Below are 56,611 nucleotides of genomic sequence, written 5' to 3' on the forward strand. Positions count from 1 at the left end.
CGGCCAGGTGTTCGCCAAGAGTTTCTATCGCTTCCTCGGCACCCTGGCGGGGTCGGCGGTGATGGTGGTGTTGATCGCGTTGTTTGCCCAGAACACCGAGTTGTTCCTCGGTGCGCTGGCGATCTGGGTGGGCATTTGTACCGCCGGTGCGACGCGCAATCGCAACTTTCGCGCCTATGGTTTTGTGCTGGCCGGTTATACGGCGGCGATGGTCGGTCTGCCGGCCCTGGCGCATCCGGACGGTGCTTTCATGGCGGCGGTGTGGCGGGTGCTGGAAATTTCCCTGGGGATTCTGTGTTCCACCCTGGTCAGCGCCGCGATCCTGCCGCAAACCTCCAGCGCCGCCATGCGCAACGCGTTGTACCAGCGCTTTGGCGTGTTCGCGCTGTTCGTCACCGATGGCCTGCGCGGGCGTAGCCAGCGTGAGGGGTTCGAGGCCAGCAACGTGCGTTTTATCGCCGAAGCGGTGGGCCTGGAAGGGCTGCGCAGTGTGACGGTGTTTGAGGACCCACACATGCGTCGGCGCAACGGCCGGCTCAGTCGCCTCAACAGCGAATTCATGAGCATCACCACACGCTTCAATGCCTTGCACCAGTTGCTGGAGCGCTTGCGCACCGATGAAGCGGACCATGTGGTCGCGGCTATCAAGCCTGGGCTGCAAGACCTTGCTGAAGTGCTCGACGGCTTCTCCGGGCGTGCGCTCACCAGTCCTGATGCAGCGCGCCTGGTCAACCAACTCAGTGCTTACAAGGACGGCCTGCCCGCCAAGGTCCGCAGCCTGCGTGCGGCCTTTCAGGAAGAGAACCCGAGTGACGCCGAGCAGTTGGATTTCCACACCGCCTACGAACTGCTCTACCGTTTTGTCGACGACCTGCATAACTACGCGCAAACCCACGCGTCCCTGGCGGATCACAGCCATGAGCGCGAGCAGTGGGACGAAACCTTCATCCCCAAGACCAACTGGCTGGCCTGCGCCGCCTCGGGGATCCGCGCGTCATTCATCCTCATCGTCTTGGGCAGCTATTGGGTAGCCACCGCCTGGCCCAGCGGCGCGACCATGACCCTGATCGCCGCTGCCACCGTCGGCCTGTCCGCCGCCACGCCGAACCCGAAACGCATGGCGTTCCAGATGGCGTGCGGCACCTTGATCGGCGCGTTGGTCGGCTTTGTCGAAATGTTCTTCGTGTTCCCCTGGATCGACGGCTTCCCGCTGCTGTGCGTGATGCTTGCCCCGGTGATCATCTTTGGCGCGTTCCTCGCTTCGCGCCCGCAATACGCGGGTGTCGGCGTGGGGCTGCTGATCTTCTTCAGCACCGGCTCGGTGCCGGACAACCTGACGATCTACAACCCCTACGCCTTTATCAACGACTACATCGCCATGATCATCGGCATGCTGGTGTGCGCAGCGGCGGGGGCGATCATCCTGCCGCCCAACAGTCGCTGGCTATGGCGTCGTTTGGAGCAGGATCTGCGCGAACAAGTGGTGTATGCGATCAGCGGCAAGCTCAAGGGCTTGGCGTCGAGTTTCGAAAGCCGTACCCGCGATTTGCTGCACCAGGCCTACGGTCTTGCCGTCGGCCAGCCGCAAGTGCAGCGCGACCTGCTGCGCTGGATGTTCGTGGTGCTGGAAGTCGGCCACGCGATCATCGAGTTGCGCAAGGAACAGGCGATTCTCCCGGTGCACCCTGCCTATGCCGAATCCCAGCCGTGGCGCCAGGCGATCCGCGTGATGGGTCGCTCGCTGGTGCGGCTGTTCCTGCAACCCAGCGCGAGCAACCTGGAGCGCGGCCTGATCGCCGTCGACCATGCGATTAGCCGCGTGCAAGCCACCGATGAGCCCTTCGCCCCGCACTTCGACACCTCGGCCCTGCGTCGGGTGAAAAGCTACCTGCACTTTATCCGCACTTCACTGCTCGACCCGCAATCGCCGCTGGCTGCTCTAAAAGGACCCCCGAATGCCCCGTGAAATAGCCTTCCACGGCGTGTACATGCCGACCATGACCCTGATGTTCCTGATCGCAGCCGTATTGGCCTGGGCGCTTGATCGCTTCCTGGCCGGCTTCGACCTGTACCGTTTTTTCTGGCACCCGGCGTTGCTGCGCCTGAGCCTGTTTGTTTGCCTGTTCGGCGCCCTGGCGCTGACCGTCTACCGTTGAGAATGCTCTGATGAAAAAGTTTTTCAGCCTGCTCGCGACCTTGCTGGTACTGGCCTTGGCCATCTGGATTGGCCGCACGCTGTGGGTGCACTACATGGAAACCCCGTGGACCCGCGACGGGCGTGTGCGTGCCGATATCATCAACGTCGCCGCCGACGTCACCGGCGAAGTGGTCGACGTGCCGGTGCGTGACAACCAGTTGGTCAAAAAGGGCGACCTGTTGATGCAGATCGACCCCGAGCACTACCGCATTGCGGTCAAACAGGCGCAATCGCTGGTGGCGTCGCGCAAAGCCACCTGGGAAATGCGCAAGGTCAATGCCCATCGCCGTGCCGACCTTGATGCCCTAGTGATCTCCAGGGAAAACCGCGACGACGCCAGCAACATCGCCGACTCGGCGCTGGCCGATTACCAACACGCGCTGGCACAACTGGAAGCGGCCGAACTCAATTTGAAACGCACGCAAGTGGTGGCGGCGGTGGATGGTTATGTCACCAATCTGAACGTGCATCGCGGCGACTACGCCCGTATCGGCGAAGCCAAGATGGCCGTGGTGGATATGAACTCGTTCTGGGTCTATGGCTTCTTCGAAGAAACCAAGCTGCCCCACGTCAGGGTCGGGGATAAAGCCGATATGCAATTGATGAGCGGCGAGACCTTGAAGGGCCATGTGGAAAGCATCTCGCGCGGCATCTACGACCGCGACAACCCCGAAAGCCGCGAACTGATTGCCGATGTGAACCCGACCTTCAACTGGGTGCGCCTGGCCCAGCGGGTGCCGGTGCGGATTCATATCGATGAGGTGCCGGAAGGGGTGTTGCTAGCGGCGGGGATTACCTGCACCGTGATCGTTGGCCCTGCTCGTTGAATCGAGGCGGGTGTCTAGCCGAAGTAACCACGCAAAACGCCCAAGCCGTCAGGATCAACGCCTGTGATGTTTGCGGCTACGATCACTCGCTGGTCTCCCCGCTCGGTCAATGACACGGGTTTGGTTACGACTGCAGAGTCAATGTAGGTGTAGCCCAGGTTGTTGAAAGCCAGGTTCAGCGAGCCATCGGCATTGAATTGGGCGACATAGATCCCCCTGCCCGTTGAGGCCGTGACAAGCTGTCCCGTGCGGGTGCTCATGATGCACTTCCAGCCATTGTCGCGCGAGCTCTCGAATTGGCTGATCAGGGGCTTGCCGTTATTGAACAGTTGATGCGCTGCGCCGTTGGGCGTTATGGCGCGCAGTAACCCTCTGGTCCTGGTATCGGCAGCGTCCTGGCCGACTTGGCCAGCGCCAACGAGGCTGCCGTCTGCTCGCTGCGTGAGGTCGTTGAGGCTGGCGTGATCGTCAACGTTCTCATCCACAACGTAGTGAAAGCCAGGTGTCTGAAAATTGCCAAAACTGGCGTCCAGCGTACCGTCATGGTTGAACCGGGCGAACAGGGCAGTATTGAGCCCTGGGGCGAGACGGGCATGACCGGCAATCACGATTTTGTGATCGCTGCCCTGGCTGATGCAGGCGTTGATGGCCGTGGCTGCAGTGGGGTCGGTCAGTTTGAAGTCAAGCCTGCCATCGCGGTTAAAACTGTTGTCCAACACTCCGTCTGGTCGCAGGCGAAACAGCGTGCCGGTCGTCAACTCGGTGTTACCACGCTTTAAGTAATTGGCGGTGATCAGAATGTATCCATCAGGCTGCTCGTGCACGGTGGGCGAGTCTTCTATCAACTCGTCGTCTGAATGGGTTGTTAGAACACGCACTCCATTCTCGGCAAAACCCGTATCGAGATCGCCCCGACTGGTGAAGCGTGCGATGGCCAAGGCCGCCCATGGATCGCTTGGTGTAGGCAATGTCCAGCCGAGTATGAGGATTTTTCCATCGCGCTGGACAGTCAGCCTTGAACCTCCGGCGGGTAAACCGGGCACGAACCTGTCGAAAACCAGCCCGTTGTTTCCGAATTTTTTATCAAGGTTGCCCTTGGCGTCCAGGCGGCCCAAACCATATATGTAGCCGGCGTAATCGGGGGCGTCGCGATAAAAGCTGGCGCTGAATAGAACGTTACCGTCTTGATCGGTTGTCAGCCCTTTGATGTGGTGTTGAACGATCAGCTCGGGGTGTTCTTCTACGATCTTGGCCAGGACGGCTTCGCCAAGGGTGCCGAAGGCTGGATCTGGAGTACCAGGTTGTGTGGTAGGCATTTTGGTATTCCGTCATGGGTCAGAGGGACTTGGCGGCATGGGCAGGGTACGAACTCAACCCATGCAACGATGACCCAGTCTGGCCCCGGTGTAATACCGGGTCTACTGTCAACTCTGACAGGTGTCAGGCCGCCATTATGCGGCCGTGTAGGTCTCATGCAGATGACGCCACAGCAACGCGCCACTCGCCTGCTTTTCGAAAACTACTGTGGCGCGGCGGTCAGTCTGGGTACCGCTGTCATCGATCTGATGTTCGCGATAAGTCACCGTGGCGCCACGTGCATGGCGATCGATGCCGGCCATCTCGCTCAAGGTGATTTTCAACCCCGGGCGCATGCCGCCCAAGCGCGTGAACAGGGCATTGACCCCGGCCGCATTCACCCGTGCGCCGGTCGCCGGGGCAACCATGCTGAATTCCGGGGAGAAGCGCGCGAGCAGGTTCTGCAAGGTACCTTCGGGCGCAACGCCGGCAAACCATTGTTCGATCTCGACATGGGTCTGGATCACTTCGTCAAAAAAATCGCTGTAATCGATCATGGGTGAGGCTCGCTGGCAGGGTGAAGCAGTGTGCGTATTCGGGACGTATCCAGACGCAGCACCGCAAAAAGAGGCAGCAGGGTGAGGGCTGCCGCCATCGTGAAGGTTATAGCGAAGGAATCCAAGGCCGACAGCAATGCACTCAGCGCCGCCGCGCCCAGGCAGAAACTCAGTTGTCGATTGATGTTCCACAGAGCGCTGGCGTGGCCCATGCGTTCGGCGGGAATATCGAGAAAGGCCAGGGTCTGCGCGGTACTGCTGCACAGGCTGCCTCCCAATCCCATCAACAAATAGGCTGGAACGATCAGTGCAGGGCCATTCAGCAACAGGATGCCCAGGCATTGCAGCAGCATGCCCGCCAATAACAACGGCTTCGGGCCACAGCGGTTGAACAGTTTTTTGCTGAGGAAAATCGCCAGTGCCGACGCCAGTGCCCAAGGCAGCATCAAGGCGCCGGTCTGTGTGGCGTCGTACCCGAGGCCGCGAAGATAGAGTATGGCGATGAGGCTGGTGCCGATGAACACGCTGGGGATGCACAGGTAGATCAGCATCGCGGTGCGCAGCATTGGGCTGCGTATCTGTTGGAAAATACTGCCCACGTCCAGTGGCACATGACGGCTAGACGGCCTGTCAGGTTTTATCCACAGCACGGTCAGCAGCAGGGTCATCAACGCCAGTGGCAGATTGGCGTAGAAGATCCAGCGCCACGACACGTTATCGACAATCAAACCACCCAGCGCCGGTGACAGCGCCGGCACCAGCAATGCCACCGACATCACTCGCGCCGTCAGTTGGCTGCGCTCAGCTGCCGGGAAATGCCGGTAAGCCATGGCCTGCCCGACGGGAATCAGCAAGCCACCGCCCAGCCCTTGCAGGGCACGCCAGCCGATCAGTGTTTCAATCGAACTCGCCTGGCCCACCATCACCGACGCACCGGCGAACAGCAACAGGCTTGCCGCGATCAGAGTTCGCTCCCCCATCACCGCAGCCAACCAGACACTGAGCGGAATGATCACGGTGAGGCCGAGCAGGTAGGCATTGCAGATCCATGCCAATTGCGTGACCGAGGCATGCAGGTCGCGGGCGATATCCGGGTAGGCGACCGTGGCGACAAACATGTTCACCAGGTCCAGGGCGAAGCCCAGCAAAAAGATCCAGGCGACTTTCGAGCGGTAGGTCATGAGTGTGATCCAGCGAGTGAAGCGGGCAGGGTAGGCGGGTCGTGCTGTTTGGGAAACGTCGGTTTGCCTGTTACTTTGTCAAAAATATTTTGACAAAGGAGGGCGCCGCCGATGGTCAGCCTGGACCGATTCGACACCTTCAAAGCCGTGGTCGAGGCCGGCTCGCTCACCGCTGCCGCCGACCTGTTGGGTCAGACCCGCGCCGTGGTCAGCTTCAACCTCAAGCGCCTGGAAGCGGAGCTGGGCGTCACCTTGCTGACTCGCAACACTCGGCAACTGGCCCTGACCGATGCCGGCGAGCGCTTCTATCTGCGCTGCACACGCATGCTCGAAGAGGCGCGATTGGCGGTGGAGGAGGCGCGCTCGGAGCATGCCCAACTCAAAGGCACGTTGCGCATCACTACCACCATGGAATACGCATTGGCCGTGGTTGCCCCGGCGGTCGAAGCCTTTCGCCGTCTGCATCCAGACCTGAACATCCACTTATCCACGTCCTCGACCCATGCAGACCTGATCTCCGAGCGTTTTGACGTGGCGATTCGCTTGGGACGCTTGCTGGACTCCAATCACCGCGCGGTGCAGTTGTCGACTTTCGAGGTGTTCGCCGTGGCGGCACCACAGTTTGGAGGGGTTGATACGCTGGATGACTTGGAGCAGTTGCCCACGCTGGGACATAGCCGATTGACGGAGTTGAGCGTGACCGATCCACAAGGCGGCGAACACTCTTATCGCCCCGGCCATGCGTCGCTGGTCGCTGACAGCGCAGCCGTTCTCCAAGCCTTCGCCGTGCGTGGGCACGGTGTGGCGGTGTTGCCGCAATGGCTGGTGCAGGATGACCTGGACGCCGGACGATTGGTGCGCCTGTTGCCGGACCATCGCTTTGCCCCGCAAGGGATCTACGCGATGTATCCGGACACCCGGCATTTGCCCCTGAAGGTGCGGGCGTTTATTGACTTTATGAAGGGTTAGAGCGAACCGGCCAGCCCGAAGCGTTTCTTCAACACCTTCTCCAGCAACCCTTTGGGCAACAACGCCGCCATCAACGGTAACGCGCGGCTGCCATTGCCCGAGCGCAGCAGACGGGGCGGTTGTGGTTGTTGCACCGCCTTCAATACATCCTCAGCAAACACATTGGCCGGCGTTGGCTTGTCCTGGGAAGCCTGGCTGCGCGCACGGATGCCGTCGCGCAACGGCCACCATGGCGATTGTTCATTGATCAGCAGTTCGGCCTGGGCGCCGGCGTTTTTGGCGAAGTGGGTGTTGATGGCGCCGGGCTGCACTTCCATGACCCGCACGCCAAACGGCGCCAGTTCCATGCGCAGCGCATCGCTCAAGGCATGCACGGCGGCTTTTGACGCGCAATAGGCGCCTGCAAACGGCGTTACCAGCACACCGGAAACACTGCCGATATTCACTACCAATCCCTTGCTGCGCCGCAGCGCCGGGAACAGCGCCTGGGTCACGCCGACGATGGAAAACACATTGGTCTCGAATTGGCGCTGCATGGCGTCGGTACCGCCGTCGAGCAGCGGACCCATGGCGCCATAACCGGCGTTGTTGACCAGTACATCCAGTTCGCCCAGTTGTTCGGCCAGCCGTTGCAAAGCGGTACTGTCGTTGACGTCCAGTTCGACGGCATTAAAGCCGGCAGCGGCAAGGGCGGCGACGTCTTCCGGGCGGCGGGCGCTGGCCCAGACGGTGTAGCCGGTTGCTTTGAAGGCATCCGCCAGAGCGCGGCCAATGCCGCTGGAACAACCGGTGATGAGTACGTTTGGCATGGATCAATCCTTTGTCAGTCCGAAAAACTGCCTTGCAGGTGCTCGGCGCGAAATTCCAGGGTTTGCGGGCGGTAGCCGGGGCGCAAGGGCGGCGTGGGCAGGCAATCGTCCCAGGTGGCGCCGGCCTGCAACTCGCCGGGCCCGCGATAGCGTGGGGCCGCGTAGACGTTGTCGGCCAGGTTGACCGTGTCGCCCGGCGCATAGGCAGCGACGCGCCAACGCAGCTCGGTGAGGGGCACGTCATTGCCGTTGTTCAGGACCAGTTTCAGTGGACGATCGGCGGGGCATTCCTGCGGGGCGTAGCTGATGCGCAGTTCCAGGTGTGCCAGTTGCGAGGCTTCCCGGCTGTCCAGCCACACCACCCAGATCGCGACGAAACCCAAGCCCACGGCGGCCGCGAGGGACACGGGCAGTGCCTTGGCGGGGTAGCGCAGCAACAGGATCAGCCAGGTGATGATCAGTAGAACGCCGAAAAACATGGAGACCACCTCAAGTAGGGAATGAGCATCCTAACTTAAGCGTAGGTGGGATTGATCACCACGGCCCCAAAGAAAAAGCCCCCACCCAACCCACTGCGGATAGGGGACGCAGTGGGCTGGGCGAGGGCTTCTTGTACGACTGCTTTACTGCGCGATAGTTTTCACCGAAACACCACGCTCAACCGGCGTCGAGCGACCGTAGATATCTTCAAACCGCTCGATATCGTCTTCACCCAAATAGCTGCCTGATTGCACTTCGATGATCTCCAACGGGATCTTGCCCGGGTTGCGCAGACGGTGCACCGAAGCGATCGGGATGTAGGTGGACTGGTTCTCGGTGAGCAGGAACACGTTCTCGTCGCAGGTCACTTCGGCGGTGCCGCTGACCACGATCCAGTGTTCGGCACGGTGGTGGTGCATCTGCAGCGACAGGCACGCGCCCGGCTTGACCGAGATGTGCTTGACCTGGAAACGTCCGCCCATGTCCACCGAGTCGTAGGAGCCCCACGGACGATAGACTTCGCAGTGGTTCTGGGTTTCGCTGCGGCCCTGGTCGTTCAGGGTGTTGACCATCTGCTTGACGCCCTGGACCTTGTCCTTGTGGGCAATCATCATCGCGTCCTTGGTTTCCACCACTACGATGTTGTCCAGGCCGATCACCGACACCAGTTTGCCGTTGCCATGGATCATGCAGTTGCGGCTGTCTTGGATCACCACGTCGCCTTTGCTCACGTTGCCGTGCACGTCTTTGTCGTTGACAGCCCACAGCGACGCCCAGCAACCCACGTCGCTCCAACCCGCACTCAGCGGCACCACGCAGGCGCGCTGGGTTTTTTCCATCACGGCGTAGTCGATGGAGTTGTCCGGGCAGCAGGCGAAGGTGGCTTCGTCGAAGGTCACGGTGTCGGCGGTCTGTTCGCTGCGCTCAAGTGTCAGCAGGCAGGTGTCGTAGATGTCCGGATCGTGCTTTTTGAGCTCTTCGAGGAAACGGCTGGCGCGGAACAGGAACATGCCGCTGTTCCAGAAATACCCGCCGCTTTTGACGAACTCGACGGCGCGTTTTTCATTGGGTTTTTCCACGAACTGCTCGACGCGGCTCACGCCCTCGGGCAGCAGCGAATCGTTGGTGGACTTGATGTAGCCATAACCGGTTTCCGGACGGGTCGCCGGTACGCCGAACAGCACCATCTCGCCACGCTCGGCGGCCACGGTGGCCAGGGCCAGCGCGCGTTGCAGGGCTTTCTGGTCGTCGATCACGTGGTCGGCGGGCAGCACCAGCATCAGCTCGTCGCGGCCTTCATTGACCAGCATCATCGCGGTGAGAGCCACGGCCGGTGCGGTGTTGCGACCGAACGGTTCCATCAGGATGCGTTGGCTTTCCAGCTTACGCGCGGCCAGCTGCTCGTTAACGATAAAACGGTGGTCCTTGTTGCAGACCACGATTGGAGCGTCCATACCTTCAAACACCAGGCGTTCCAGGGTTTGCTGGAACAGCGTGTGCTCACCGGTCAGGGCCAGGAATTGTTTAGGAAACTGTTTACGGGAAAGCGGCCAAAGACGTGAGCCGCTACCACCGGAAAGGATGACTGGAATCATGGGTGTTTCTCCTTGAATCGATATGGGTCAGAGCTACGAAGGTTTGTCGTTTCACTCTTGTTTTTGTCTCGGTCCGAACTGACGTCTCGATCCCCTGTAGGAGCGAGCTTGCTCGCGAAGCACTTCCAGACACTGCGTACATTCAGAATGCCCGCGTTATCGTTGGCGATTTTCGCGAGCAAGCTCGCTCCTACAATGGGTAGCCGTCAGTTCGGGAAATAGTTAGCGGGTCGACACAGGGCGTTTCACCCAGACAGGCGACAGGCTCGAACCGGAACCGGTGACGTACAGCACCGCCGCTTCACCGCGCTCCAGCGCCACCGGCTTCACGTCGCCGACTTTCTTGTCGCCGTCGTACAGCGCCAGGCTGACCTTCACCGGGTTGATCTCACGCTCGCCACGGCCTTTGGCAGCCACTGACTTGACCACGTCGGTCTTGCCGTCAGCGGTTTTCAGGGTCAGGGCCTTGTCGCTGAGGTTCTGCACGCGCACCAGGGACTTCTGCTTGTTCTTGAAAGGGGGTTCTTCGATCAGCTGTGGCTGGCCGCTGCCGCTGTTGACCAGGGTGTAGTAGTGGTCGGCGGCGAGCTTGACCGGCACGGTCTGGCTGCCGACCTTGGCGCTGTAGTCACCGCCAGGCATGAAGCTGAAGTCGCTGCTGGCCAGTGGCGCAACGTCGCTCAGGTTGGTCGCGCCGACGGTGGCGCTGACTTCCTGGTTGCTGGCGTTATAGATGCGCACGAAGCTCGAACCTTTTGGTGCGGTCGGGCCGTAGAGGGCGGCGTCGCCACCGGCGAAGGCGGACATCGATACGAAGCTCAGGCCTGCTGCGATAGCCAGGGTTTTAGCGAGACGACGAGGAGTTGTAGTGAAAGTCATGTGAGTTACCTCTCTTTCAGTTTTGCGCCCGGTCGGGCGTCTCGGATTTAGTGTTGATAGCCATGTTCTGTTGGCGCGAACCGGCTTGTTTAAGCTGCGCAACCCAGGATGGGTCGGCATCACCGATTTCGTTGTTCACGGGCAGATAACGTTCAGGAAACTCCCAGATCAGCACCTGGGGCGGGCTGTTCTTGAAGTCATCACTTTTCAGGTAGCTGAGCATTGGCAGGATCGGGCCGTGGCCGTCTTCGGCGTAGCTGACCACGTCGCTGCCCAAGGCTTGCTTGAGGGCGCCGACGAAGTTCCAGTTGGGGTTGGCGCTGTAGCTGGTGCCCACCAGGGCCACCGGGGTTTCGCTGTCGCTGAACAGGGCGTCGTCGCCTTTGGTTTCGGCCAGGTGCGTGACGCGTTTTTCCAGCGGCTCTTTAGGCGGCATCAGGTTTTCGAACAGCGGGTCCAGCGGCAGGAACAGACGCAGGTCGCCTTTATGTGGCTCGGTTTTTTCCGCCTCGGTGACAAAGCGCTGTGGCTCGCCGCTCAGCGGGGTCTTGTCGGCGATGGTCTTGGCCAACTGTTTGGCCGCGATTTCAGCGCCGTCCGGCGTCCAGTGGGTGTCGGTACGCAGGAACACTTGCTTGCCGCCCAGCTTGGCCTGTTGCAGCGGGCCGAGCAGGTCCGGGGCGATGATCTTGTCGGCGGCGACGCGGGCGTGGAAGTCGTCGTACAGGTTGGCGTGGATGCTCGCCGGTTTCACTTCACCCAGGTGTTCCGGGTAGAGGCGCACCTTGGCTGGCACGATCGCCATCACCAGCTGAATGCCTTGGGCTTTGAGCTTCTGGCGCACGCCTTCGACCAGCGCGTAGTTGCCTTGCAGGTTCTGGTCTTCGTTGACGGCGGGGTTGAATTCCTCGTCGCTGTACAACCAGTGATCGCGACCCAGCACCACGCCAGGGCGGCCTTCATTGAACAGTTTGTAGTCCAGCGCTGCCCACAAGTTGGTGCCGATGCGCTTGATCGGGAACTCGTCGTCGTAGTGGGTCTCGACGGCTTTGGTCCAGCGACCATTGAGCACGGTGGCGTCGGCATTGGTACTGAAACCGAAGAAACTGCGCAGCGACCAGGCGCCCAGAGCCAGCAGCAGCACCAGGAACAGGCCGATATAGAGGACGCGTAATGAACGGGTCATGGTCGGCTCCCTCAGAATTGGAAGTAAAGGAACGGCGAGAAACTCTGCGCCGACAGTTTGAGAATCGACGCGACGAACAGCAGCAGCACCGCAGTGCGCATGGCATAGCGTGGCCAGTCAGCGGTCCAGTAGGCCGGTTGTACGGCGGCGTCTTTGCCCACGGTAAAACCGGGCTCGTGGATGCTGCCTGGGTTGTCGCCCGGTACGGCCTTGATCAGGCTCGGGTCGGCAGGCTTGGCTTTTTCCGCAGGGCGATTGGTGTAGAAGTCGCGCAGGCCAAAGAACGCCAGGGTTGCATACGCCACCACCAGGGTTGCCACTTGCAGGCCGGTGAGGTTGGCGCGGTTGAGTTCCGACAGCGACCACTCGCCAAAGCTGAACATCGCGCCGTACATACGGCCGGCGACGTGCAGGTTTTCGGCGCGGAAGATTACCCAGCCCATCACCACCAGCAGGAAGGTGAAGGCCCAACGCACCGGGTTGAAGCTGCGCGGCGAAGTGTTGAGGCCGATGGCTTTTTCAATCGCCAGCCACATGCCGTGCCACGCACCCCAGACGATGTAGGTGATGTTCGCACCGTGCCACAGGCCACCGAGCAGCATGGTCAGGAACAGGTTGCGGTAGGTGGTCAGCGTGCCTTTACGGTTGCCGCCCAGGGTGATGTACAGATAGTCACGCAGCCAGGTGGACAGGCTGATGTGCCAGCGCCGCCAGAACTCGGTGATCGACTGGCTGATGTATGGCTGCTTGAAGTTTTCCATGAAACGGAAACCCATCATCAAGCCCAGGCCGATGGCCATGTCGCTGTAGCCGGAGAAGTCGAAGTACAACTGCGCGGTGTAGGCCAGCGCGCCGAGCCAGGCGTCGCCCGTGGTCGGGTTTTGCAGGGCGAAGCAATGGTCAGCCACCACCGCGAGGGTGTCGGCAATGAACACCTTCTTGATGAAACCCTGCATGAACCGCGTGCAGCCCTCGGAGAACTTGTCGAGGGTGTGGGTGCGGTTGTTGAACTGGTCGGCCAGGTCGCGAAAGCGCAACACCGGGCCGGCAATCAAGTGCGGGAAAATCGCCACGAACGCCGCAAAGTCGATCAGGTTGCGGGTCGCCGGGGTATCACCACGGTACACGTCGATGATGTAGCTGATGGACTCGAAAATGTAGAACGAGATACCGATCGGCAGCAGCACGTGGGTGAGGATGAACGGCTCCAGACCGGCCGACTTCATCATGACGTTGATGCTGTCGACGCCGAAGTTGGCGTACTTGAAGTAGCCGAGGATGCACAGGTCAACCACCACGCCGAGCAGCAGCCAGCGCTGGGCTGGCTTGGTGCGCACGCCGGCTGCACCGACCTTGAGGCCGATCCAGTAGTTCCACAGCGTCACGGCGGCGAACAGCGCCAGGAAGTCCACTCGCCACCAGGCGTAGAACACGTAGCTGGCCAACAGCAGCAGCAAGTTGCGATAGCGTTGCCCGCTCAAGTAGTACAAGCCGAGAAAGATCGGCAAGAACAGAAACAGGAACACATTGGACGAGAAAACCATCCCGATCTCTCCATGTTTAACCAACAGTCAAGGGCTACAGCCCCCCCAAACCCCCCCACGATTTCGCGGGAGGGCGGTACTACATGCACGCCACCTCTCTGTAGGAGCCCGGCTTGCCGGCGATGGCGTCTTCAGGATTGCCATCGCCGGCAAGCCGGACTCCTACAGGAGGGGGTTGCGTCAGGAACCTTTGTTGCCTTTTTCATGCGTCGGGTCGTAGACCTTGGTCAGGTCACCCCCGAGGCGGAACGTCTTGAACGGCTGCATCCCGTGCTTGCGCTCGAGCACATCCGGCGCGCAGGTGTAGAGAGTGCAGAAGGGTTCGAGCCAGGCGAATTTCATGTCCTGTTTCAAGTCCTTCATGTCCTGCTCTTTGCCGTTCTTCTGTTCGAAGATCTCCGGGTCTTTCACCCCGGCCAGCACCTTGTCGCCCAGGCGTTTGAGCGCGCCGTTGTTTTCCTGGCGCAGGTCGACACCGTTGACCAGGGCAAAACTGGCGATCATCGACAGCGGTGGCAGGGCGTAGTTGTGGTACGACAAGGCCCGTTGCTGGCGCTTCAACTCGTTCGGCAGGAAGCCTTGGTCGTCGACCTGGTTCACGCCGACCTTGTATTCCTTCACAGCCCAATCGAACAGGTCGCGACGGTTGACGGCGACGGACGTTGCCATCACCGACCAGGCAGCCCAGTAGGAGTGGTTGTTGGTTTTTTCCAGCGGCAGATTGTCCCAGTCGCTCACCACCTGATCGGCCAGTTTGTTGAACCACGCCTCGATCAACTGCGATTCCTGCTGGTGGTTGGCCAGCGGGTGCGAGTCGGAAAACTTCAGGCGTACATAGGCCGAGGCCATGCTGCCCAACGCCCATTTGCGCATGGACTTGCCGGTGTGGTTGAAGTCTTTGGACATCAACGCATCCGCCTTGGCCCAACTGGTTAGCCAGTTGAGCGTGCATTCCAGCTGCTCCGGGCGACCGTCACGCATGAACTGCATCACGCGCTTGCTGGTGTCTTTTTCCAGCTTGGTGATGTCGGCGGTGCTGTCGCGAAAGGCTTTTTCGGACTGGGTATTCAGGGTGGCGCGGGCTTTGTCCGAACCTTCGTACTTGCTGCGAAATTGCAGCGAGCCGGTGTACGGCGCCGGCATGGCGTCGCAGTCATTCTTGAAGTCGCCGGTCTTGAACGCTTCCACTGGGGCGAAATAGCCCTGGGGTGGACGCAGTGGGGCGGCGGCGTTGACTGAACCGGCGAACATCGCCAGGCCCAGCAGCGTTGGAATCAATAACTTCTGCATAGGTAACCTCATTGCCCTGTCGAGGCAGTCTGTTGACCGCCCGCTGGGAATACGTTGCGTGTGCAAATTTTCGCTTCAACCTTCTGCGCAGCCTGGCCCGCTTCCGGGCCCTGCACTTCCACGGCCAGCAAGTTCTGCGAGGCCCAGTCTTCATCGGTGCGCAGTTCAAAGGCGAAACGCCCGTCTGTATCGGATGTTTCGGGTTTCTCGATCTTGATGTCCTCGTGGCGCCCGTTCATGTACCAGAGGGTGGCTTGCAGGGTTTTCACCGACGGGTCGGCGAAGCGGATATCAACCTGGTGATTGGCATTACGCAGGTCTTTGTTCGAACTGTTCACCATCAATTCGTTCTTGCCCGGCTTCAACGAAGTGCTGGCCGTCATCTGTGCCGGCTTGCCTTCGCAGCCGTTGTCGAGCAGCGACATCATCTGGCGGTAGATGGTCTCTTGGTCGAGGCGATACAGCGGCGAGAATTCCCAGATCAGAATCTTTGGCGGCGTCTTCTGGAATTCATCGCTGCCCAGGTACTGGATCATCGAGCCTTCCAGGCCACCGCCAGGAAAGGCGACGTTGAGGATGTCGGCACCGATTTCCTGTTCCAGGAACCCGGCGAAGTTGTAGTTCTTGCCGCTGTGGCTGGTGCCCACCAGGGTGATCTGCGGGTTGCCCGAATCGCCGAACAGGTCGCCGTCACCTGCTTCGCCCTTGGGCTCAGTGGTGAACTGGTCCATGTACTGGATCGCGTAGCTGGTGCCACAGAGTTGCCCGGCCATGTTGTGCAGGGTGCCAGTCTTGCCCATGCGCCCGGAGCGTTTGGTCTCGAATTCACGCTGTGGAATGCCGGCAAATTCAGGCATTGCACGTACTTTGGCGCCGACTATTTTCGCGGTGCGCTGGGCGCCATATGGCGTCCAGTGTTGGTCGCCGCGGAAGTAGAAATCGTGGGCCGGCAGCTCATCCGGAAGTTGCTCATTGGTCAACGGCGACAGGTCCGGCACCACGTAGCCCATCTTGGCGAAACGGCCGAGCATGGTCTTGTAGTTGCCCAGCGCCTTGTCGAAATCGAACTTGGCTTTTTCCTCAGGGTTGAGCTTGTTGCGATTTACCAGGCCACGGGTCGGCTGGTAGACCACCACCAGTTCCACGCCCTTGGCCTTGAACGCATCGTGCAACTGTTGCATGCGCTTGTAGCCGGCCGGGGTGGTGTCGAATTCGGTACGCAGGTCTTCCTGGGTCCGGAACAGCCAGTCGCCCTGGGCTTGCACCAGGGTGGTGAAGTTTTGCTGGTAGCGCGTGGTGTAGTTGCGCGCATCGTGGGCGGCCGGGCACAGGCTGCAGCACGGCTCGGCGGTAAAGGTCGGCGCCTTGATTTCGTCGGCGCGCACGCCCTGGCTGGCCGCGAGCAGGCCGAGGGTCAGACCCGAGAGGCTCAGCAGTTTGATCATGTGTGGGTGCATAAGGGTCATCCTCAGTCCTGCATTTCGGTCTGGCGTTCGACAGGGTCGATCAGCACGGCTTTCTGCTGGCGCACCAGCAGGTCGAGAATCTCTTCCTGGCGATCGCCCAGCACGCCGTTGAAGCTGATGCCGCTGGATTTGGTCGGCGCCAGCATCGACACGCGGTACAGCTCCACGCTCAACGGCGAGTCGATGGACAGCGGCCCGCTGCCGTTACCCGCCAGTTCACCGCCGACCACGATCAGCGAGACCTTGGCGTCGAACGGGTCGAGGGCGATGTCACGGTCGGTGTCGGTCAAGTCCTTGATGTGGCCGTACAGCCCGGTCAGGCCGTTGGCCATCGAGGTGTTTTCGTACAGCTTGATGTTCACGCTGTTACGCACGCGGATGCCGTGGCGACGGTTGGCGATTACCTTGTTGCCCCACAGCAGGTTGTCGCCGCTCTCGTAGAGGGTGATGCCGTCGGTGTGGTTACGGTAGAACTCGTTGTCGGCCACGATGTTGTTGACGCTGTTACGGTCGAGTACCAGGCCCGAGAGCTTGTTGTCGTAGCTGCGGTTGTTGAAGATGAAGCTGTCGTTCACTTCCCGGGAAATGATGATGCCGTGCTTCTTCTTGGTGCCGTAGACGGTGTTGTCCGCAATGATCAGGCCGTGGGAACGGTCGTGGGGGTCAATGCCGTAGACGATGTTGTCTTTGTAGGTATTGCCCTTGATCACGAAGTTCGTGGTCTCGTAGCAGTAGAAGCCGTACCACATGTCCGAGAACTCGGAGTTGATGATCCAACCGGTCGGCTCCGCACGCTTGAGCACCTTGGCCATGTTCGGCGTGTACTGGGAAATACTCACCCCGTACGACTTACTGTTGGCATAACCGAAACTGGCCATTTTGGTGCTGGAGATATACGTCTCGGTGCCACCCCAGGCCAGCAGGAACGGGCGGAATTCCTTGGGCGACTTGAACAGCGCCGGGCCATTGGCCTTTTCGCTCCAGCCGGTAACTTTGGTATCACGCACAAACAACTGGCCGTCGTTGATCAGGAACGAACCGGCTTCCTGGGACAGGCGCAGCTCCTGGGTCTTCTTGTCGATTTCCAGAATGCCCTTGCGGCCCACCACGATCGGCAGTTTGGCCACAAACACTCCTGGGGAGGTTTCGCTCAGGTACTGTTTGGGCACCTTGCCCAGCAGGTCCTTGAGGTTCATGTAGCCGTCGTCGACAAAGATCGCTTGGGGAATGCCGTGCTGGCGCACCACCCATTCAGCCATCTTGTTGTCACCGCCGATGAAGTCCTTGAGGGCGTCTTCCTGCATCATGCGGCGGATGCTGATCTTGCCCGGCTTGCTTCTGACGATCTTTTTTTCCATTGCCGCATCGGTGTAGCCCGACAGATCCGGCAGGGCCGGCTTGGCCATTTCCAGCGGCGCGGTCGGCGGGCTGGAGATGGTGTAGGTCTTGGCCTGTTGCAGCTCTTTGGCGATGGTTGGCGCCTTGACCGGCTGCGCGGTGTCGGCGAAGGCGGTGGCGTTAGCCATCAGCATCGCCGCGACCAGCAACTTATGAGGTTTCATAGCGCAGGCTCCCATCAGAATTTCCAGATCACGTCGACGAACGCGCGGTGCATGTACGAGTCGACGTTGCTGCCATAGGCGTCGCCCGGCTTGAATACACCGGCACGAAAGCGCACCAGGGCCGACGGTTCGTCAATGGATTGGCTGAGGGCGGCCGGCAACAGGCCGGTCTTGAAGTACTTGGTGACGACCAGGTCCATCTCCTGGCCCAGGTCTTTCTTGCCGTCTTCAAGCGGCAGGGACGTGCTGGACAGGATCGCGCCGGTCACGTCGTCGGTGTTGTTCTGCACCGCATCGATGCCGTTGCTACCCACTGGCTTGTTGCCGTCGACACGCCAGAACTTGTGGTACACCAGGCTGGCGTCGTAGTCCTCGCGCAGCTGCCAGGAACCGAACAGGCTCATGGACTGCATGTTGTTCATCTCGCCACGGAACGCTTCACCGAAACGGTGCACGCGCGACTGCGTGCCGGTCCAGTTCGAACGGTTGCTTTGCAGGCCGTTCTGCTCGTACTCGGCGCTGGCGCGGGAGTAAGCCGCGCCGACTTGCCACTGCGGGTCGAGACGCAGGCGGATACCCAGGTCGGTGGCCCAGCCACTCACGTCATCACTGCGCTTGGCATTGGTTGGGCGAGTGCCGTCGGCGTTCAGCGCGTTGACGGTGTCACGGTCGCCACGCATGCCGGTGACGCTGGCCCAGTAGTTGACCGTGTTGGTGTTGCGCCAGTTGTAGGCGTCGCTGTTGGCTTCGATGCCGAGCCAGCTCAGGTCGCCGTTCTCACGCTTGTCCAGCGAGTCGGTCGGCACGCCGGGTTCCGGGTAGTCGAGCTTGCCGTTGTCATGGGTGTGGTGCCCGCGCAGGCCGATCCACTGACCGGGCGTCCACTGGTAGGCGGCGTCGGCGTACAGGTGCTGACGGTCCTTGTCCTTGGGCGACAGTTCCTTGAGGTCGGTGCGGTATTCGCTGAAGCGTTCGGCAACCCCGACATTGGCCTTGAGCAGGGTGGTGTCGAACGTCCAGTTCAGCGCTTCGATGTTGGTATCGCGCCATTGGCCGTCGTCGTTGCGCAGGCGTTGGCGACCCAGTTTGAGGATCTCGCCAGGGTAGGGCGTGAAGCCGCTGTAGCCGACCCAGAACTCGCGCATCGCCAAGTAGTTTTTCTTGGCCTTGCGGTCGTTGTTGGTGGTCTGCTGGTTTTCGTCATCTGCCGACTGTTGCAGGGTGTCGGTCTCGATGATGTCGCTGGACACTACGGCCTGGCCCATGGCGTAAGCGCTCCACGCGCCGCTTTCACCGTAGATCCACGGGCGCAGGTCGAGGCCGATACCGTTGACGTCGCCGCCTTTCTGCGTGCCGAGGTCGCGGTCATCTTCGGACTGCGCGGTGGCTTTGACTTCCAGGCCGAAGTTCTTGGCTTCGGTCAGCGCGGCCAGGGTTGGGCACGACCAGAGCAGGGCGAAGGTCAGGCCGATACCGGCCTTGACGAATGGATTGAGCTTCATAGGGATTCCTCGCCGTCTTCTTCTTCCAGGGCGTGCAGTTGCAGCGTGCTCTGGGCCAGGGTGCCGCGTGCGGCCAGCTCCTGTTGCACCAGGCGTTGACCTTGAGCGCGTTGCTCAGGCGTCAGCGGGGCTTCGAGCTGCGTGGCCAAGTCAATGGCCTCTGGCGTGTTCTGGGCTTTAGCCAACTGGCTGAAGACATAGGCATTCAATGGGTCGGGCTGGGTGCCCTTGCCTTGGGAAAACAACTGGGCGATGGCGAAATCGGCGCTGTTCTGGCCGTTGCGTGCAGCGGTCAGCAAGTGGTCCAGGGCTTTTTGCGAATAGACTTTGCCCAGGTAGCCACGGCGGTAGATCTGGCCGAGGTAGTAATCGGCGGCCACTTCCCTGCCCACGGCTTTTTCGAAGTGGGCTTCGGCAGCCTTGGCGTCGGCGGGTACCCATTTGCCTTCGTAGTAGAGCTTGCCCAGCAACAGCTCGGCGCGCGGTTGGTCGGCGGCGCGGCCGTTGTCCAGGTACTTCATCATCTGGTCGACATCGCCGAGTTCCGGGAAGTCGTAGAGCAATTGCGCCAGGCTGACCCACGAAGCCGGGTAGCCAGGGGCGATTTTTTCCAGCAGGGCCTGGGCGGTTTTTTCGTCCGGCTGGCCGAGCGTGGCGTCGCCGAGTACGCGAGCGACACTGTCGACGCGTTGTGCGGTGACGGTGCCACGGCTGTAGCCGGCTTCCATCTGCTTGAGCAGCTCGGCCTGTTTCTCGGGCTCGGCTTTTTTCTGATAGACCGTGGCCAGTTCGACGTAGCAGATATCGGTGGTGTTCAGCGCGGCTTTACAGATGCGCTCTACATCATCCAGATGCTGGTCGTAGGTGTCCTGGGTGCGGTACAGCAGCACCTGGGCCAGGCCGGCTTCCGGGTAACCGGCGGCCTGCCATTTGCTGATCTGCTGCTGCGCATTCACATTCGGGAAGCTGTGCGGGTATTGCAGGTACAGCATCGCCAGCGGGATCAGGGTGTTGCCTTCGCCATTGGCAAAGGCTTTTTTCAGCAGACCTTCGGCTTCATGGTGTTCGGCTTCGGTGCTGCCAGGCTTGGCCACCAGCAAGCGACCGAGACGGGCCTGGGCGCGTGGCGAGGTGTCCGCCGCCGCGCGGTAAGTGGCTTCGGCTTGCTTGATTTGCGCCGGATCGCGGGTGCCTACCTGGATATCGGCCAGGCCCACCTGGGCCTCGCTGTAACCCAGGTCTGCCAGTTGCTGGTAATTCTGCTGCGCGGTGACGGTGTCGCCACGCTTCAAAGCTTCGTTAGCCAGGCGTTGGTCGGGCAGGCCGGCGCAACCGGCGAGGGCGATGGCCAGCGCCAGGGGCACCGGCAGGTTTCGAAGGGCGCTCATGATTAAAGACCCGCAGCCATGGCTTTATCGATCAGCCAGTTCAGCGAAGGGCCACGGTCGCTGGTCACTTCGACCGGGCGGCCGGCGTAGGTGCTGTCCAGCGGTGCGTCAGGCTTGATCTGCACGCGGATGTCGGAGGACAGGTCGGCGCTGTTCAGGCTGGTGCTGCTGACGATGGTGCCGGTGCGCAGTTGTTCTTCGTCGGCCACTTGGAAGCTTACTGGCGTACCTGGGCGAACGTCGCCGAACTGGCGATAGGTGAAGCGTGCTTCAACGTTGGCCGGGGCGCCGCGAGGTACCAGTTGGAAGATCACGTCGCCCTTGCTGGCGTACTGACCGTCGGCAACCAGTTGCTGGGCAACGATGCAGTCGCAAGGCGAGGTCAGGGTGCCGGTCATTTGCTTGCCGAACAGCTCTTCGACCTTGGCCGGTTGCAGTTGGTCTTCGTCCAGATGGCCTTTGAGCACATCCAGCATGCTGGTGCTGAACGTCGCCAGTGGCGCGCCTTTGGCGGCGATGCCGTCACCTTTGAGCAGGCTTTGCACGGTGCCGTCGCGCGGCATGGTCACGTTCATGCCTGGCACGCTGACGAGGCCTGCCTGGGCGTGGCTGACGAAGTACATGCCGTACACCGACTTGAAGACAAAACCGAACGCCGCGAGGCCGACCAGGAAGATCGCCAGGCTGAACGTCACGGCGCGCAGGCGGCCGAAGGCGCTCATGTTGCTACCGCCGTCCTTGACCTTGCGCGCCTTGGTGAAATTGTCGCGCTGCAGGGTTGCGAGCACGTCGCCCATGGTCACGATGTCACCGGACAAGTGCGAGGTGATCAGGTGGCGCAGGGTGGAAATATCCTGTTGTTCCAGGTTCTGGAACTGGCAACCGGTGCGGCCGCTCTGGCGGTCGTAGGAGCGGATTTGCAGTTCCACGTCCATCGCCAGGCCAAGGTTATCGATCACGAACTGCAGACGGCCCTTGTGCACTTCGCCGACGGTCAACGGCTGGGTGGCGGTGAACGCCAGGCCACCGGCGGAGAGGTCGATCACCCGTGCTTCGGTCTGCGTGCGGTCAGTGTTGAAAAACCGCAGCTTGGCCGGGATTTTGACCCGGGCATGTTGGCGCTGGGCTTCGGATTCGTGGACTACGTTGGCGTTTACTTGGCTGTTCATCAGGGCAATTTCCTAGAGTTAATTCAGGCTTGGCAGGGTCAGACCATCATCAGCAACACGGCGACGAAAATGCTGCCGGCGGAGAAGGTCATGGTCCGAGACGACCAGGTGTTGAACCAACGTTGAAAGCTGGCCAAATCGCGGGTCAGTTTGGTGTCCTGGCGGGTCCAGGACTGTTGATCAAGGCGGAAGAACACGTAGATCTTCACCAGCGCGCCCATGATCTGGTTGTAATAGAGAATCACCGGGTAGGCCGGGCCGATCTTGTGGCCGGAGCACGACAGCAGCAGGGTGAGAATCAGGCGAGTGATGCCGATCCACAGCAGGTACGCGAGGATGAACGCGCCGCCGTACTTGAAGGTGGCGATGATCGCCACGGTCAGGCCGAGCAGGGAGGTCCACATCGACACGCGCTGGTCGAACAACACGATGCTGGTGAACAGGCCCAACCGACGCACACCCAGGCCCAGGGCGCGGGAGTTCTGGCGCAGGTTGTTGCCGTACCAGCGGAACATCAGTTTGCGGCTGGCCTTGATAAAGCTCTTTTCCGGCGGGTGTTCCACGGTGTGGATCGCCGCGTCCGGCACGTAGAAGGTGTCGTAGCCCAGGCGCATCAGGCTGAACCAACTGGACTTGTCATCACCGGTAAGGAACTTGAAGCGACCCAGGCGCCAGTGTTGCAGCGAGTCACTTTCCACGTCGGCGATAAAGCCCGGGTCGGTCACCACGTTGGCACGGAACACCGACATACGACCGGTCATGGTCAGTACGCGCTTGGACAGGGCCATGGAGCACATGTTGATGTGGCGTTGGGCGAAGCGCAGTTTGTGCCATTCGCTCATGATGTAGCCGCCGCGCACTTCACAGAATTCGTTGGTGGTCAGGCCGCCGACATTGCCGAACAGCTGGAACCACGGCACGGTCTTGCGCACGACGCCTTCGGCAAGCACGGTGTCGCCGTCGATCACTGCAACCACGGCGCGGTCATCCGGCAGGTGGCGGGAGATGGCGCGGAAACCGAAGGCCAGGCCGTCGCGTTTGCCGGTACCGGCGATACGCACGAAGTCGAGCTTCACGTGTTCCGGCGGGTTCATTTTCTCCCACAGGCTTTTCACCAGCAGCTCATCGGACATCTCCACCAGCGAGCAAACCACGGTAGTGGGGAAGCCGCATTCGATGGCTTCACGAATCACCGAGCTGTAGACCTGCGCGGTGGTCAGCGCATCGATACGGAAACTGGTGACCATCAGGAACACGTGGGACGGGTCGGCGGCCTTGCCCAGCTTGCGCACTTTGCGGCGCAGGTGCGGGTAGACGACGTAAAGGAACAGCATGCCGCGAAAGAAATGCGTAGCACCCATCGAGTAGCGCCAGATGCCGACGGCGCCAATCAGGAAAATAAAATTCTTCGACTCGGAGTCGAACGTGCTCGCCGGCAGCAGCAGCGCGAGTCCCATCAGCAGGCTGAGAAAGAACAGCCAGCCGGCGGATTGCATCAGTACATGTTTTAACTTGGACATAAGCGTCATCCGAAGGTGATGAAGGCTCCCGGCTGCAAGCGCTGGGGATTGGTACGCTTGCAGCCCGGAACTGGCCGTTGCTGTTACCAGCAAATGCCTTCGGTACGACCGGTCGTGCTGGTGGCCTTGGACATGAAGCCCACCAGGTCGATCACTTGCTTGCCGTGCGGTGCGTTCTGCGCCAGGGCACGGAATTTCTCATCGCGGTTGCCCAGGATGATCACGTCGGAGTTATTGATCACGTCGTCGAAGTCCGAGTTGAGCAGGGACGACACGTGCGGGATCTTGCCTTCGATGTAGTCTTTGTTCGCGCCGTGGACACGGGCGTACTCGACGTTGCTGTCGTAGATGCTCAGGTCGAAACCCTTGCCGATCAGCATTTCAGCCAGCTCGACCAGCGGGCTTTCACGCAGGTCATCGGTACCCGCCTTGAAGCTCAGGCCCAGCAGCGCGACTTTGCGTTTGTCGTGGCTGGAAACGATGTCGAAGGCGTTCTGTACTTGGGACTCGTTGCTGCGCATCAGCGAGTTGAGCAGCGGCGCTTCCACGTCCAGGGAGCTGGCGCGGTAGGTGAGGGCACGCACGTCTTTGGGCAGGCATGAACCACCGAAGGCGAAGCCTGGGCGCATGTAGTACTGGGACAGGTTGAGGGTCTTGTCCTGGCAAACCACTTCCATCACTTCGCGACCATCGACGCCGACAGCCTTGGCGATGTTGCCGATTTCGTTGGCGAAGGTGACCTTGGTGGCGTGCCAGACGTTGCAGGTGTACTTGATCATCTCGGCAACGGCGATGTCCTTGCGGATGATCGGCGCGTCGAGCTCTTCGTACAGCGACTGCAGGACATCGCCGGAGGCTTTGTCGAATTCGCCGATGACGGTCATCGGTGGCAGATCGTAGTCGGCGATGGCGGTGGATTCACGCAGGAATTCCGGGTTGACCGCCACACCGAAGTCGACGCCGGCTTTTTTGCCGGAGCAGTCTTCGAGGATCGGGATCACCACATTGGCCACGGTGCCTGGCAGCACGGTGCTGCGCACTACCACAGTGTGACGGGTAGTTTTGTCACGCAAGACCAGGCCGATTTCGCGGCATACCGCTTCGATGTAGTCCAGTTCCAGGTCGCCGTTTTTCTTGCTTGGCGTACCAACGCAGATCATCGACAGGTCGGTGTCGCGGATGGCTTCGGCGAAGTTGGTGGTACCGCGCAGTCGGCCGTTCTGAATACCCTGGCTCAACAACTCGCCCAGACCCGGTTCAACGATTGGCGATTTGCCCGCATTGATCAGGTCAATCTTGTCCTTGGAGATGTCTACGCCAACCACTTCGTGGCCACGGGCAGACAGGCAACCGGCACACACTGCGCCAACGTAACCGAGACCAAATATGCTGATGCGCATCGCATTTACCTCTTTGTCTTCAAGACTGTGTTAATCATGCCAATTAATGGCGGAGTTCATGTTTGCAAGCGTCACTGATGCCACGAAAGTTGGGCGAGTAGACGCCGACTTACCGCGTACAGGCATGTTAATTAGTGAGTGACTAACTATTGCACTCAAGTTGTGCGCAACTTGGCCTTGTTATTGAGGCTTGCCCTGAAATGCAGCCGGCCTTCCTGGGGGAAGGTGCCGACGCCAGTGCCACAGGGTGCAGATAGAGGCTTTAAGCCTTTATTTATCAACACCTTGGGTGTCATCACTGACACATTTGGGTAAGCGCTGCCTTGGCCTATAGGGGATAGCAATTCATCCTTATCGCCGCCCTCAACTCATATCAGTTGATGATATGACCCATGAGTCAAAGTTGATGGGGCAACTTCGCTACTTCCTTGGGTCGTCATGTAAGTCATCTCTTACAGAAACAGAGAATTTCGTTACCGGTGGTATGAGCCGTGTGTTTAGACGAAGTTCCGGGCCGCTCATCCTGTTTCCGGAAATTTCTTGAAATATTAGGAAAGATGGCACTGGCATTATATTGATAGCACTTGCTATTTGGGCCAGTAGTTGTGGGGAGTTGGGAGAGGGGGATAGTTTTGTGCCACTAGTGTTTAAAAAAAGTGGTGCCACTACGAAAAAAAACGACGGATGTCGAGTGAAAGAATTGTTAGAGATGCGTCAAGATGTTTTTTGACGTCAAAATAATGACATTTTTAGGCGGGAATGCATTCCAAAATGTAGGAGCCGGCTTGCCGGCGATAGCGGTGCTTCAGACAATTAATCATCGCCTGGGGGAACGCTATCGCCGGCAAGCCGGCTCCTACAATTGTTATTTCGCTTTATTCCGGTGCGTGATCGCGCAAGAACACCAGGTTATCCGGCTTCGACTGCTCCGCATTGAAGCGATAGCCCTGCACATCGAATTCCTTCAGCTTGGCCGGGTCGTTGATGCGCTCCTCGATCACAAAGCGGCTCATCATGCCCCGCGCCTTCTTGGCGTAGAAGCTGATGATCTTGTACTGGCCGTTCTTCAGGTCCTTGAACTCGGTGTTGATGATCCGCGCGTTCAGGGCCGTGCGCTTGACCGCCGAGAAGTACTCGTTGGAGGCCAGGTTCAGCAGGACGTCATCGCCTTGTTCAGCCAACGCTTCGTTCAGCCATTCGCTGATGCGCGTGCCCCAGAACGCGTACAGGTCCTTGCCACGGGCGTTGGGCAGTTTGGTGCCCATTTCCAGGCGATACGGCATCATCAGGTCCAACGGGCGCAGCAGGCCGTAGAGGCCCGAGAGCATGCGCAGATGGTCCTGGGCGTAGGTGAAATCGGCATCGCTGAACGTCTCGGCATTCAGGCCGGTGTACACGTCGCCTTTGAAAGCGAGCAGCGCCTGCTTGGCGTTTTCCTGCGTGAACGCAGGCGTCCAGCTGCCGAAACGCGCGGCGTTGAGGCCGCCGATCTTGTCGGATACGTGCATCAATTCGCTGATTTGTGCCGGGCTGAACTCGCGCAGTTGCTCGATCAGCTCCTGGGAATGGTCCAGGTACTGCGGCTGGGTAAAGCGCTGGGTCGCAGGCGCAGTCTCGAAATCGAGGGTCTTGGCGGGTGAAATCACCATCAGCATGAAGTCGTCTCCTGTAATCGTGGGAGGGATTCTAGGGGGTTGAGGCGTTCGACTCCACCTATGGCAACGATAGAGATCAAAACTGTAGGAGCCGGCTTGCCGGCGATAGCGTCCGCGAGATCACTACTGGTCTCAAGGGCCTCATCGCCGGCAAGCCGGCTCCTACAGGGTGCGTGGTGTATCGGCTATAGTGGCCGACGACTCTGGAGAGGGAGACCCCGTGTGCGAATAGCACTTTTGTTGTCGGCTTGCTTGTTGTGCCTGAATGCCCAGGCGGCGCCGGTGGATGTGGCGAGCCTGGACCGTGGCACCTGGCCCGAAAAACTCGGCAGCCCGGCGCTGTTCGACGTGGCCTCACGCGCCGAAATCCTCATGTTCGCTCACAGCCTGCTGGCCAGCGAGAATCAGGACGAAGCCGCGCTCAAGCAGCGCCTGGGCTTGAAGATCATCAACCTGTCCGCCATCGACGACCTGCGTCGCCAGCTCTGGCAGCGCTTGCTGGAGAACTATACGTTCGCCCAGCAGAGTTGCGAGGTCGACGCCTCGTTCTGCTATCTGGTGGAGAACATGGACGATCTGCGCGAGCAGGCCGGCAAGTTCGAGGTGAGCGAAGACTCCTTCTATATAGGCTGGGCCAACCCCAGCCATGTGTTCCATGAGCGTTACCTGGACGAGCTGCTGCGCAAGGCCGCGCTGTTCCCGCAGATCAGCAGCGAAGTCGCGCGCTTCGGCGACCATGAGCGCAACGGTGATGAATTCAACGATCGCCTGTTCCTGCTCACCTTCGACGGCGGCCCTGCGCCAGTCAGCGGCAATACCGACTGGCTCACCGACTACCTGCGCAAGCAGAAGATGAACGCCACATTCTTCGCCCTCGGCAGCAGCCTGCAATCCCGTGTCGAGCGCAGTTCGGTTGCCGATGTGCAGGCGCTGTACCAAGGCCAGTGCGTCGGCACCCAGGGTTGGCAATACCGCTCACACAGCCATTGGGTGGAGTGGCAGAGTTCGATCACACGCAGCGCATCGTTGGCGCAGAACCTGATGCCGGAAAACTACGTGCCGCTGTTCCGTCCGCCCTATGGCCAACGTCGTGCAGACAGCCAGGGTTTCTTTCAAGCCCAGGGCTTGCAGGTGGCGTTGTGGGACATCGATTCCCAAGACGAACCGGGCAAGCTCAAGGCCGATGAGTCAGCGCAACGGGTGCTGACCTTGATGCTGTTGTGGCGCAAAGGCGTGATTGTGTTTCACGACACCCAGGACAAGGCACGGGTGGCTTTACCTATGCTGTTGCAGGCGACGGCGCAGAGTGGTCTGGGTTGGCAGGACTGCCGGGAGGCGTTTCGCTGAAGTGCCCGGCCCTGTTGGGGATGAGGCGTTTTTGGGGTGATTTTGTGCGACATTTCGATGCAGGCGGACTTCCGACTTTAGCGGGGTACGTGGCACTCGGCTAGTGCTATTCGTCATCCTGAAAAATAAACTTCAAAAAAGCGTCAAAGTGCTTTTTTCTGTCATGGGTTTTGCGGTATTACGAAGTCAGATCGCCGAACCCTGCAGCACAGGTGGCGTCTTCCAAGACTCCTCATGTGGGCACTGCGCTTGACGTCACTCAGGTGCAGTCGGTGGTCGAATCGAGGCGCAGCACCGCCCAGGTATTGCGTCGACTGGCTCCCACAAAAGGTGACCGAGTATGGATGATCATGGACGTAACCCTTCTTCCGACCAGCCAATCCTTTATGTGCTTGATACCAACGTACTGATCCACGATCCAAACGCACTGCTCAACTTCGAAGAACACCACGTCGCCATCCCGATGATCGTGCTTGAGGAACTCGACAAACTCAAAAGCGGGCACCACAGCGTTGCCGCCGAATGTCGCCAGGCCATCCGCCTGATCGACAAGACATTGGGCGAAGCGTCGCCGGAGGACGTCGAAGTCGGCGTACCGATCCAGCGTGGCAAAAGCGGGCCCAAGGGCTTGCTGTCGATTCTGATGAGCAAGCGCAGTGAGCCGAACAGCCTGCTGCCGGAGAATCTGAACGACAACAAAATCATCAACCAATTGATCGACCTGCACGCCCGCGACAAGGACCTGCGCGTAGTGCTGGTGACCAAAGACATCAATATGCGCCTCAAGGCCCGAGCGTGTGGGATCGCGGCCGAGGACTACAGTACCGACCAACTGGTCGACGACGTGTCGATGCTGTCCCGTGGTTATCACATGATGACCGGCTCGTTCTGGGACCGCGTCAGCAAGGTCGAAACCCGTCAGGACCATGGCCGCACCTGGCACCAGGTGCAACTGATCGACAACCTTCCGGCCGTGCACATCAATGAATTCATCGTCGACGAACAGGGCTTCGTGGGTTGGATCAAAGAGATCCAGGTCGACAAGCTGCTGATCCTCGACCTGCATCAGGAACCCCTGTTGCACCAGGAAGCCTGGGGCCTGAAACCGCGTGATATCTACCAGAGTCTGGCGCTGTATGCGCTGCTCGACCCGGACATCCACCTGGTCAACCTGACCGGTGCCGCCGGTTCCGGTAAAACCATCCTCGCCCTGGCTGCCGCCATCGAGCAGACCATGGTGACCAAGCGCTATCGCCGCATCATCGCCACCCGCAGCGTGCAGGGCCTGGACCAGGAAATCGGCTTCCTGCCCGGCACCGAAGCGGAAAAAATGGAGCCGTGGCTGGGGGCGATCACCGACAACCTCGAAGCGTTGCACATGGATGACGAAAACACCCATGGCAGCGTCGACTACATCCTCAGCAAAGTGCCGTTGCAGTTCAAATCCCTCAACTACATCCGAGGTCGCAGCTTCCAGCAGAGCCTGATTTTGATTGATGAATGCCAGAACCTCACCCCGCACCAGATGAAAACCATCATCACCCGTGCCGGCGCCGGTTCCAAAGTGGTGTGCCTGGGCAACCTGGCACAGATCGACACCCCTTACCTGTCCGCGACCAGCTCCGGGCTGACTTACCTGACGGAACGCTTCAAAGACTTCCCGAACGGCGTGCACATTGCGCTGCAAGGGGTTCCACGTTCGATTCTGGCCGAATACGCCGAATCCCACTTGTAAACACTACACACTGTAGGAGCCGGCTTGCCGGCGATGGCGTCCTCGAGGGCCCCATCGCCGGCAAGCCGGCTCCTACGCACAATCAGCCGTGCGCAAAATTGACCCACGGGTTTACAATCGGTGCTCCTGATCAGGAGTATCCCTGTGCTGACTCATCTCGATTCCCAAGGTCGCGCCCACATGGTCGACGTCACCGACAAGTCCGTGACGTTCCGTGAAGCCGTGGCCGAAGCCCGGGTGCGCATGCTGCCCGAGACCCTGCAAATGATTGTCGACGGCGCCCATCCCAAGGGTGATGTGTTCGCCGTGGCCCGCATCGCCGGGATCCAGGCGGCGAAAAAAACCAGTGATCTGATCCCGCTGTGCCACCCGCTGATGTTGACGGGCGTAAAGGTCGAACTGAGCGCCGATGGCGCTGACTCGGTGCACATCCTGGCGCGCTGCAAACTCTCCGGGCAGACCGGCGTGGAAATGGAAGCCCTCACCGCCGCCAGTGTCGCGGCACTGACCATTTACGACATGTGCAAGGCCGTGGATCGCGGTATGACCATCGAAAGCATTCGCCTGCTGGAAAAGTTTGGCGGCAAGAGCGGGCACTTCAAGGCGGACCAGGCATGAGCATCAACGTATTGTTTTTTGCGCGTTACGCCGAGGCGGTGGGGTTTGACTCGCTGGAGATGGAGGGCGAATTCGCCACTGTCGACGCAGTACGTCTGGCGTTGGCCAGTGACCCGGAGTTTGCCGTACTCAACGAGACCAGCCTGATGTGCGCGCGCAACGAAGAGATGTGCGGCCTCGATGAGCCGGTGCAGGCAGGTGACGAAGTGGCATTCTTCCCACCCGTGACCGGAGGCTGATCATGGCCATTCGTGTGCAGGCCCAGCCGTTTGATCCAGGCTTCGAAGTGAATGCCATGCACGCGGCCAATGTCGGCGTCGGCGCGGTGGTGAGTTTTGTTGGCTATGTGCGCGATTTCAATGACGGTCTGGATGTCGCGGGAATGTTCCTGGAGCACTACCCCGGCATGACCGAAAAGGCCCTGGCCAAGATTACCGTGGAAGCCGAGCAGCGCTGGCCGTTGCTCAAGCTGGAAGTGCTGCACCGCATTGGCGCGTTGGAGCCGGGTGAGCCGATTGTGTTTGTCGGGGCAGCGAGTGCCCATCGCCAGGCAGCGTTTGATGCGTGTGCGTTTGTGATGGACTACCTGAAGACGCGGGCGCCGTTTTGGAAGAAGGAAAACACCAGTGAAGGGCCGCGTTGGGTGGAAGGGCGGCACAGCGATCACGCCGCTGCGGACCGCTGGAAATAAACATACCTCTGTAGGAGCCGGCTTGCCGGCGATGACGACCGTGAGAACAGTGCAAGGCTTGAGGCCTCATCGCCGGCAAGCCGGCTCCTACAGGGTTTGCGTATTCAGCTTGGGCGTTTGCGTTCTACTGGGCGCAACAAATGCGTCGGCGGCGTCTCGCAGCTGATCTTGCGCCCCAGCAGCGCCTCGATCGACGGCAACTGGTACGAGTCATCTTCCCCTGCAAAGCTGATCGACACCCCCGCAGCCCCGGCACGGCCGGTACGGCCAATGCGGTGCACGTAGTCGTCCGGCACTTCCGGCAGGGTGAAGTTGATCACGTGGCTGATGCCATCAATGTGAATCCCGCGTCCGGCCACATCGGTCGCCACCAGCACACGAATCTTGCCTTCGCGGAAGCCTTCCAACGTCTTGATGCGCTTGTGCTGCGGCACATCGCCCGACAGTTGCGCGGCGTTCACACCATCACGCACCAGGCGTTCTTCGATACGGCGCACTTCGTCCTTGCGGTTGGCGAACACCATCACGCGCTCCCAACCGTTGTCGTTGACCAGGTTGTAGAGCAGCTTGTACTTGTCGGCACCGGCCACGGCGTAGATGTGTTGCTCGACGTTTTCGCTGGCAACGTTTTCCGCTTCGATCTCGACGATGGACGGGTCGGTGGTCCACTGCTTGGCGAGGTTCATCACGTCTTCGGTGAAGGTCGCGGAGAACAGCAAGGTCTGACGCTCGGATTTCGGCGGGGTCTGGCGAATGATCTGACGCACTTGTGGGATGAAACCCATGTCGAGCATGCGGTCGGCTTCGTCCAGTACCATCACTTCGACCATGTCCAAGTGCACGTCGCCGCGCTGGTTGAAGTCCAGCAGTCGGCCAGGTGTCGCCACTAGAATGTCGCAGTGACGGGCTTCGAGGTGCTTGAGTTGCTTGTCGAAGTCCATGCCACCGACGAACGTCATGACGTTGAGGCCGGTGTACTTAGTCAGGTCAGCAGCGTCCTTGGCGATCTGTACCACCAGCTCCCGGGTCGGGGCGATGATCAGTGCGCGTGGCTCACCCATGTAGCGCTCTTTCGGCGGTGGCGTCTGCAGCAACTGGGTGATGATCGAGATCAGGAACGCGGCGGTCTTGCCGGTGCCGGTCTGGGCACGGCCGATGGCGTCTTTTCCGGCCAGGGTGAAGCCCAGCACCTGCGCCTGGATCGGCGTGCAGTACGGGAAACCCAGGTCCTGGATGGCGTGCATCAGTTCAGGAGCCAGTTTGAAATCGTGGAAGCGCGTCTTGCCTTCCTGGGGCTCGACGACGAAATCTTCGAGTTTCCATGGGATCACGGGCGGTTTCGGCGTGCGCTCACGGCGCGGTTTCGGGGCCGGTGCGGCTGCTTGTACCGGTTCAGGCGGTTTCACCGTAGGCGTCTTGGGCTGGGCGACCGGCGCAGTCCGGTCGGGCTGTTGACCGTCATTGCGGCTGCCGGTAGTCGGGGCAGGAGCACTGGGAACAGGCGCGAGCGGCTCGGCCTCGCTTTTGCCGAACATCTTCTTGAGTGCTTCGAGCACGGTGATCTCATTAATTGGTTAAGGAATGTACGCCGGCCAGTGTAATGCAAGAATCGGGCGCGGCGTAGTGCGTCTGTCATATGGCTACATAAACGGTGGTTTTCAGCCCAGGCGAGCGGTCAACCAGGCACCGATATCGCGTATCTCCTCGGGTAACACTTCGTGGCCCATTGGGTATTCCTGCCATGTCACGGTGACACCACGGGTCTTCAAGTGCTCGTAGGCGCTGCGGCCCATGGCGTTCTGCACCACGTCGTCGTATTGGCCGTGCAGGCACAGGGCTGGAATGCGCTGTTGGCTGGCGGACAGTTCCAGCTCATCCCCGAATGTGGGTGCATAAGTGGAGAGGGCGATCACGCCACCCAACGGGCCTTCCCAATTCAGGAATGCGGTATGGAAAACCACGGCGCCGCCTTGGGAGAAACCGGCGAGGAAAATTCGCGACGCGTCTATTCCGGTTCTCTTCTGGTCTTCGATCAAATCCGTGACCATCTTCGCCGAGACTTCCAGCTCCTCCAGGCTGATGGAACGCGCCGGGCTCATGGCCTTGATGTCGTACCAACTGGGCATCTCGTAGCCCCCGTTGATGGTGACGGGGCGGGTCGGTGCCTGGGGCAAAACGAAACGGGTAGTCAGCAAGCTTTCCTGCAGCGCTTCGGCCACCGGCAGGAAGTCGTAGCGATCGGCACCCAGGCCATGCAACCAGATGACGCAGGCGTCTGCGGGCTTGGCGGGCTGAAGAATCAAGGGGTCGGTCATGTCTGCTCCATTAATGTGCGTGCGCTCCGATTAAGTGCGACGGAACGGTGCGTAGCTTGTCGATCTGTTAAGAGAATGTCGCAAGGCTGAATCTTTTGCACTTGCTCATGGGCCGAAACGGCTCAGCCAGCACTCTGGTACGCGCCTTGCTATGTGTAGGTCGATGTCAGAACTTTCCTGCGACGGTAACACTATCAGTGCCTGCCGCTTGTGGGAAAGAACCTGGAATTACTGCGACAACTTCATGCCGCTTGACCCTAAAAAAAGCCAACACGGGTCGATATCGCCTCATAAGGGTGCGCTGAGGTTCGAGCTCCGACACAACAAGAGCAAACTGGAGGTTTGAATGAAGGTATTGAAATCCACCCTGGCCATCGTGACTGCGGCGGCTGTACTGGGTGTCAGCGGTTTCGCCCAAGCCGGCGCCACCCTGGATGCCGTGCAGAAGAAAGGCTTTGTACAATGTGGCGTGAGTGACGGCCTGCCGGGTTTCTCGGTGCCGGATGCCAGCGGCAAGATCCTCGGGATCGACGCTGACGTGTGTCGCGCTGTGGCCGCTGCCGTTTTCGGCGACGCGACCAAGGTCAAATTCAGCCAGTTGAATGCCAAGGAGCGTTTCACCGCGCTTCAGTCGGGCGAAGTCGACATCCTGTCCCGTAACACCACCATGACCAGCTCCCGCGACGCCGGCATGGGCCTTAAATTCCCAGGCTTCATCACTTACTACGACGGCATCGGCTTCCTGGTAAACAACAAGCTGGGCGTGAAAAGTGCCAAGGAACTGGACGGTGCAACCATCTGCATCCAGGCCGGTACCACCACTGAGCTGAACGTTTCCGACTACTTCCGCGGCAACAACCTGAAATACACCCCGATCACCTTCGACACCTCCGACGAAAGCGCCAAGTCGCTGGAATCCGGTCGTTGCGACGTACTGACTTCCGACAAGTCCCAACTGTTCGCCCAGCGCAGCAAGCTGGCCGCGCCGAAAGACTACGTGGTTCTGCCGGAAACCATTTCCAAAGAACCGTTGGGCCCGGTCGTGCGTAACGGCGACGACGAGTGGCTGGCCATCGTGCGCTGGGTTGGCTACGCCATGCTCAACGCTGAAGAAGCCGGTATCACTTCGAAAAACGTTGAAGCTGAAGCCAAGTCCACCAAGAACCCGGACGTTGCGCGTCTGCTCGGTGCTGACGGCGAATACGGCAAAGACCTGAAAGTGAAGAAAGACTGGGTTGTACAGATCGTCAAGCAAGTCGGTAACTACGGTGAAGTGTTCGAGCGCAACCTGGGCAAGAGCACCCCGCTGGAAATCGACCGTGGCCTGAACGCGCTGTGGAACAACGGCGGCATTCAATACGCACCCCCTGTGCGCTGATCGCTGATGGTTCTGTCACCCGGTGGGCCAACCGCCGGGTGATGTTCTGTTCCATTATTTTCGGGGCATTTCATGCAAAAACAAATCGGCGCACCCAAGCAGAAGCTCAGCTTCAGCGATCCCAAAGTGCGTGCGTGGCTCTTCCAGATCATCACGATTGTGGCGGTGGTCTCGCTGGGCTGGTACCTCTTCAATAACACCCAGACCAACCTTCAACACCGGGGCATTACCTCGGGTTTCGACTTTCTTGAACGCAGTGCCGGTTTCGGCATCGCGCAGCATTTGATCGACTACACCGAATCGGACAGCTATGCCCGGGTCTTTGTAATCGGTTTGCTCAACACCTTGCTGGTGACCTTCATTGGCGTGATCCTGGCGACGCTGCTCGGGTTCGTCATCGGCGTGGCGCGGCTGTCGCCGAACTGGATGATCAACAAGCTGGCGACCGTGTACGTGGAAGTGTTCCGCAACATCCCGCCGCTGCTGCAAATCCTGTTCTGGTACTTCGCGGTGTTCCTGACCATGCCGGGGCCGCGTAACAGTCATAACTTCGGCGATACCTTCTTTGTCAGCAGCCGTGGCCTGAACATGCCGGCAGCGATTGCCGCCGACGGTTTCTGGCCGTTTGTGGTCAGCATCGTGGTCGCGATCGTGGCAATCGTGCTGATGGCACGTTGGGCCAACAAGCGCTTTGAAGCGACTGGCGTACCGTTCCACAAATTCTGGGCCGGCCTGGCGCTGTTCATCGTGATCCCGGCGCTGTGCGCCTTGATCTTCGGTGCACCGCTGCATTGGGAAATGCCGAAGTTGCAGGGCTTCAACTTTGTCGGAGGTTGGGTACTGATCCCTGAACTGCTGGCGCTGACCCTGGCACTGACCGTCTACACGGCCGCGTTTATCGCCGAGATCGTGCGGTCGGGCATCAAGTCCGTCAGCCACGGCCAGACCGAAGCCGCGCGCTCCCTGGGCCTGCGCCCGGGGCCGACGCTGCGCAAGGTCATCATCCCGCAGGCCCTGCGGGTGATCATCCCGCCGCTGACCAGCCAATACCTGAACCTGGCGAAAAACTCGTCACTCGCTGCCGGTATTGGTTACCCGGAAATGGTTTCGCTGTTTGCCGGCACGGTGCTCAACCAGACCGGCCAGGCCATCGAAGTGATTGCGATCACCATGAGCGTGTACCTGGCGATCAGCATCAGCATTTCCCTGCTGATGAACTGGTACAACAAGCGCATTGCGCTGATCGAGCGGTGAGGAAACGCCCATGAGTTCACATACTTTCAAACCGGATATGCCGCCGCCGAACAAAGTGTTCGGGCCGATGGCCTGGATGCGCGCCAACCTGTTTTCCAGCTGGCTCAACACGCTGCTGACACTGCTGGCGTTCTACCTGATCTACCTGGTGGTACCGCCGATCCTGAGCTGGGCGATCATCGACGCCAACTGGGTTGGTACTACACGCGCTGATTGCACCAAGGAAGGCGCCTGCTGGGTGTTTATCCAACAGCGCTTCGGGCAGTTCATGTATGGCTACTACCCTGGCGACCTGCGCTGGCGCGTGGACCTCACCGTATGGCTGGCCATCGTTGGCGTGGCGCCGTTGTTCATCTCGCGCTTCCAGCGCAAGGCGGTCTACGGCCTGAGCTTCCTGGTGCTGTACCCGATCATCGCGTTCTTCCTGCTGCACGGCGGGGCCTTTGGCCTGACCAATGTGGCAACCAGCCAATGGGGCGGCCTGATGCTGACCCTAGTGATCGCCACCGTCGGCATCGCCGGCGCCTTGCCGCTGGGCATCATGCTGGCGCTGGGGCGGCGCTCGAACATGCCGGCGATTCGAGTGGTCTGCGTGACCTTCATCGAATTCTGGCGCGGCGTGCCGTTGATCACCGTGTTGTTCATGTCCTCGGTGATGCTGCCGTTGTTCCTGCCCGAAGGCATGGGCATCGACAAACTGCTGCGGGCGTTGATCGGCGTGATCCTGTTCCAGTCGGCTTATGTGGCTGAAGTGGTGCGCGGTGGCTTGCAGGCGATTCCCAAGGGCCAGTACGAAGCCGCTGCTGCGATGGGCCTGGGCTACTGGCGTTCGATGGGCCTGGTGATCCTGCCGCAAGCCCTGAAGATGGTGATCCCCGGCATCGTCAACACGTTCATTGCGCTGTTCAAGGACACCAGCCTGGTGATCATCATCGGCCTGTTCGACCTGCTCAACAGCGTCAAGCAGGCCGCCGCCGACCCTAAATGGTTGGGCATGGCCACCGAAGGCTATGTGTTCGCGGCCCTGGTGTTCTGGATTTTCTGTTTTGGTATGTCGCGCTATTCCATTCATTTGGAACACAAGCTCGACACAGGCCACAAGCGTTAGGAGTTGTTGTTATGAGCGAAGCGATCAAACAGCCTGTGAGCCCTGAAGGCATTATCCAGATGCAGGGCGTCAACAAGTGGTACGGCCAGTTCCACGTGTTGAAAGACATCAACCTCAACGTCAAGCAGGGCGAGCGAATCGTGCTGTGTGGCCCGTCGGGTTCGGGCAAGTCCACCACCATCCGCTGCCTCAATCGCCTGGAAGAACACCAGCAGGGCCGCATCGTGGTGGATGGCGTGGAACTGACCAACGACCTCAAGCAGATCGAGGCGATCCGCCGTGAAGTCGGCATGGTGTTCCAGCACTTCAACCTGTTCCCGCACCTGACTATCCTGCAGAACTGCACGTTGGCGCCGATGTGGGTACGCAAGATGCCCAAGCGCAAGGCCGAGGAAATTGCCATGCATTACCTTGAGCGCGTGCGCATTCCGGAGCAGGCCCACAAGTTTCCGGGGCAACTGTCCGGCGGCCAACAACAGCGTGTGGCGATTGCCCGTGCCTTGTGCATGAAGCCGAAAATCATGCTGTTCGACGAACCAACCTCGGCACTCGATCCAGAAATGGTGAAGGAAGTACTGGACACCATGATTGGCCTGGCCGAAGACGGCATGACCATGTTGTGCGTGACCCACGAAATGGGCTTTGCGCGCACCGTGGCCAACCGCGTGATCTTCATGGACAAGGGCGAGATCGTGGAACAGGCGGCGCCGAATGACTTCTTCGACAACCCGCAGAATGACCGGACCAAGTTGTTCTTGAGCCAGATTTTGCATTGATCGAAGGTTGAATGAATAAACCCGGCCTGGTGCCGGGTTTATTTTTGCCTGCTGGTTTTTGTCAGGAGGCCTGTGCTGCGAGCGGTTGCGCATCTTTTGCGATGAGCAGTCTGTTCAAGTCTTCCCCGACATTGAGGGCCTCTACCTCTGCCAGCAAGTGGGGGTGTTTATCCAGTAGGCGCATCAATGTGAGCAACGGTTCCGGCGGAAAAATCTCAGCCCGTTCGTAGCGAGAGAATGCATTGTGCCCGCGCACGGTGAAGAGCCTCACGGCGTCTTTCTGGGTCAAATGCAGCTTGCGGCGGATTCGCTTCATCTCGGCGGCGATGATTTTGCGCGCGTCGATCAACAGCAAATCTGAGGCCTTGCAGTAACGCTCTGCACTGTCGTCGTCGTGATCGAATTCGACTTCATGGCAGACCTCGCATTCCCAGCCTGCGATGTCAGGAATATCCCGGATCATTCCCCGTGTGTTGATCGTGAAGGTGCGACCTTCGAAATGCTGCATTGCGTCATGGGTTCCGCAGCTCATGCATTGCTGGGTTCTCATAGGGTTTTCTCCTTGAAGGAGATTACGGGAGGACCACCGCCTGGGCGGTAAGTGACCTTGATGTAAATCTCCGTGCCGTAAATCTTGATCAGGTAGACGTCCTGCCATACCCGATGGTCTGCATAGGTCGTCATTGATTTGTACAACATTCGGTGCTCAAGGGCGCAGACCACGTGTTGCATCTGGCCAGGGCTCAGCTCCATTTTTCGGGCGTCTTGCCGGGCGTTGGCGGTGAATGCCGTATAACCCAACCGAACGACCTCTTTTTTCACCAGCGCCAAATCGTAGTGAGGTGTGTACTTTTCCATAAGACACCTGAGTCCAATAATTACCCTCAGAGGGTAATTTTACCAATCGAAAATACTGCTCCTTTTCCTGCCTAAGAACCCTAGTGCGTTGCCTTTGTAGGCAACTCCGAATAGGCTGTAGGAAAATTCATCCTATGATTGGACGAAAGTGCAAATCCCATGACAGACATCGCCCCCCTGATCAAACGCTCCCTGGTGGACCAGGCCCTGGAGCAAATGCGCCTGCGCATCAGCCAAGGTGTGTGGGCCATTGGCGAGCGCCTGCCCACCGAGCCGGAGTTGTCCGCAGAACTGGGTATCAGCCGCAATACCGTGCGCGAGGCCATGCGTGTGTTGGCGTTTTCCGGCTTGATCGAGATCCGCCAGGGCGACGGCAGCTACTTGCGTTCGATGACCGACCCGCTGGGCACGATGCGGGCGTTGTCCCATTGCACGCTAGAGCAGGCGCAGGAAACGCGGCAGATCCTGGAGGTGGAGGCGATCAGCCTGGCAGCCTTGCGCCGCACCGACGAAGACTTGAAAAAACTGCGTGAAGCCCTCGACGCCAGTGCCGCGCTTTACCACGGCGACCTGGAGGCCTATATCAGCGCCGACCTGGTGTTCCACAAACACTTGGTGGATGCGGCGCACAATCCGGCGCTGAGTGAGCTGTATCAGTATTTCTCCGCCATTGTCGGCGCCCAGTTGCGCCAGACCCTGAATATCTCGCCTCGTCGCCAGGCGGTGTTCGACCTGCATATCGCGTTGCTCGATGCCGTGGAGCATCAAGACCCGGAACGCGCCAAATCCCTCTGCCGGCAGTTGATCAATGAACCCTGAAACGAAACTCGATGAACTGTTGATCGACGCCGAAGCCGACGACGAGGTGGTGCAACACGCCCCTCCGGTGGTCAGCCGCCCCTGGCTGTTGCTGTTCGGGCTGGTGCTGGTGGCACTGAACCTGCGCCCCGCGCTGTCGAGCTTGTCGCCGTTGCTCAATGACGTGTCGACCAGCCTGGGCCTGTCCGCCGCCAAAGCTGGCCTGCTGACCACCTTGCCGGTGTTGTGTCTGGGGTTGTTCGCCCCCCTGGCACCGATACTTGCGCGACGCTTTGGTGCGGAGCGCGTCGTGCTGGGGATTCTGCTGACACTGGCCGCCGGCATCCTCCTGCGCAGCTCATTCGGTGAAGTCGGGCTGTTTGCCGGCAGCCTGATTGCGGGTGCAAGCATCGGCATCATTGGCGTGCTGCTGCCGGGTATCGTCAAGCGTGACTTCGCCAAGCAGGCCGGCACCATGACGGGCGTCTACACCATGGCGTTGTGCCTGGGGGCAGCGTTGGCGGCAGGGGCCACGGTGCCGCTCAGCCATTATTTTGGTGACAGTTGGAACATCGGTCTGGGCTTCTGGATTGCGCCAGCACTGCTGGCGGCGTTGTTCTGGCTGCCGCAAATCGGCCAGAAACACGGTGCGCATCGCGTCGCTTATCGCGTGAAGGGCCTTTTGCGTGACCCGTTGGCCTGGCAGGTGACTCTGTACATGGGCCTGCAGTCGTCCCTGGCCTACATCGTGTTTGGCTGGGTGCCGTCGATCCTGATCAGTCGTGGCCTGAGCGCCACCGAAGCCGGGTTGGCGCTGTCCGGTTCGATCATCGTGCAATTGCTCAGCGCCCTCACGGCGCCATGGTTGGCCACGCGCGGCAAGGACCAGCGACTGGCCATCGTGGTGGTGATGGTGCTGACCCTCGGCGGCCTGTTCGGTTGCCTGTATGCCCCGATCGACGGGTTATGGGGCTGGGCAATCCTCCTGGGCCTGGGGCAGGGTGGTACCTTCAGCCTGGCGCTGACCTTGATCGTGCTGCGCTCGCGTGACGCTCACGTGGCGGCCAACCTGTCGAGCATGGCCCAGGGCATCGGTTATACCCTGGCGTCCCTCGGTCCGTTGGCGGTGGGTTTGATCCACGACTGGACCGGCGGCTGGGCTGCCACGGGCTGGGTGTTCGCCGTGATCGGCCTGGGTGCGATCGTTGCGGGCCTCGGTGCCGGGCGGGCGAAATACGTCGGCGTCAGCAGCGAGAGAGTCTAGAGATACAGCACCTCCAGGGTTGCCGAACCGTCCATCACGATGTCGGTGCTCAGGTCCAGGTTCTGCTTGGCGTTGATCACCACTTCAAGGGTCAGGGTGCTGGTGAGGTTCTGGATCGCTGCCGGCCCGGCGGTACTGCCTTGCGTATCGGTAAAACCAAGCAAGCTTCGAGCGCCGATATCGATGGGGTTCAGGTTGGCCATGCGCCAAGCGAGGCCGCCAGTGGTGGATTCAGTGCCATAGACCGGCGCCCAGCTATCGGCCGCGGTCTGCTTGGGGTCGAAGCTCAACGAATACACGCCGATCTTGTTGCCGCTGTTATCGAGCCCCAGTCCGTAGTAAATCTCGCTGTTGACGTGAGCCGTGCCGTCGCGGTTATCGCGCATGCGCAACGCATAGTGCGCTGGGCCGTTGCAGGTGAGCGTCAAGTTCAACGACTTACGTGGCAGGCGCGTGCCGGTGGTGAGGTTGAGGTCTTGCTGGGAAATTTTGCCGAACTCGACCCTGCCGTTGCCCGACAGGATCGGTGTGCAGGAGGCGGGTGTAATCAGGCCTTTGACGCTCAGGTCGACCGTAGACGCCGCGTTGGCCAGGGGGCTGAGAAAAACAGCCAGGAGGGTCAGGTATCGATACATCATGGGGGTCTCCGATTTCGCTTAGAAGTAGATGATTTCCAGGGTGGCCGAGCCGTCGAGTCGCACCTCACTGCTCAGGTCCAGGGTGTTGAGTGGCGCGATAACGGCCTTCAGGTTTAGTAGTGCGTTGAGGGTTTGCAGGGCGTTGGGGCCGTCGGTGCTGCCGGCTGTGCTGGTGAAGCCGAGCAAGCTGCGCGCACCCAGTGGAAGCGGGCTGGCGCTGGCGCTGCTCCAGGCCGTGCCGCCAGTGGTGGAGTCCGTCCGATACAGCTGGGGCAGATGGTCGGCTGTCGCCTGGGTTGGGTCGACAAGCAGGTAATACCGGCCGATTTTTTGCCCGCGTGCATCCAGGCCCAAGCCGTAGGCGGTTTCATCAAGGCCACCAGTGGCGGAGCCGTCGCGGTTGTCGTGCATGACCAGGGCAAAGCGTGCCGGGCCGTCGCACGTCGCCGTGAAGGTCAGCGTTCTTTCCGCCAGGGCGGTGTCCTTGTCGTGGTTCAGGTCGCTGGCTGACAACTTGCCGAAATTTACCCTGCCATTGTTGGAGAGGCTGGGCGTGCACGCCGCCGGGGCGAAGCGTGCCTGCAGGCTCAGTTCCCGCGAGCGTCCCGAGGCCGGGGCGTCTACCAGCCCTGAGGTTTCCCAGGTCACGGCGTCGCGCACCCGTACAGCCTCTTCGCGGGCCCAGGCGCTGACCTGCAGGCGTACGGAAAAGCTGCGGCCCGTGGTGGGTTGGCCATCGATCATCGGTACGACGCCATGGTCAGCCCGCCAACTGAGATTTGCGCCGACCAGGCTCGGCGCCTGGCCCTGGCCTGCAAGCAAGCCAAGCTCTACAGCGCGGCCATCCAGCACGCCGTCATGCACCTGCAGTTGGTAACTGCCACCCTCCGTGAAACGCAGGCGCTCGGTGCCGGAGGCCAATGCTCGGTAGAACAGGCTCATGTCCTGAGGTTGCGGGCAGTTCAGCGTCAGGGACAGTTGCCGTTCGCCGAGCAGTCGTTCTGCTGCCAAGGTCGGTGCAACGGCGCGGTTCATCAGGCCGAAGTCCAGGCGCGATTCGCTGAGGTCCAGGCGGCACTCGTCCTGGGCCTGTACCGCGCTGGCGCAGAGCAGCAGGGCGGTGAGGCAGTGGTGAAGCTTCATAGGCTTTTCCTCAAGGGTTCTGGCAGCGGGCTGGGGCCGTTTCGTAGTACACGTGGGGATCGGCCTTGGCGGGCAACTCGAAGCGCAAATGGCAACGGGGTTGGTCAGGGGCTTTGATCCACAGCGTGCGGGTGTCGAGGACATCGGGCAGAAACACTTGGTTGTTTTCCTGGACCAGGGTGATGAATTCGCCGTCTTCGGTGGTCACCGTCGAGCCTCTTGGCACTGGCCTGTCGAGGGTCAGCAGGGCTCGCCGGGTCAGGGCTACACCAAATTCGACACGGTCCACCGCACCCCGTCCGGCCGTCACTACGGCCAGGCCATTGTTGATATCGGCATTACGCGGCAGCGAGCGGGTTTGCACTTCCAACGGGCTGCGTCCGTAGGCGCTAAGTTGGGAGGCTACGGCCTGGCCTTGCCAGTCGGTCCATACCGGGCCACTGGGAGTGTTGACCTTGATGCCGGCCATGTCGCCCACTGACAGCACGGCAAAGGTGTCGCGCACGGGATAGGGCGAGAACGTCACACCGCCACCGTGCAGCACCACCGCGCCTCGCGCACCGCCTTGATAGCTCGACCGCTCGGCATCGGAGCGGGTGTAGTTGAAGTCCAGCTGGCTGTAGTACGGCAGCGCCGAAACGCCCAGGGATGATTCGACTTCGCGGTCGCGGGTGTCATGTTCGACACCAACCCGATAAGCCAATTGATCATTGATCTGTTCGTTAAGCCCAAGCCCCGTGCGATGCTCGCCACCGGAGTTACGCACCCACGCCCGACCCCGGCGATTGCTGCCAAGCGGGACACTGACGGTCAGGTAGACGCTGTCGTCGTTATAGCGTCGTCCGCCCATGTGCCATTCGGCTGTGGCCGACACCGAAAGCCCGCCGACTTGCGTCCCCCAGGCGGCCAGGCCACGGCTGCTGCTGTCGCCCTGGAATGACGACGAGCGGGAAAACCCTGCCGTGAACGCGCCCAATTGCGGATGGGACCACGAAGTGGTTGCACTTTGCTGGTCACGATAGCGCGCGCGTTGCTGCTCGCGGGTGTCGGTGGTGTAGGTCGACTCGGTGAGGTCGCGGTAGCCCTGGGTACGCCACGAATTGGCAGCCGTCAACGACCAGCGCTCGGCCAATTTCTGTGACCACGACAGGTCGGTCTGTACCCCGCGCTCCTGGGTGCGCCGTGTGGCATCGGAGGCCACCAGGGCCAATTGCACCTGGCTGTCCGGCCATGGCAACAACCCCAGGCTCACGCCCGCCGATTTGTATTCCTCGGCCGCCAGTACCCCGCTGCCCACGCTGACTTGCGGGTGCGGCGCGGCACTGTAGCCGGCGCTGACTACCCAGGGTTCTGCACCGTCGCTGTTGCCGATATTGCGCACCTGTCCTGCCGCCACCGAGTAGCCTGGCGCCGGCAAGCCGAGACCGAGCATGGCGGCGGGAACGGTGAAGCGGCGTTCCTCGCCGGTGGCTTCCTTGACAGTCACCTCGACGTCGGAGCGCCCATTAAGGCGCGGCACATTACTCAAGGTAAACGGGCCGGCGGGCACTACGGTGGAGTGAATCAACGTGCCGTTTTGCCTCACCTCCACCTGGGCCGGGCCATTGGCGATGCCGTCGATGGTCGCGCCCTGGTTCTGGTCTTGCAGCGCCTCTTCGGTCAGCACCTGCACACCCGTGATCTGCGCACCGGCAAGCACAGGGTTGTAGAGGTTGATCTGCCCAGCCTGCAACACTGCCTGCTGGCTGGCGAATGTGCGCTGGGCATAGGCGTCGAGGTGTGTCGTGCTGGAGGTGCTGTCCTGCCAGGTCTGCACTTGGCGGCTGCGTACGATCCAGTCACCGACGTTGAAACCAACTTCTGTATTAGCCGAGCCGAAGCGGCTGGTGTCGTCGCCGTAGTGGTTGTAGAGACCGGTGAGGTCATAATTGAGCAGCGCGGCAAAACCACCGGTTTGATAGCCGGAAATATCTTGGGTGACCGGGCGCAGGGCCTGGGTGGGTACCACCAGCGCCAGGCTTAGGCTGGCTGTGTCGGGTTCGACTACCGTCTGTGGGTATTCTTCGAGGAAGTCGTAGCAGCTGTCTTCCTCGCCGGGGCCAGACGCTGGGACTACCAGTTGTGCCGCGTCCAATAGCGGTGGGTCGAAGCACAGCGCGCCTTGGCGATCGAAACTGACATCGACGCGTCCTCGGCGTTGGCCGTTGACCGTTAGATTGAGCGCGTGGCGACCCTGGCTGAAGCGGGGTGACTCCATCAGCAAATGGGCGAGTTCGGGGTCGATCCCGCGCTGGAGCAGGGTTTGTGAGTCAAAGGCGCCCCATGCGGGAGTTGTCAGCAGCCCCTGGCCGATGACCAGCATCAACAGTGACAGGCGTGGTGAAACGCCGGGCACGGCGTTGCCGTCACGGTAATTCATGACTGTGTTCACACAAGTGCACTCTTTTCTGGACGGAAGTGCCCGGCGCGCTTCCCTATCGCGGTTGGTCGCCTTCCCGGTGGCCTTAGGTCAGTGGCCACTTCGTTATTATTAGCGCCATTGCATCCCTGGGCGCCGTTGCTTCACAGGGTGATGGGCGCTTCGTGGGCGGGCACGGCAAAGCCATACACGGTGGCAGGTTGTATACGTACGGCAGTGGCACCTGAACCGCTGGCGGTGACGGTTAGCGTTTCACCCGGTAGTACGTACGTGCGCGGCAGCATTGCCGTGCCGGTACCGGGAACCAGTTGCAGCTCTTGGGCCATGCGCACCACATAGGGCGTCGGGTTGCGGACGCTGAGTTGGTCGGCGGTCAAGGTCCAGATCAAGCCCAGCCACGGTGTGCGGTTGGGGGCCAGCCCCTTGGGATGAAGAATGACCGGCAGGTTCTGCCGCACGGTCACCCCCACCTGCGCGCGCCCGGCCTGGGCGGGGTCGCGCTGCTGGGGCATGCCCTCGAAGATCACGCGTTTGAGGCGTTGGGTTTTCAGCGGTTCCTGGGTTTGCAGAATGAACCGCACCAGTTGGCTCTTGGACGGCTCGACCCGTGTCAGCGGCGGCGTTACGAACAACAGCGAGTCGGTGTCCTCGGGAATGCTTTCAAGGCTCACGTGCAGCAGGGCCAGTTTATTGTCAGTGTTGGTGACTGAGACGCTGGCCTCGCCGTCGGCCTCGTTGACGATCACCACCGAGGTGTCTGGCACCATGCCATCGGCGAATGCAGTGGCTGCGCCGAGCACCCCCAGGGCAGCACAACAGGGGAGCAACCCCCTGCGCAAAGCGGAAATTATCGGGTTCATGACAGGTTTCTCAAGTTGGCCGCCCGGTACCCGGTATGTCGCCTGGGCACGGGCCGCGCGTTATCAGAGGTACAGCAGGTCCAGCGTGATCGAGCCGTCGAGGGGCACCCGCTCCTGGAGCGTCAAGGTGTTGGCCGGGCTGATCGAGGTGTCTACGCGCAGGGACGCCACCAGTTGCGCGATGGGCGTGGGCAGCGTCTCGCCCATTCGGGCAAATCCCATGTAGAGACCTGGGTACACGTTAGGCTCGGGCGTCCAGGTCTCGCCCTTGTCGGGCGAGACCAGGGTGTGCATCGGTTGCATATCGCCCACTGGCCCGCGCAGCGACAGGCTGACCCTGCCCAGGCGCTCGCCGGGGGCGTGAATGTTCATGCCCAACCCGTATAAACGTTGCGGCTCCAGGGACGACTCCGATTTGTTGTCGATACCCACCAGCGCGAACAACACCTTGGCGTCACACACAATGCTGAAGCCCATTTGCTTGTCAGGCAGCACGGTAAATTGGCTGGGGTGCAGTGTCTTCGCCATGATTTCCTGGTAATCGACCAGACCGTTGTCCGACAGCGATGCTGTGCAGGCGCGGGGCGTGATGAGCCCCTTGACGTCCAAGTCCACGACGGACCCGGCGATGGACGGAGTCAGGTATAAGGCGAGCGAGACTGTCGCCCATAGATGGGTAGATCTTGTCATCGTGTGGGACCGCTTAGGGTTGGGGGGGTATTTACAGGTAATTCACTTCAATGGTCCCGTTGGCCCGAAAGGCTTCCTCTCCAGTCAGAGTCAAGCTATCGGCGCGGGCAATCACGGCATTGATTTTCAAACCGGTGGTGAAGCGCGTGCTGGAAATGGGCTGTGTCATGTCCGCCGGATTACTCGGGGCATGCAGTGATAGGGCGTAGAACGCCTGGCCATTGTTGGGCGCCCAGGTTTGACCACCGTCCTGCGATTCACTGACATGCACGGCTACGTTGTCGGCCATGGGGTTTTCGAATCTGATGCTGACCATGCCGATTTTTTCTTGGGCGGACGTGAGTCCCAACCCTAAGTTGTATTGGTTGATGCTGGTGCCTTGTTGATTGTCGATGAGCTTGAGCGCCATGGCGGTCAGGCCTTCGCAGAGAATCTCCATTTCCAGTCGCGCATCGGCCAATATCGTCGTTCTGATCGGATCCAGGTCCTTTGCCGAGACCTTTCCGTATTCGACAAGCCCACCCGAGGACAGGCTGGGTGTGCACGCACTAGGTGTAATCAAACCCGTGACGGTCAGGTCAGTGGTAGAGGCAGCAAACGCAGGCAAAGCGTTGCCGATCAGCAGGCCAGCGATGCTGGTGCAGAATAGTTTTTTCATTGCGGGTAAAGCTCCATTGTCGGACTAGGAATACGGGGTTTACAGGGACTTACGGGATTTGCAGGGCTTACAGGTAACGCAACTCGACGGTCACGTGCCCGTCGAGGGGGACTTCATCGGTGAGGGTCAGGCTGTCGGCGCGAGCAATGCGGGTGTTGAGCGTGATGTCCGCATCGAAGTTCGTCACCGCCATCGGCTGGGTAGGGTTGTCCACCGAGGCGACCGCGAGCAGGCTGAGATGATTCAACTGTGTGCCGACAAACCAGCTGGCGCCGCCATCCAGGGACACAATGGTGCGCACAGGCGTCGTCAGGTCTGCCACGGGGTTGCTTAACGCCATGGACACACTGCCCAGGTTTTCGTTGTTGGCGGTCGTGCCCAGGCCGTGATGGTTAGGGATCACTGCTGAGCCCTCGCGGTTGTCGAGCGTGGTCAAGGCAAACAGGGTTGCACCTTCGCACCGCACTTCCAATTGCAAGGTATTGCGCGGCAGCAGCGTATTCCGGTCCGGGTGCAGGTCACGCTTGGTGAGTTTGCCATGGTCGATTTTGCCCTCATCCGACAACCCTGGTGTGCAGGCATTGGGGGTAATCCAGCCGGTCACACTCAAGTCGGTATTGCTGGCCGCCAGGGCAGTGGTCGCGTTGGCCATCAGCAGGCTCGCCGCCAGGGCTGTGATGCAGTGATTCATGGGGCAAATACCTTTTCGGGTGAGTTACAGATACTTCACTTCCAGGGTCGCCGAGCCATCGATGGGCACTTCATTGCTCAGGTCCAGGTCCCGGGTGGGGGCGATGTAGGTCATGACGTGCAGTTCGGTGATCAATTCCTGGATCTGGATCGGCGCCCATGCACCACCGCTCTGGTCGCCAAAGCCGGCAAATTGCTGGGGAGGCCAGGTAGAGCCAGTGGCGTTGGTCCAGGTGTTGCCGTTGTCCATCGATGCCAGTGGCGTGATGGCTACGGTGTCGGCCACCGGGTTGAGCAGGCGAAGGTGAAAGAAGCCCAGCTTCTGGTTGCCATTGATGAGGTTGAGCCCGTAGCTCTGCCCGGAAATATCGCTGGAGGAACCTGCGCGGTTATCCACGCCCTGCAAAGCAAATAGGGTCGGCGCGTCACAGGTGACCTGAAGTTGCAGGGTTGCGTCGGTCAGCTTGGTCACTTGATCGACGCTCAAGTCTTTTGCCGACAGCTTGCCGTGCTCCACCGTGCCTGCCGACAACAACGGCGTACAGGCGCTTGGCACAATCGTGCCGCTGACAGTCAGTTCAACACTGCTGGCGGCGAGCGCTTGCAAGGAGTTGGCAATCAAGAGTGCAGCGCAGAGCGCGGTGAGAGACGTTTTCATTTCCATATTCCAGACGATTCCATTTCGTGGCATGCCGACCGCCGGGCGAGGCTGGCGGTGGTGTTTATAGCGTTGGCAGCGCGATCTTGGCTGCTCCCCGTATCGGGATGCGGCGCAATTTATCGAGGGTGGCTATTACGGGGAATACAACAATTACGACAATCGGCGTAGGCTGAGAAAGGCGTCGGAAGAAGTATTTAAATATGTAGGAGAAATGGTTTTTTCGTAGTTGTTGTATCGTCAAAAAATATGCATTTAACTATTTTCATTGTGTTTTTTGCGTAGTAAGCCATTCAAATGATTCGTCGGCGTTGCGCACTCGCAAGGTGCGCCCGGTGAGGTGGCGAGCCTGTCTCTCCGTTCGTTGTACCGAGTAGTCGAGGTGAACATGCAGCCGGGTAATCCACCCGACGAGGATGCCGATCGCGCGTCTGCGTCGTCACGCGTGGTGCCTGTGAAATGGCAAAGGTTGACGGTATTGGTGGTGGAGGATCACCCGGCCTACCGAATTTTGCTCGGTTGGATCCTGAATAAGCTGGCGCTCGGGTTTGTGGTGGTGGACGACGGCCAGGCGGGGTTGGTGGTCATGGAGCGCCAGCCCATCGACCTGGTGCTGACCGACTGCCAGATGCCCGTCATGGACGGCTACGCCATGACCCGGCAAGTGCGGCGCAACGAACGCCTGGCCGGTACTGGGCGCGTACCGATCATTGCCTTTACGGCCACCCTTGGGCCAGAGCAGATACAGCGGTGCGTGGCAGCCGGTATGGACGCCTGGTTACTCAAGCCCGTGACCTTCGAAAAATTGCGCGACGTGCTTACCGATTGGTTACCCCTCAGCGTCCGACCCTATCGGCCCGCGGCCGCACCGCACTGGCCGACGCGCGCGAGCCTGCTCGAAACCTTCGGCAGCGTAACGACGGTGGAACAACTGTTGCAGACCCTGGTTGGGGAAGCGCAAGTGGACCTCGCCGTGCTGACCGAAGCCCGGCGCACAAGGGATGCCTGCGCCACCGCACAGCATTTGCATCGTCTGATTGGAAGCGTTGCGTTCCTAGGCGCCGACTCCCTGGAAACCCGAGGTGCACGAATGATTGATGCGGTGGCGCGAGAAGGGGTGGCGCGACACGCACGCTCACTCGGTGTGCTGCTCAAGGACATTCACAGCTACGTGATGTACTTGTCTTCGCTGTAGATTTGCAGGACATTTCTGACCTTTATGTAGTCTTTAAGAGTAGGCAGGTTCTGTTTGTTTTGTAGGCATTAGCCTGAGGCTCATTGATTGCTGGACCGTGCTGGAAAACGACGGCCAGCGGCGGTTGTGGCTGAAAGCCACTAGCGGTAACGTGCGGCAACTCAACTGGCAATCCAGGTGGTTCCCATGCTCCGTGTAATTATCGCTGACGATCATCCTATTGTGCGGGTCGGGCAGAAAGTGGTGATCGAGGCCAATGGCAAATGCAAGGTAGTGGGCGAGGCAGATGGCCCCGATCAACTGTTGGAATTGGTGGCGAATCAACCCTGCGATGTGCTGGTCACCGACTTCGCCATGCCGGGCAATCAACAGGCCGATGGTTATGGGTTGCTGGGCCTGCTGAATCGTCAATATCCCCAGATGCCGGTGATTCTGGTCACCATGTTTGCCAACGTGGCCACCCTGAGGGCGTCGTTTGCCCACGGCGCCAGGGCCATCGTGGCCAAAAGTGCGTCGGCCCGGGAGTTGCCGCAAGCCATCAAGGCGGTGTGTGGCGGCCAGACGTTTGTCAGCGAGTGCCTGCGCCAGCAAATGGTTGAAATCGGCAGCCATGATCAGCAAGCCGAGCCGCAGTTGTCCGGCAAGGAGCGCGAAGTGGTCCGCATGCTCGCCAGCGGGATGACCGTCAGCCAGATCGCAGCCCGAGTCAACCGCAGCATCTCGACCATCAGCAAACAGAAAAGCACGGCGATGAACCGGTTGTGCATCTCCACCGATGTGGATTTGTTTGCTTATGCGCGCAGCAATGGCATGGTGCCTTAAGCTCGGGTATTTGCGTGGCGAATGTCAGTAGCCTTGGCCGCGCGGGCAGCTTATCGTGCGCCTACTCTTTTCGACACCCGCGGAGCCTGCCCATGAGTGATGCCCATAACGCCCTGATCACCGAGTTCTACAGCGCCTTCCAGCGCCTGGACGCCGAGGCCATGGCCGCCTGCTACACCGACGATGTGGTGTTCAGCGACCCTGCGTTTGGCGAACTGCACGGCCGTGATGCCGGGGACATGTGGCGCATGCTGACCACGCGGGCCAAGGACTTTTCCCTGACCTTCGACAATGTGCGTAGCGACGAGCGCAGTGGTAGTGCCCATTGGGTGGCGACGTACTTGTTCAGCGCCACCGGCAATAAGGTGGTCAACGATATCCAGGCGCGCTTTGTGTTTCGCGACGGCAAGATCTGCGAACACCACGACAGCTTTGATCTGTGGCGTTGGTCGCGGCAGGCGCTGGGCACCAAGGGCTTGCTGTTGGGTTGGGCGCCGCTGGTGAAAAACGCCGTACGTGCCCAGGCGTTGCGTGGTTTGAAGGCATTCCAGGCCAGTCGTTGATAAGCTTGGCGCTCTTCTGTATTAGCCGAATCTACCTGTGACTGATCCTTCTGAACCCAAACCCTGGTTCGTCTACCTGGTACGCGCTGCCAATGGCTCGCTCTACTGCGGCATCAGCAATGACCCGGTGCGCCGCTTTGCTTCTCACCAGAGCGGCAAGGGCGCGCGGTTTTTCCTGTCGAGCCCGGCGGTAGCGCTGGTGTACACCGAGCAATGCGCGAGCAAGGGGGAGGCGTTGCGTCAGGAACGGCTGATCAAGAAGTTGAAGAAGAGCGCCAAGGAGTGTCTGGCGGCGAGCGGCTCATTGATTTGACTGATGGGTTCCCATCGTCCCCAATCGCGTGGTTGCAGGCTAAGCTGGCGGTTCACTTCTCAAGCGGAGCCTGGCATGTCTGAGTTAATCCTCCACCATTACCCGCAGTCCCCCTTTGCTGAAAAAGCCCGCCTGTTGCTGGGCTTCAAGGGTTTGTCCTGGCGCTCGGTGCACATCTCACCGGTGATGCCCAAGCCGGACCTCACCGCCCTGACCGGCGGTTATCGCAAAACGCCGGTGTTGCAAGTCGGTGCGGATATCTACTGCGACACCGCCTTGATCGCGCGACGCCTGGAGCAGGAAAAATCCGCGCCGGCGCTGTTTCCCCAAGGCCTGGAACTGGTCACCCAAGCCTTCGCCGCCTGGGCCGACTCGGTGGTGTTTTCCCATGCGGTGGCGCTGGTGTTCCAGCCCGAATCCCTGGCGGTCAAATTTGCCAAGGTACCGCCGGAAATGATCCAGGTGCTGGTGGCGGACCGCAGCAAGCTGTTCAGCGGCGGCACCGCAACCCGCGTGCAATTGGACCAGGCCAAGCACCAGTGGCCGACGATCATCCATCGCATCAATCAGCAGTTGCAGCACTCAGCGGGGGATTTCCTGTTCGGCGAGCCGTCGATTGCCGACTTTGCCCTGGCCCATCCCCTGTGGTTCCTCAAAGGCTCTTCCGTGACGTCGCCGTTGGTGGACGCCTATCCTGCCGTTGCCGCTTGGCTGGATCGCGTGCTGGGCTTCGGCCACGGTACAGCCACCCAGATGAGCGCCGAGCAGGCCCTGGACGTATCGCGCAATGCGGCGCCGGCTGTTCTGCCTGAAGAAGTCTTCGAGGACTTGAACGGCTTCAAGGCCGGCCAGCAGGTGACCATTTGCGCCACCGACTACGGCACCGACCCGGTGGCGGGCGAACTGCTGTTTGCCGGGCGCGAAGAGCTAATCCTGCGCCGCACCGATGAGCGTGCCGGCATCGTGCATGTGCATTTCCCACGCATGGGGTTTCGCATCCAGGCGCAATAAACAAAAATATTTGCAAATAAAGGTGAGGTAAATCCACGGCCCATCCGTGTAGTGCTTGAAACTGCGATCAATTCGCATTAACAGCGTTTTCTACACGGGTTCTCACAGCATGAAGTCGACGGCGGGCGGGTTGGTTAAACAGTGGCTGGGAGCCTCGGTATTGGCGGCATCGGGGCTGGCCTTGCTGCCCCTGTGTGTGGCGCAGGCGCAGGAACAGCAAAGCGCCCAGTTCAACTTTGCCCTGGCGGCCAAACCGTTGCCCCAAGCCTTGAGCGACTTCAGCCGGGTCACCGGGATCAGCGTGATCTACACCGATGAAGCGCCCTATGGCCTCCAGGCTCCGGCGGTCAGCGGGCAGATGAGCGCGACCCAGGCCCTGCAACGCCTGCTGAGCAGCACCGGTTTCACCTTCCGCCAGATCGATGCCCGCACGTTGGCCCTGGAGCCGGTGCCGACCGAAGGCGCGGTCAACCTCGGCGCCACCACCATCAGCGGTGTCGGCCAGGCCCAGGACAGCACCAGCTACCAGCCGCCGCCCACCAGTTCGGTGATGCGCTCCCACGCGCTGCTGCTGGAAACCCCGCAGACCGTTAACGTGGTGCCCGCCCAAGTGCTGCGCGACCAAACCCCGCGCAATCTGGATGACGCGCTGCGTAACATCAGCGGCATCACCCAGGCCAACACCTTGGCCAGCACCCAGGACGCGGTAATGCTGCGCGGCTTTGGTGATAACCGTAACGGCTCGATCATGCGCGATGGCATGCCCATCGTGCAGGGGCGTGCATTGAATGCCACGGCGGAGCGTGTCGAAGTGCTCAAGGGCCCGTCGTCGCTGCTGTACGGCATCCAGGACCCTGGCGGCGTGGTGAACATCGTCAGCAAAAAGCCCGAGCTGGTGCAGTCCACCGCCCTGACCGTGCGCGGCTCCACCTTCGGCGACGGCAAGAACGGCAGCGGCGGCAGCCTCGACACCACCGGCCCGATTGGCGACAGCGGCCTGGCGTATCGGCTGATCGTCGACCATGAAGACGAAGACTACTGGCGTAACTTCGGTACTCACCGTGAGAGCCTGATCGCGCCGTCCCTGGCCTGGTACGGCGACAGCACCAAGTTGCTGCTTGCCTACGAACACCGCGAATTTCTCACCCCGTTCGACCGTGGCACCGCCATCGACAAGTCCAATCACCCCCTGGACATCCCGGCCACACGGCGCCTGGATGAACCCTTCAACAATATGGAAGGCCGTTCCGACCTGTACCGCTTCGAAGCCGATCACGACCTGAACGATGACTGGAAAGCCCACTTCGGCTACAGCTGGAACCGCGAGACCTATGACGCCAGCCAAGTGCGCGTCAGTGCGGTGAACACCAATGGCACCCTGACACGCAAGATGGACGGCACCAAAGGGGCAATCACCACGGACCGTTTTGCCACCGCGAGCCTGGAAGGCAAGGTCAATGTGTTCGGCCTGCAGAATGATGTGGTGTTCGGCCTGGATGACGAGTACCGCAAGATCTACCGCGCCGACCTGATCCGCCAGAACTCACGCGGTACCTTCAACTACAACAATCCGGTGTACGGCAATGAAGTCGCGGGCACCAACGTCAGCCCCGCTGACAGCGCCCAGACCGACCTGCTGCGCAGTGATTCGCTGTTCTTCCAGGATGCCCTCCACCTGAACGAGCAGTGGATTTTCGTCGCCGGCGCGCGCTATCAGATGTATGACCAATACGCCGGCAAAGGCGTGCCGTTCAAGGCCAACACCAACGGCAACGGCCAGGCCTGGGTGCCGCGTGCGGGCCTGGTGTATCGCTACACCGATGAACTGTCGTTCTACGGCAGCTACACCGAATCGTTCAAACCCAACTCCACCATCGCCGCCTTGGCCGATGGCAGCACCTTGACCGGCGACCTTACGCCCGAGGAGTCCAAATCCTGGGAACTGGGGGCCAAGCTCGACATTCCGGGACGTATCACCGCCAGCGCCGCGTTGTTCAATATCGACAAACGCAATGTACTGGTCTCCGTCGGCTCCGGTGCCAACACCGTCTACAGCATTGCCGGCCAGGTGCGTTCCCGTGGCCTGGAACTGGACGCCACCGGCCAGTTGACCGACAAGGTGAGCCTGATCGGCAGCTACGCTTACACCGATGCACTGGACGTCAAGGACAAGGACCCGACCCTGGAAGGCAACCGCCTGCAGAATGTCGCCAAGCACACCGGTTCACTGGCGGTGGCTTATGACTTCGGCAACATCTTTGGTGGCGACCAGTTGCGGGTGGGCACCGGTGCGCGTTACGTCGGTGAACGTGCAGGCGACGCGGCCAACGATTTCACCTTGCCGGGTTACACGGTGGCGGATGCCTTCGCGACTTACGACACCAAGATCGATGGGCAAAAGGTCAAGTTCCAGCTCAACGTGAAGAACATGTTCGACCGCGTCTACTACACCTCGGCGGCCAGCCGCTTGTTTGTGTCCATGGGCGATGCGCGACAGGTGTCGGTGTCCAGCACCCTGGAGTTCTAAAGGGTTTGTGGTAGCGTTGCCGCCACTGATGTCTTGGTGGAAGCGATACTGATGCATTTTGGACGATGGCTACATCTGCTGTGCTTGAGCGTTTTGCTGGGGGGTTGCGCGAGTGTTTCACCGACTTCCACCCCGGCAAGCCTGGAGCAACTCCTGGCTGACCCGGCCCTCAACGGCGCCACGGTTTCCCTGATGGTGCGTGATGCCCGTAGCGGCAGCACGCTCTATCAACACAACCCGCGAACCCGCCTGATTCCCGCCTCCAATCTCAAGTTGCTCACCACCGCCGCGGCGATGGATGTACTAGGGCCGCAATACCGCTTCTCCACACAACTGCTGAGCAACGGCACGCAGCAAGGTGAGCGCCTCACCGGCAACCTGTACCTCAAGGGCCTGGGCGATCCGACCACGCAATTCGTTGATTACCAGGCATTGGCGGCACAGCTTGCGGGCCAGGGCGTGCGCCAGGTCCAGGGCGACTTGGTATTTGACGATACCTTTTTCGACGCCGAACGCCTGGGCGTGGACTGGGCACACGACGATGAAAGCACCTATTACGGCGCGCAGATTTCCGCGCTGACCGTATCGCCCAACACGGATTTTGATGCGGGCACGCTACTGGTCACGGCAAAGGCGCCCGCCATGGTTGGCCAACCGGTCAGCGTGGTGGTGAGCCCTTCAACCGACTACGTACAGCTGAGCAACCGTGCAGTCAGCGGCCCTGGCAACAATTACGGGATCACTCGCCAGCACGGCACCAATCTGCTGCAACTCACCGGCGCATTGGCGCCGGGCAAGCAAAGCCGGCAGTGGATAAGTGTGTGGGAGCCGACGCAGCTGGTGGCCAATCTGTTTGAGCAGGCGTTGGCGCAGCAGGGCATTCAGGTACTTGGGCGACGTGTGATCGGTGGGGCAACCCCTGCGACAGCCAGGGTCCTGGCCGAGCACCAATCAGCACCGTTGCAGGCACTGATCACGCCGCTGCTCAAGCTGTCGAACAACAACATGTCCGAAGCCTTGCTCAAGGCCATGGGGCGTAAAGTGTCGAATGCAGGCACGGCGCAGGCGGGTGTCGCGGCAGTGGCGGACTTCATGCGCCGCCAGGGTCTGGACCCGATGACGCTGAGCCAGGTCGATGGTTCGGGCTTGTCGCGGCGCAATCTGGTGTCGTCGCAGAACCTCACCGATCTGCTGCTGGCGACGGCCAAACAGCCTTGGTTCGACGCTTGGTACAACGCCTTGCCGATCGCCGGCAACACCGATCGCATGAGCGGCGGCAGCTTGCGTTATCGCTTGCGCGGGACGGCGGCGGAAAACAACCTGCACGCCAAGACCGGCTCCATGGCCGGTGTGTCTTCGTTGAGCGGCTACATCACCGACGCCCAGGGCCGGCGCCTGGTGTTTTCAATGATCAGCAACAACTACCTGAGCACCGCCGCACCGATCCGCGCTCTGGAAAACCGCGTGGCGCTGGCCCTGGTGCAGTGGCACGACTAGTTCAGGGCTGATAGCCCATGCGCCAACTCACGGCCCGGGTCGCCGCCAGCAAGTGCTGCGCCGCCGGGCCGTCTTCGTCGGCGTGGAATAACGAGGTGGGGCCGACCACGGTCATCACCGCTGCCACTTGCCCGATAGCGTTGAATACCGGCGCGGATAACGCGTCGACGCCGGGCATCAACAAACCATGCACAAAATGCAGGCCACGGTGGCGGATCTGTTCGCAGGCGGTGGCGTAGGCCTGGTCATCTGCCAGGGCATGGGCGATACCAGCCTGGATTTCGCGTTCACGCAGCTCCACGGTTTCCCGCGA

At 60.5% G+C, this 56,611-nt stretch carries 53 protein-coding genes (2 of these 53 running past the window's edge); 22 read left to right on the plus strand and 31 right to left on the minus strand.

The features are described 5' to 3' along the window. The 3 genes in view from HX868_RS07690 to HX868_RS07700 are tightly spaced (at most 10 nt apart) and all read left to right on the plus strand, a layout consistent with a single transcriptional unit that may run on beyond the window. A protein-coding gene (locus tag HX868_RS07690; RefSeq protein ID WP_177002453.1) for an FUSC family protein crosses the window boundary here: on the plus strand, nt 1–1,966 show its 3' portion. Its footprint begins 212 nt before the window's first position; 1,966 of the gene's 2,178 nt are visible here — the last part of the coding sequence; the start codon falls outside the window, past its left edge; the stop codon is at nt 1,964–1,966. Next, nucleotides 1,956–2,156 carry a DUF1656 domain-containing protein gene (locus HX868_RS07695; RefSeq protein ID WP_012722318.1) on the plus strand — a complete coding sequence of 67 codons (201 nt, stop codon included), beginning with the start codon at nt 1,956–1,958 and terminating at the stop codon, nt 2,154–2,156. Before HX868_RS07690 ends, HX868_RS07695 begins: the two co-directional genes overlap by 11 nt. 10 nt (nt 2,157–2,166) lie before the next feature. Further along, nucleotides 2,167–3,024, plus strand: coding sequence for an efflux RND transporter periplasmic adaptor subunit (locus HX868_RS07700; RefSeq protein ID WP_177002454.1), 858 nt, complete (start codon nt 2,167–2,169; stop codon nt 3,022–3,024). Nucleotides 3,025–3,038: 14 nt separating this feature from the next. Here HX868_RS07700 and HX868_RS07705 read toward each other — a convergent pair whose 3' ends face one another. The 3 genes from HX868_RS07705 to HX868_RS07715 form a co-directional block, all read right to left on the minus strand. Continuing rightward, on the minus strand, nt 3,039–4,340 hold the full coding sequence (locus HX868_RS07705; RefSeq protein ID WP_177002455.1) for a hypothetical protein: 1,302 nt from the start codon (nt 4,338–4,340) through the stop codon (nt 3,039–3,041). Nucleotides 4,341–4,475: 135 nt separating this feature from the next. After that, nucleotides 4,476–4,877 carry a DUF4440 domain-containing protein gene (locus HX868_RS07710; protein ID WP_177002456.1) on the minus strand — a complete coding sequence of 134 codons (402 nt, stop codon included), beginning with the start codon at nt 4,875–4,877 and terminating at the stop codon, nt 4,476–4,478. After that, entirely contained in the window at nt 4,874–6,058 is a 1,185-nt protein-coding gene (locus HX868_RS07715) for an MFS transporter (protein WP_177002457.1), read from the minus strand. Before HX868_RS07715 ends, HX868_RS07710 begins: the two co-directional genes overlap by 4 nt. 111 nt (nt 6,059–6,169) lie before the next feature. Between HX868_RS07715 and HX868_RS07720 the strand changes: the two genes are divergently transcribed. Then, complete coding sequence (locus tag HX868_RS07720; RefSeq protein WP_177002458.1) at nt 6,170–7,027, plus strand: LysR family transcriptional regulator; 858 nt, start codon at nt 6,170–6,172, stop codon at nt 7,025–7,027. Here HX868_RS07720 and HX868_RS07725 read toward each other — a convergent pair. The 15 genes from HX868_RS07725 to yaaA form a co-directional block, all read right to left on the minus strand. Further along, nucleotides 7,024–7,836, minus strand: coding sequence for an SDR family oxidoreductase (locus HX868_RS07725; RefSeq protein ID WP_177002459.1), 813 nt, complete (start codon nt 7,834–7,836; stop codon nt 7,024–7,026). The two genes, HX868_RS07720 and HX868_RS07725, sit on opposite strands and share 4 nt — an antisense overlap. A gap of 14 nt (nt 7,837–7,850) precedes the next feature. Next, complete coding sequence (locus HX868_RS07730) at nt 7,851–8,315, minus strand: multidrug transporter (RefSeq protein WP_177002460.1); 465 nt, start codon at nt 8,313–8,315, stop codon at nt 7,851–7,853. Nucleotides 8,316–8,459: 144 nt separating this feature from the next. After that, nucleotides 8,460–9,911, minus strand: coding sequence for a mannose-1-phosphate guanylyltransferase/mannose-6-phosphate isomerase (locus HX868_RS07735; protein WP_028618920.1), 1,452 nt, complete (start codon nt 9,909–9,911; stop codon nt 8,460–8,462). A 222-nt stretch (nt 9,912–10,133) separates the two neighbouring features. After that, nucleotides 10,134–10,790 carry an alginate O-acetyltransferase AlgF gene (locus HX868_RS07740; RefSeq protein WP_016978194.1) on the minus strand — a complete coding sequence of 219 codons (657 nt, stop codon included), beginning with the start codon at nt 10,788–10,790 and terminating at the stop codon, nt 10,134–10,136. Nucleotides 10,791–10,806: 16 nt separating this feature from the next. Further along, on the minus strand, nt 10,807–11,976 hold the full coding sequence (locus tag HX868_RS07745; protein ID WP_177002461.1) for an alginate O-acetyltransferase: 1,170 nt from the start codon (nt 11,974–11,976) through the stop codon (nt 10,807–10,809). 11 nt (nt 11,977–11,987) lie between these two features. Continuing rightward, the gene (locus HX868_RS07750) at nt 11,988–13,520 is read right to left on the minus strand and encodes an MBOAT family O-acyltransferase (protein WP_177002462.1); all 1,533 of its coding nucleotides are present in this window, start codon (nt 13,518–13,520) and stop codon (nt 11,988–11,990) included. Between the two features lie 180 nt (nt 13,521–13,700). Next, entirely contained in the window at nt 13,701–14,810 is a 1,110-nt protein-coding gene (locus tag HX868_RS07755) for a mannuronate-specific alginate lyase (protein ID WP_095014772.1), read from the minus strand. A gap of 8 nt (nt 14,811–14,818) precedes the next feature. After that, nucleotides 14,819–16,267: an alginate O-acetyltransferase gene (locus HX868_RS07760; protein WP_177002463.1), complete on the minus strand. Its 1,449-nt coding sequence runs from the start codon at nt 16,265–16,267 to the stop codon at nt 14,819–14,821. Between the two features lie 11 nt (nt 16,268–16,278). Continuing rightward, nucleotides 16,279–17,853: a mannuronan 5-epimerase AlgG gene (gene algG, locus HX868_RS07765; protein ID WP_177002464.1), complete on the minus strand. Its 1,575-nt coding sequence runs from the start codon at nt 17,851–17,853 to the stop codon at nt 16,279–16,281. Beyond that, on the minus strand, nt 17,853–19,340 hold the full coding sequence (locus HX868_RS07770; protein WP_177002465.1) for an alginate export family protein: 1,488 nt from the start codon (nt 19,338–19,340) through the stop codon (nt 17,853–17,855). Before HX868_RS07770 ends, algG begins: the two co-directional genes overlap by 1 nt. Then, nucleotides 19,337–20,728 (minus strand): alginate biosynthesis TPR repeat lipoprotein AlgK, encoded by a 1,392-nt coding sequence (gene algK / locus HX868_RS07775; RefSeq protein ID WP_177002466.1) that lies wholly within the window; start codon nt 20,726–20,728, stop codon nt 19,337–19,339. Before algK ends, HX868_RS07770 begins: the two co-directional genes overlap by 4 nt. A 2-nt stretch (nt 20,729–20,730) precedes the next feature. After that, nucleotides 20,731–21,897 carry an alginate biosynthesis protein Alg44 gene (locus tag HX868_RS07780; protein ID WP_177002467.1) on the minus strand — a complete coding sequence of 389 codons (1,167 nt, stop codon included), beginning with the start codon at nt 21,895–21,897 and terminating at the stop codon, nt 20,731–20,733. Nucleotides 21,898–21,935: 38 nt separating this feature from the next. Beyond that, complete coding sequence (alg8, locus tag HX868_RS07785) at nt 21,936–23,417, minus strand: mannuronan synthase (protein WP_177002468.1); 1,482 nt, start codon at nt 23,415–23,417, stop codon at nt 21,936–21,938. Between the two features lie 83 nt (nt 23,418–23,500). Then, nucleotides 23,501–24,817 carry a nucleotide sugar dehydrogenase gene (locus HX868_RS07790; RefSeq protein ID WP_177002469.1) on the minus strand — a complete coding sequence of 439 codons (1,317 nt, stop codon included), beginning with the start codon at nt 24,815–24,817 and terminating at the stop codon, nt 23,501–23,503. Nucleotides 24,818–25,692: 875 nt separating this feature from the next. Further along, nucleotides 25,693–26,472: a peroxide stress protein YaaA gene (gene yaaA / locus HX868_RS07795; RefSeq protein ID WP_095014777.1), complete on the minus strand. Its 780-nt coding sequence runs from the start codon at nt 26,470–26,472 to the stop codon at nt 25,693–25,695. Between the two features lie 222 nt (nt 26,473–26,694). On the opposite strand from yaaA, the gene HX868_RS07800 reads away from it, so the two are divergent. The 5 genes from HX868_RS07800 (at nt 26,695) to moaE (ending at nt 30,863) form a co-directional block, all read left to right on the plus strand. Next, nucleotides 26,695–27,819, plus strand: a complete 1,125-nt coding sequence (locus HX868_RS07800; RefSeq protein WP_177002470.1) for a polysaccharide deacetylase family protein — start codon at nt 26,695–26,697, stop codon at nt 27,817–27,819. A 340-nt stretch (nt 27,820–28,159) separates the two neighbouring features. Continuing rightward, complete coding sequence (locus HX868_RS07805; protein ID WP_005785025.1) at nt 28,160–29,554, plus strand: PhoH family protein; 1,395 nt, start codon at nt 28,160–28,162, stop codon at nt 29,552–29,554. 144 nt (nt 29,555–29,698) lie between these two features. Then, complete coding sequence (gene moaC, locus HX868_RS07810) at nt 29,699–30,172, plus strand: cyclic pyranopterin monophosphate synthase MoaC (protein WP_177002471.1); 474 nt, start codon at nt 29,699–29,701, stop codon at nt 30,170–30,172. After that, a complete protein-coding gene (gene moaD / locus HX868_RS07815; RefSeq protein ID WP_177002472.1) occupies nt 30,169–30,411 on the plus strand; it encodes a molybdopterin converting factor subunit 1 in 243 nt (80 codons plus the stop codon). The genes moaC and moaD overlap by 4 nt, the downstream gene beginning before the upstream one ends. A gap of 2 nt (nt 30,412–30,413) precedes the next feature. Further along, nucleotides 30,414–30,863 carry a molybdopterin synthase catalytic subunit MoaE gene (gene moaE, locus HX868_RS07820; protein WP_177002473.1) on the plus strand — a complete coding sequence of 150 codons (450 nt, stop codon included), beginning with the start codon at nt 30,414–30,416 and terminating at the stop codon, nt 30,861–30,863. Nucleotides 30,864–30,967: 104 nt separating this feature from the next. Here moaE and rhlB read toward each other — a convergent pair whose 3' ends face one another. Further along, nucleotides 30,968–32,419: an ATP-dependent RNA helicase RhlB gene (gene rhlB / locus HX868_RS07825; RefSeq protein WP_177002474.1), complete on the minus strand. Its 1,452-nt coding sequence runs from the start codon at nt 32,417–32,419 to the stop codon at nt 30,968–30,970. A 102-nt stretch (nt 32,420–32,521) separates the two neighbouring features. Next, the gene (locus HX868_RS07830; protein WP_177002475.1) at nt 32,522–33,178 is read right to left on the minus strand and encodes an alpha/beta hydrolase; all 657 of its coding nucleotides are present in this window, start codon (nt 33,176–33,178) and stop codon (nt 32,522–32,524) included. Between the two features lie 346 nt (nt 33,179–33,524). On the opposite strand from HX868_RS07830, the gene HX868_RS07835 reads away from it, so the two are divergent. The 4 genes from HX868_RS07835 to HX868_RS07850 all read left to right on the plus strand — a co-directional run bounded on the left by HX868_RS07835 (nt 33,525) and on the right by HX868_RS07850 (nt 37,694). Continuing rightward, on the plus strand, nt 33,525–34,556 hold the full coding sequence (locus HX868_RS07835; protein ID WP_016978213.1) for an amino acid ABC transporter substrate-binding protein: 1,032 nt from the start codon (nt 33,525–33,527) through the stop codon (nt 34,554–34,556). A gap of 72 nt (nt 34,557–34,628) precedes the next feature. Continuing rightward, nucleotides 34,629–35,810: an amino acid ABC transporter permease gene (locus tag HX868_RS07840; RefSeq protein ID WP_016978214.1), complete on the plus strand. Its 1,182-nt coding sequence runs from the start codon at nt 34,629–34,631 to the stop codon at nt 35,808–35,810. A 10-nt stretch (nt 35,811–35,820) separates the two neighbouring features. Beyond that, nucleotides 35,821–36,918 (plus strand): amino acid ABC transporter permease, encoded by a 1,098-nt coding sequence (locus tag HX868_RS07845; RefSeq protein ID WP_016978216.1) that lies wholly within the window; start codon nt 35,821–35,823, stop codon nt 36,916–36,918. Nucleotides 36,919–36,929: 11 nt separating this feature from the next. Beyond that, nucleotides 36,930–37,694 (plus strand): amino acid ABC transporter ATP-binding protein, encoded by a 765-nt coding sequence (locus tag HX868_RS07850; RefSeq protein ID WP_003171943.1) that lies wholly within the window; start codon nt 36,930–36,932, stop codon nt 37,692–37,694. 61 nt (nt 37,695–37,755) lie between these two features. Here HX868_RS07850 and HX868_RS07855 read toward each other — a convergent pair whose 3' ends face one another. Both HX868_RS07855 and HX868_RS07860 read right to left on the minus strand, forming a co-directional pair. Beyond that, on the minus strand, nt 37,756–38,244 hold the full coding sequence (locus tag HX868_RS07855; protein ID WP_016978218.1) for a type II toxin-antitoxin system MqsA family antitoxin: 489 nt from the start codon (nt 38,242–38,244) through the stop codon (nt 37,756–37,758). Beyond that, complete coding sequence (locus tag HX868_RS07860; RefSeq protein ID WP_016978219.1) at nt 38,241–38,552, minus strand: type II toxin-antitoxin system MqsR family toxin; 312 nt, start codon at nt 38,550–38,552, stop codon at nt 38,241–38,243. Before HX868_RS07860 ends, HX868_RS07855 begins: the two co-directional genes overlap by 4 nt. Before the next feature lie 159 nt (nt 38,553–38,711). On the opposite strand from HX868_RS07860, the gene HX868_RS07865 reads away from it, so the two are divergent. Together HX868_RS07865 and HX868_RS07870 are read left to right on the plus strand one after the other, a co-directional pair. Then, nucleotides 38,712–39,371 (plus strand): FadR/GntR family transcriptional regulator, encoded by a 660-nt coding sequence (locus HX868_RS07865; protein WP_177002476.1) that lies wholly within the window; start codon nt 38,712–38,714, stop codon nt 39,369–39,371. After that, nucleotides 39,361–40,614, plus strand: a complete 1,254-nt coding sequence (locus HX868_RS07870) for a CynX/NimT family MFS transporter (protein WP_177002477.1) — start codon at nt 39,361–39,363, stop codon at nt 40,612–40,614. Before HX868_RS07865 ends, HX868_RS07870 begins: the two co-directional genes overlap by 11 nt. Here HX868_RS07870 and HX868_RS07875 read toward each other — a convergent pair. The 8 genes from HX868_RS07875 to HX868_RS07910 form a co-directional block, all read right to left on the minus strand. After that, nucleotides 40,611–41,252, minus strand: coding sequence for a DUF1120 domain-containing protein (locus HX868_RS07875; protein WP_177002478.1), 642 nt, complete (start codon nt 41,250–41,252; stop codon nt 40,611–40,613). The genes HX868_RS07870 and HX868_RS07875 overlap by 4 nt on opposite strands. 18 nt (nt 41,253–41,270) lie before the next feature. After that, nucleotides 41,271–42,395 carry a DUF1120 domain-containing protein gene (locus HX868_RS07880; protein WP_177002479.1) on the minus strand — a complete coding sequence of 375 codons (1,125 nt, stop codon included), beginning with the start codon at nt 42,393–42,395 and terminating at the stop codon, nt 41,271–41,273. Between the two features lie 10 nt (nt 42,396–42,405). Continuing rightward, the gene (locus tag HX868_RS07885) at nt 42,406–44,814 is read right to left on the minus strand and encodes a fimbria/pilus outer membrane usher protein (RefSeq protein ID WP_177002536.1); all 2,409 of its coding nucleotides are present in this window, start codon (nt 44,812–44,814) and stop codon (nt 42,406–42,408) included. A 143-nt stretch (nt 44,815–44,957) separates the two neighbouring features. Next, nucleotides 44,958–45,674, minus strand: coding sequence for a fimbria/pilus chaperone family protein (locus tag HX868_RS07890; protein WP_177002480.1), 717 nt, complete (start codon nt 45,672–45,674; stop codon nt 44,958–44,960). A gap of 63 nt (nt 45,675–45,737) precedes the next feature. Next, complete coding sequence (locus tag HX868_RS07895; protein WP_343048057.1) at nt 45,738–46,289, minus strand: DUF1120 domain-containing protein; 552 nt, start codon at nt 46,287–46,289, stop codon at nt 45,738–45,740. Between the two features lie 106 nt (nt 46,290–46,395). Continuing rightward, complete coding sequence (locus HX868_RS07900; protein WP_177002482.1) at nt 46,396–47,022, minus strand: DUF1120 domain-containing protein; 627 nt, start codon at nt 47,020–47,022, stop codon at nt 46,396–46,398. A 67-nt stretch (nt 47,023–47,089) separates the two neighbouring features. Beyond that, a complete protein-coding gene (locus tag HX868_RS07905; RefSeq protein ID WP_177002483.1) occupies nt 47,090–47,713 on the minus strand; it encodes a DUF1120 domain-containing protein in 624 nt (207 codons plus the stop codon). 24 nt (nt 47,714–47,737) lie between these two features. Next, complete coding sequence (locus tag HX868_RS07910) at nt 47,738–48,370, minus strand: DUF1120 domain-containing protein (protein ID WP_177002484.1); 633 nt, start codon at nt 48,368–48,370, stop codon at nt 47,738–47,740. 388 nt (nt 48,371–48,758) lie between these two features. On the opposite strand from HX868_RS07910, the gene HX868_RS07915 reads away from it, so the two are divergent. From HX868_RS07915 to dacB, 7 genes are all read left to right on the plus strand, one after another. After that, nucleotides 48,759–49,565, plus strand: a complete 807-nt coding sequence (locus HX868_RS07915) for a response regulator (protein WP_177002485.1) — start codon at nt 48,759–48,761, stop codon at nt 49,563–49,565. Nucleotides 49,566–49,751: 186 nt separating this feature from the next. Beyond that, nucleotides 49,752–50,387, plus strand: coding sequence for a response regulator (locus HX868_RS07920; RefSeq protein ID WP_177002486.1), 636 nt, complete (start codon nt 49,752–49,754; stop codon nt 50,385–50,387). A 92-nt stretch (nt 50,388–50,479) separates the two neighbouring features. After that, nucleotides 50,480–50,950, plus strand: coding sequence for a nuclear transport factor 2 family protein (locus HX868_RS07925; RefSeq protein ID WP_177002487.1), 471 nt, complete (start codon nt 50,480–50,482; stop codon nt 50,948–50,950). A 37-nt stretch (nt 50,951–50,987) separates the two neighbouring features. Continuing rightward, on the plus strand, nt 50,988–51,263 hold the full coding sequence (locus HX868_RS07930) for a GIY-YIG nuclease family protein (protein WP_016978233.1): 276 nt from the start codon (nt 50,988–50,990) through the stop codon (nt 51,261–51,263). A 75-nt stretch (nt 51,264–51,338) separates the two neighbouring features. Then, nucleotides 51,339–52,274, plus strand: coding sequence for a glutathione S-transferase family protein (locus tag HX868_RS07935; protein ID WP_177002488.1), 936 nt, complete (start codon nt 51,339–51,341; stop codon nt 52,272–52,274). Nucleotides 52,275–52,383: 109 nt separating this feature from the next. Beyond that, nucleotides 52,384–54,801 carry a TonB-dependent siderophore receptor gene (locus HX868_RS07940; RefSeq protein WP_177002489.1) on the plus strand — a complete coding sequence of 806 codons (2,418 nt, stop codon included), beginning with the start codon at nt 52,384–52,386 and terminating at the stop codon, nt 54,799–54,801. Between the two features lie 51 nt (nt 54,802–54,852). After that, nucleotides 54,853–56,298, plus strand: a complete 1,446-nt coding sequence (gene dacB, locus HX868_RS07945; protein WP_177002490.1) for a D-alanyl-D-alanine carboxypeptidase/D-alanyl-D-alanine endopeptidase — start codon at nt 54,853–54,855, stop codon at nt 56,296–56,298. A 1-nt stretch (nt 56,299) separates the two neighbouring features. Here dacB and HX868_RS07950 read toward each other — a convergent pair whose 3' ends face one another. Beyond that, nucleotides 56,300–56,611: the final stretch of an IclR family transcriptional regulator gene (locus tag HX868_RS07950; RefSeq protein ID WP_016978236.1), read on the minus strand. Its footprint extends 468 nt past the window's final position; 312 of the gene's 780 nt are visible here — the last part of the coding sequence; its start codon lies beyond the right edge, outside the window; the stop codon is at nt 56,300–56,302.

The organism is Pseudomonas reactans (assembly GCF_013385825.1).
GTDB classification, from domain to species: domain Bacteria; phylum Pseudomonadota; class Gammaproteobacteria; order Pseudomonadales; family Pseudomonadaceae; genus Aquipseudomonas; species Aquipseudomonas reactans.

Excerpts from the sequence above, each read along its gene's own strand:
- HX868_RS07850 (WP_003171943.1), top strand. The coding sequence starts at position 36,930 with ATGAGCGAAGCGATCAAACAGCCTGTGAGCCCTGAAGGCATTATCCAG.
- HX868_RS07835 (WP_016978213.1), top strand. The coding sequence starts at position 33,525 with ATGAAGGTATTGAAATCCACCCTGGCCATCGTGACTGCGGCGGCTGTA.
- moaD (WP_177002472.1), top strand. The coding sequence starts at position 30,169 with ATGAGCATCAACGTATTGTTTTTTGCGCGTTACGCCGAGGCGGTGGGG.
- HX868_RS07900 (WP_177002482.1), bottom strand. The coding sequence starts at position 47,022 with ATGAAAAAACTATTCTGCACCAGCATCGCTGGCCTGCTGATCGGCAAC.
- HX868_RS07910 (WP_177002484.1), bottom strand. The coding sequence starts at position 48,370 with ATGAAAACGTCTCTCACCGCGCTCTGCGCTGCACTCTTGATTGCCAAC.
- HX868_RS07720 (WP_177002458.1), top strand. The coding sequence starts at position 6,170 with ATGGTCAGCCTGGACCGATTCGACACCTTCAAAGCCGTGGTCGAGGCC.
- HX868_RS07905 (WP_177002483.1), bottom strand. The coding sequence starts at position 47,713 with ATGAATCACTGCATCACAGCCCTGGCGGCGAGCCTGCTGATGGCCAAC.
- HX868_RS07845 (WP_016978216.1), top strand. The coding sequence starts at position 35,821 with ATGAGTTCACATACTTTCAAACCGGATATGCCGCCGCCGAACAAAGTG.
- HX868_RS07730 (WP_177002460.1), bottom strand. The coding sequence starts at position 8,315 with ATGTTTTTCGGCGTTCTACTGATCATCACCTGGCTGATCCTGTTGCTG.
- HX868_RS07885 (WP_177002536.1), bottom strand. The coding sequence starts at position 44,814 with ATGAATTACCGTGACGGCAACGCCGTGCCCGGCGTTTCACCACGCCTG.
- HX868_RS07935 (WP_177002488.1), top strand. The coding sequence starts at position 51,339 with ATGTCTGAGTTAATCCTCCACCATTACCCGCAGTCCCCCTTTGCTGAA.
- HX868_RS07840 (WP_016978214.1), top strand. The coding sequence starts at position 34,629 with ATGCAAAAACAAATCGGCGCACCCAAGCAGAAGCTCAGCTTCAGCGAT.
- HX868_RS07735 (WP_028618920.1), bottom strand. The coding sequence starts at position 9,911 with ATGATTCCAGTCATCCTTTCCGGTGGTAGCGGCTCACGTCTTTGGCCG.
- HX868_RS07695 (WP_012722318.1), top strand. The coding sequence starts at position 1,956 with ATGCCCCGTGAAATAGCCTTCCACGGCGTGTACATGCCGACCATGACC.
- HX868_RS07780 (WP_177002467.1), bottom strand. The coding sequence starts at position 21,897 with ATGAACAGCCAAGTAAACGCCAACGTAGTCCACGAATCCGAAGCCCAG.
- HX868_RS07750 (WP_177002462.1), bottom strand. The coding sequence starts at position 13,520 with ATGGTTTTCTCGTCCAATGTGTTCCTGTTTCTGTTCTTGCCGATCTTT.
- HX868_RS07790 (WP_177002469.1), bottom strand. The coding sequence starts at position 24,817 with ATGCGCATCAGCATATTTGGTCTCGGTTACGTTGGCGCAGTGTGTGCC.
- HX868_RS07755 (WP_095014772.1), bottom strand. The coding sequence starts at position 14,810 with ATGCAGAAGTTATTGATTCCAACGCTGCTGGGCCTGGCGATGTTCGCC.
- HX868_RS07700 (WP_177002454.1), top strand. The coding sequence starts at position 2,167 with ATGAAAAAGTTTTTCAGCCTGCTCGCGACCTTGCTGGTACTGGCCTTG.
- HX868_RS07830 (WP_177002475.1), bottom strand. The coding sequence starts at position 33,178 with ATGACCGACCCCTTGATTCTTCAGCCCGCCAAGCCCGCAGACGCCTGC.
- HX868_RS07865 (WP_177002476.1), top strand. The coding sequence starts at position 38,712 with ATGACAGACATCGCCCCCCTGATCAAACGCTCCCTGGTGGACCAGGCC.
- HX868_RS07760 (WP_177002463.1), bottom strand. The coding sequence starts at position 16,267 with ATGCACCCACACATGATCAAACTGCTGAGCCTCTCGGGTCTGACCCTC.
- HX868_RS07855 (WP_016978218.1), bottom strand. The coding sequence starts at position 38,244 with ATGAGAACCCAGCAATGCATGAGCTGCGGAACCCATGACGCAATGCAG.
- HX868_RS07715 (WP_177002457.1), bottom strand. The coding sequence starts at position 6,058 with ATGACCTACCGCTCGAAAGTCGCCTGGATCTTTTTGCTGGGCTTCGCC.
- HX868_RS07745 (WP_177002461.1), bottom strand. The coding sequence starts at position 11,976 with ATGACCCGTTCATTACGCGTCCTCTATATCGGCCTGTTCCTGGTGCTG.
- HX868_RS07870 (WP_177002477.1), top strand. The coding sequence starts at position 39,361 with ATGAACCCTGAAACGAAACTCGATGAACTGTTGATCGACGCCGAAGCC.
- HX868_RS07805 (WP_005785025.1), top strand. The coding sequence starts at position 28,160 with ATGGATGATCATGGACGTAACCCTTCTTCCGACCAGCCAATCCTTTAT.
- dacB (WP_177002490.1), top strand. The coding sequence starts at position 54,853 with ATGCATTTTGGACGATGGCTACATCTGCTGTGCTTGAGCGTTTTGCTG.
- moaE (WP_177002473.1), top strand. The coding sequence starts at position 30,414 with ATGGCCATTCGTGTGCAGGCCCAGCCGTTTGATCCAGGCTTCGAAGTG.
- HX868_RS07705 (WP_177002455.1), bottom strand. The coding sequence starts at position 4,340 with ATGCCTACCACACAACCTGGTACTCCAGATCCAGCCTTCGGCACCCTT.
- algK (WP_177002466.1), bottom strand. The coding sequence starts at position 20,728 with ATGAGCGCCCTTCGAAACCTGCCGGTGCCCCTGGCGCTGGCCATCGCC.
- HX868_RS07890 (WP_177002480.1), bottom strand. The coding sequence starts at position 45,674 with ATGAACCCGATAATTTCCGCTTTGCGCAGGGGGTTGCTCCCCTGTTGT.
- HX868_RS07915 (WP_177002485.1), top strand. The coding sequence starts at position 48,759 with ATGCAGCCGGGTAATCCACCCGACGAGGATGCCGATCGCGCGTCTGCG.
- HX868_RS07710 (WP_177002456.1), bottom strand. The coding sequence starts at position 4,877 with ATGATCGATTACAGCGATTTTTTTGACGAAGTGATCCAGACCCATGTC.
- HX868_RS07770 (WP_177002465.1), bottom strand. The coding sequence starts at position 19,340 with ATGAAGCTCAATCCATTCGTCAAGGCCGGTATCGGCCTGACCTTCGCC.
- HX868_RS07925 (WP_177002487.1), top strand. The coding sequence starts at position 50,480 with ATGAGTGATGCCCATAACGCCCTGATCACCGAGTTCTACAGCGCCTTC.
- HX868_RS07875 (WP_177002478.1), bottom strand. The coding sequence starts at position 41,252 with ATGATGTATCGATACCTGACCCTCCTGGCTGTTTTTCTCAGCCCCCTG.
- HX868_RS07880 (WP_177002479.1), bottom strand. The coding sequence starts at position 42,395 with ATGAAGCTTCACCACTGCCTCACCGCCCTGCTGCTCTGCGCCAGCGCG.
- HX868_RS07740 (WP_016978194.1), bottom strand. The coding sequence starts at position 10,790 with ATGACTTTCACTACAACTCCTCGTCGTCTCGCTAAAACCCTGGCTATC.
- HX868_RS07920 (WP_177002486.1), top strand. The coding sequence starts at position 49,752 with ATGCTCCGTGTAATTATCGCTGACGATCATCCTATTGTGCGGGTCGGG.
- alg8 (WP_177002468.1), bottom strand. The coding sequence starts at position 23,417 with ATGTCCAAGTTAAAACATGTACTGATGCAATCCGCCGGCTGGCTGTTC.
- HX868_RS07725 (WP_177002459.1), bottom strand. The coding sequence starts at position 7,836 with ATGCCAAACGTACTCATCACCGGTTGTTCCAGCGGCATTGGCCGCGCT.
- yaaA (WP_095014777.1), bottom strand. The coding sequence starts at position 26,472 with ATGCTGATGGTGATTTCACCCGCCAAGACCCTCGATTTCGAGACTGCG.
- HX868_RS07940 (WP_177002489.1), top strand. The coding sequence starts at position 52,384 with ATGAAGTCGACGGCGGGCGGGTTGGTTAAACAGTGGCTGGGAGCCTCG.
- HX868_RS07860 (WP_016978219.1), bottom strand. The coding sequence starts at position 38,552 with ATGGAAAAGTACACACCTCACTACGATTTGGCGCTGGTGAAAAAAGAG.
- algG (WP_177002464.1), bottom strand. The coding sequence starts at position 17,853 with ATGGGAGCCTGCGCTATGAAACCTCATAAGTTGCTGGTCGCGGCGATG.